Here is a 48556-nt window from a genome sequence, read left to right as displayed (position 1 = left end):
CGCCCTGCGATTCGGTATTGGCAATATTTTGCACCCGGTTTTCTCGGGTAATTACAGCTTGGTTCAAGTAACGGCCAATGCGCACATCGGCATAACTGGCGCCTTTGGATTTCGCTGCATTCAGCGCCACATCGGCCAATTGTTTTTTCAGTTTTACGTCGATGCCGTCATACAAAGCAGCCATCGGATCAATCGGACGGGCAAAGGCACCCAGGCCGGGTAGCATCATCGAGCCGAGGCCCAAGCCCGAAAGGTAAAGAAAGTCGCTTCTTTTCAATTAATTATCCTCCAGAATTAAGTTTGATTTATTAAAAGTTCCAATTTAGTGCTTTTTAGTTAAGGTTGAAACAAAAATGTTTATAACAATTTTGTTTCAACCCACAAAAAAGTGCAGGAAAGTAAAAACAACAGGTAAAACCACAGAGGCGGAACAAAAACCAGCTCTTCTTTTTGCTGATGTTGGCTGTTTTGCTGCTTTGCCGAAAATTGCCGCGCGTATTGCCGCGTTCTTCTGATTTTCTCCGCAGCTTTTACAGTTTTCCAACTCATGTTTTCAAAAATATAAACCCAGTCGGTCGTGTTGTTTTGGGTGGAGATTGGAAACCAGCCCGAACGTTCCGGCCAAAACGTAGCTTCCTGCAAAAACGGAATTGAAGGATTTTGACTGAGCAGCAGTGTTTGCCCGTTCACTTTTAGCGTTAAGTTCCGGTCGGCAGTTTCCAGGTAAACTTTCGTCATACTGTTTTTATCGGCATAAATTTCAGTATAAACATTTTCCTTTCGGCTGGTTTTTTGCGCCGCTTTGGATAACAACTCCGACCAAAACGCACTGTAATCCTTTTGTTTGCCCGAAAGCTGCCAGCTAAAAGTATTATTTAAAGTTGATAAAACCAGCTTGCCCGAACCGTACAACTTGCTGCTGACCAACACGTGCGCCGCTTCGTCTTGCACTAAATTTTGTGTGTTAGGTTGATTTCGGATAAAAGCCGGATGCTCGCTTTGGATTTTTAAACGCGTTCCCACAACATCATTCAGCTTCAAATGCAGTTCTTTTGGCGGATTGTTTGGCTGGTACAAGGCAAAATTTTTACCGATAAAAGAAGCATTGTTAACACTGTCGGCACGGATAATTAAACCCATTCCTTTTGCATTCACCTGCGTTAAAATTGCGGAAGTTTCCGGTTTGCTTAAATTGCCAAATTCAATGGCATCGGTAACCAAAACATCAAATTTTTGAAGCAGCGAAGACGTGATTTTCTCCAACGGAAACTTTTCCAAATTCGCAAAACCGGTTGTGTTTTTATTCTTGCTGATGGTGCTTCTTGCCGCAACTTCATAAGCATTTTCGGCCAGCCAGTTTTTTAAAAAGCGGCTTTCAAAATCCGGCGCAGCCGAAAGCATTAATACTTTCAGTTTTTCCTGCGGTTCAATCGCCAGCGGCAATGCTTCGTTTTCCACCGTATCTTTTCCCGCAAGCACCAGCAACTCAAAAACGGCTCGTCCGCTTTCTTTCGGAATTGTTTGAAACGAAAACGACATGCTTCTTTTAGCACCAATTTTTATGGAATCCAAACTGGTATTCAAACCTTTTAAAATTAGTTTGATTTCGCCATTGCTTTTGTTGAGAAAATTTCCCTGGACCCGAAAACTTTCACCGGCTTTCAAGCGGTTTGTCCAATTGATTTTTTGGATGCCGGCAGGTAATTCATTCGGATTAAAACTGATTGGGAAATTTTGAAGTTCTTTCAGTTCGTCTTCCTTCAAACCAAAACCTAAAATATGTAAAGTTTTATTTCTGAGAGATGCACTTTCATTTAAATCCAAATCTGTTAAAAAGCGAATTTTGGAAGATTTTAACGTTTGATAAATCGCCGGTTCAGCCGTAAAAACCGGAGCAAAACTTTGGTATTTGTTCAAACTGTCTTGGTTAAAACCTTCTGTCAGCAACACAATTTCCTGGTTTGTATTGATGCTTCTTTTACCATGATAAAATGGCGGAATGGCCAAACAAACCAAACTAACAACTGCCAAAACCGAAGCCGCTAAACGCCAAATTAAATGCGCTTTATTTTTCCGGCCGATCTCTTTCCAAAGCAAAAAAGCCAGCAGCAAAACAGAAATGGCAATTACCGCAATATTCCAGGCCATCGTTATTGGTTTGTGCGGTTTAAGTTTTTAAAATAGGAGCTGGCCAAACCTAAATCCAGGTTGGTTGTGGTTGGTTGCGGCAGTTTGGCAACAGGCGGCAGCATTTTTTGTATCGCTTTTTCGACTGTCAAAATATCTTTTTCGCGAATGTTTTTTGGCTGATTGATTTGCGCCAAAATCTTACGAAAAGCAGTTACCGCCGACAAATAAACCGAAGGTTGCGCCGCCGCTTTGCTGCTTAATTGCAAGTTAGTTTGCCTTAAAATTTGCTGCGAGCTTGCGCCCAAACCAGTTCCGTTTTTAAGCTGATGCAACAACGTAGCTGATTGCCGCAAAGCTAAATTTGGATCGGTTGGTTTTTTAAAATCCTGCTGGTTTACCGGATCAATAATTTTGGTCAGATCGCCGGTCAGCCTTTTTTCTGCCGGTTTTAAAGGCGCAATTTTCGCGCTGGTTTTGGCCACGTAAGCACGCGATTTTTGCTGCAAATCCTTCAGCAAACGCAACGCTTTGTAGGCAAAAGGCAAAGCTTCCTGTGGTTTGTACGTGCGCAAACGAAGCTCGGCGCTCCACATTTCGTTCAGCGTTGCTTTCAACTGGTTTTTGGTTTCCGGGGTTAAAAAACCGGCATCTTCGGCATTGTCGTGCTTGTCGGTGTAAGCATCCAAAATTTTGGCGGCATTGCTGAAATCTTTTGGGTTGGATAAAGAAGTTTCCCCTTCCGCTTCCGGGTCGCCGATGTTCGATTCATTTTCTTCGCCCAAAAACTTGCCGTAACGCAGCCGCAGCAACTTTTGGTCGAAACCCAAATTGTTGCTTCGTTTTTTAAATTCTTCCACCTTGATCGTGTCTTTTTCGTGCAGCAATTGTTCGGTTTCGATGATGATTTGCCGCTCGCTCCTGAACAATTCCGGCTTCACATCCAAACTGTTTGCCATACCTTCCATTTGCATCAGTTTAGCCGTATCAGCGATGGAAACGATGTAAACTTCCGAGCGCGTTTCCTGCCGATGGTTATCGGTTGCTTGGATATAAAAATACAGTTCGTCGCCCGGTTGCATCCCCAAAGCCTTTAAATCCAGCGTTTTTTGCAGTTGATATTGCGTTTGATGTCCGTTAAAAGCCGCCTCAAAACTGATTTTTTGCTCTTTAAATTTTACTGCTTCGCCACTTCCGCTGGCAATCGTGGCGTTGATATACGCTTCGCTGATGCCGTAATCGTCGCTCAATGCTGTTTTTAGCAGGGTTTTTTGTGGCTCGCCAAAATCAATTACGGTACTTGGTTTGGGCGATTGTATGCGAATGACAGGAGGCAAATCTTTAATCACTTCAACCTGGTATAACTCCGAAATTTTGCCGTCCAGATTCACCTGATAAAAGCCAGGATTGTGGATTTCTTTTGCAATTTTCCATAAAGTATGTTCTACATTTGCTGCTTTTAAGTCTAATTTTTCATGATCGTTAAAAATCAAACTCACCTGTTTTACCGCTTTATTCGTGTTGATTTCCCAGCTTACGGTTGCGCCGTCTTCTGCCGAGATGGTAAACTTTTCCTGCTCGCGATTGCCTTTTCCGGTGTAAGCAGGAGGCGTAATTTTTAGGATGAAACGTTCGATTTCCGGCAAAATCACTTCCGGTTTGGCAGAAGATTTCGTTCCGTTGAATGCTTCTTTTATCGGCATAAAATGCGCGCGCCGAAAACTGAACGGCAATTTCGCCAGCAAAAAACTGATGATTAACGAAATTAAAAAGATGACGGAAGCTGTTTTTAACCGCCTGTCAAATTCTTTAGGTTGAGGCAATTCCGGCAAAATATGTTCTACTTTTTGCCGCTGCAAACGTTCTAACAAATTAAGCGATTCGGTTGGTTTTAGCGTCAATTCGCTGCTTTCTTCCAACTCCGGAAAATACGAATTGAGGAAACGCGCTACATTTGGAATGCTGATTTTCCACAAAGAACCCGTAAAAAACAAAACCGAAACCAGCAATAAAAACAGCGGAATTACGAGCCAAAACGGCGCCGAAAAAACAACGTGAAAAAGTGTGGTTAAAAACAGTGCCGCCGATAAAGCCAGCAAAACAAGCGCAAACAAATTGCTGCGCGCCCACTTTTTTTGCCAGTTGCTGATGATGTATTTTCCGTTCGCTTCAGGCATAATTCGATTCTTTTTTTGTTTGCAACGCAAGGATTCTTTCCAACAAAAACACGATGAATAACGCGATCCAAAAGGCGTGTTTTAAATCTGTTAAATCTTTTGGCTGACTGATTTGCTTTGCCGGGTTTTCATTTGTTGCCGTTACAATTTGCTGCTGATTTGCTGCAATTTTCCGCTTATCAAAAGCTTCAAAATTACGCTGCGGATAGCTTTTCAACAGTAAATTTAAGATCAGTTTCGGGAAATCGCTGCTCCAAACCAAATCGTTCCAACCTAAGTTAAAGCGACTGTAAAAGCGATAAATGTTTTTGTTTCCAACGTTTTGTCTGCTTAAAACTGATTGTCCAAAACCGTTTTGCCAAACATTTTCTGTTGTTGCAGCAATGCTTCTTTTATCAGGTAAAATTTGTTGATACAAATTGATCGGATCGTTCAGGTTTTCATTATTAATCCAGGAATTGATGGCTTGCGTTTTGCCGTTTTCATATTCAAAAACACTTCCGCCAGCAACTAATTTGGAAGAATTTAAAGGAAAACTTTGGCTGGATAACCAGAAAATCCAATTCTGATTTTCTGGGATTTGGTTGAAACTGCTGGCCGTTGTGATCTTCATTTTCCTGCCCGTAAACCTTTTTACCGATTGTAGCGCAGCGTTTAAATAAGCGGCATCAGTTGGATTCTGGTTTTGATAAACCGTAATTTTTAAGGTTGAAGTATCCACCAAAACCAAATTTTGCGGCTTGTTTTTTAAAGAAACAACCGGTTTTCCTTCCTCAAACGAAACGTTAAAACGAGAATTTCCACGATCTGTGGATTGCAAATTTATGGTGCTAAAAGAAGTACCGGCAGGTTTGCTTTCGCCCAAAATTAACCGAATGCTGTCTTTGGAAGTTAAAAAGGCGTTTTGGATCCAGGTAGCAACAGAATCGGCAGGCGTGTAAGTTTTCCAATGCAAATCTGAATTTAACGCTGGTTTTGCACCGCGGAAATGTTGCAACTGGTTTGAGGTAAATAAGTATGTTGGCGTTTTTTGAGGGATTTGCTGTTCCAATAAGGTTAGCAACGGCCAGTAGGAGCGGGGTTTTGTGTAGCTTTTTGCTGTTTTAGAAGTATCGTTCAAAACCTGTTGCAAATTAATGGCCTTAAAAGAAGTATCCAACTGGTGCAACTGGTAACCGGCTTTCAGCAACGAATCTATTTGCGTTTTAAAATGTGCATATACTTCTTTTATCGGTTCTTTTTCGACTAAAATCCAACCTTTTGCTTTAGTTTGCTGCGCTTGTTCTTGCCAGAAAGGTTGCGTGAGTAAAAGTGAAAGCACGATCAATAAAAGGCAGCGTAAAAGCAGCAGCAGCCAATCGTTGATGCGGAAACTGCGCGAACTTTGCCGTGCACTTTCGCCCAGCAAAGCAATACTGCCGATTCTAAGCGTTTTGCCGGTTTTGATATGCCACAAATGGATAAGCACCGCGATGCTGATTGCGGCCATCGCCCAAAGCCATAAAGGGTTTAATAGTTGGAGCATAATTAGCTTTTAGCTTTCAGCAATCGGCTGTCAGCGCTTTTCAGGTTTGTTATTTTCTCAGCCATAAACCTTTTTCCTTTCACCTTTCATCCTTTCGCCTAAAACCCTTTCATCCGCTGGTTCAAAAAATCGCGCAAAGCCAAATTCAAAGGTTGATCCATGCTGATTAAACGGTAAAAAATGTTTCTGTCCAATAGTTGCGTTTTGATGTAAGTTAAGCGTTCCTGTAATTTTTGTTTATACATTTTTCGGGCTTGCGTGGCGTTGATTTGGATGGTTTCTCCGGTTTCCAAATCTTCTAAAGTCGAGTAACCGGCAAAATCCAGTTCCAGTTCGTTTTTCCCGATAATCTGAAAGACGATGATTTCATGTTTTAAGGTAGAAAGCTTGTCGAGCAGTGCTAAAATCTCGTTGTTTTCTTCGTAAAAATCGGTTACAAAAATTAGCAGTTCACGTTTTCCGGTTCCGGCAAAAAGTTCTTTGTAAGCTACGGGTTCGGTTAGTTTTCCTGCAGGATCGAGGTTTTCCAACTGATAAAACAAACGGTTTAAATGCTGCACGCTTTGCCTTGGCACCAACGAAAACAAACCACCGTTTTGCAGCACAAACAAACCGGTTGCATCGCTTTGCAAATTGGCCAGATAAGCCAGCGAAGCCGTAAGATAAGCGGCGTAGGTAATCTTTTTAAAACCGGCATCTTCGTGGTTCATGGAAGCGCTGGCATCCACCAAAAAACGGACGGAAATACTGGTTTCCACTTCCGATTCGCGGATGTAATAGCGATCAGAACGGGCAAACATTTTCCAATCCAATGAACGCAAATCATCGCCCGGCTGATAACTTCTGTATTGAGAAAATTCCATGCCTGGCCCTTTGATGGTGCTTTTGTTTACGCCGCTTAAAAAACCGTCAATTACTGTTTTGGCAGCTAATTGCAGGCTTTTGATGGACATAACGGTTTTAGGATCGAGGAGCGAAGACATAGAAATATAAATTTATACCGATAAAAACAGTATTGTTAAACTATCACTTTCGGCCGTTCTATCGCCTTGATCAATTCCGCAGCAACCATATCCGAACTTACATTTTCTGCTTCTGCTTTAAAATTCATCAAAATGCGATGGCGCAAAACCGGGAAAGCCATGTTGTGGATGTCTTCCATCAAAACCGCATATCTACCTTTAAATAAAGCACGCGCTTTTGCCGTTAAAATCAATGCCTGGCCGGCGCGCGGGCCAGCTCCCCAACGAACCCATTCTTTTACGTAAGGAACGGTGGTGGTATCAGGTCGGGTTGCGCGGATGATGCTGCTGACGTAATGCACCAAATCATCGTTAATCGTAACATCGCGCACCAAAGCCTGCAATTGCCTGATTTCTTCTCCGCCCAAAACCGGGTTTACAGTTACTTTTTTGCTGCCGGTGGTGCTGTTTAAAACGCCAAATTCTTCCTGCGCGGTTGGATAACCAATTTTTACATACAACAAAAAACGGTCTAACTGGGCTTCGGGCAGCGGGTAAGTTCCGGCTTGTTCGATTGGATTTTGGGTGGCGAGGATGAAAAACGGACGGTCTAAAGGATAGGTTTGTCCGCCGTAAGTTACCTCAAATTCCTGCATTGCTTCCAGCAAAGCCGATTGTGTTTTTGGCGGCGTGCGGTTAATTTCATCGGCCAAAACAATATTGGCGAAAAGCGGGCCTTTGTTAAACTTAAAAAAACGTTTGCCGGTTACGTGGTCTTCTTCCAAAATTTCGGTGCCTACAATATCTGTCGGCATTAAATCCGGCGTAAACTGGATGCGGCGGAACGACAAATGCAAAGCCTGCGATAACGTGCGCACCATCAACGTTTTGGCCAGTCCGGGAACGCCTTCTAGCAGGCAATGTCCGCCGGCTAATAAAGCGACCAAAATTTCATCCAACACCTGGTCTTGCCCGATAATTACTTTTTGTATTTCCTTTTTAAGCGATGAAAGCTGGACAAGCAGGTTTTTTACGGTACTTTCTGTAGTCTCCAAAACGTTTGGTAATTAAAATGAGCAAAATTGAATTTGTTGTTTCGAGAAAAGTAAAAATAAAATGTGGGAATTTAGAAAAGTATTAAACCGTAGCAGAAACTTTACAGGATTTATGCCGATAAAAGAAGCATTGCGCAATTTTTACAATAATTTAGGGCGATGAATGCGGCCAAATTTACTTTTACCCGTTTAAGATATACGTCGGGAGATTGGGACACTGACCAACGGATGCCTTCCAATATCCTCAATTCGCTGCTCGAATACACTACCATTCCCATCAACACACAGGAAAAAATCATTGATTTAAGCAGCAACGAAATTTTTGCCTCGCCTTTTTGTTACCTCAGCGGACATAAATTAGTGCAATTCAACTCCGCAGAAAGAACCAATTTTAAGCAGTATGTGCAAAACGGCGGTTTTGTTTTTGCGGATGACTGCAACCACGATATTGACGGGCTTTTTGCGCGTTCTTTTGAAGCACAAATGTCGGCACTGTTTGGCGCACATGCTTTAAAGAAAATTCCGGCCACACATCCCATTTATTCTTCTTTTTTTAAGTTTGAAAAAGGCCCGCCCAACACTTCTTTTGAGTTGAACGGCTGGGGCGATGACCTCATCCACGATTATTTAAAAGCCATTGAAATTAACGGACGGATTGCCGTTTTGTACAGCAATAAAGATTACGGCTGCGAGTGGGACTACGATTTCCGCAACAAGCGTTTTCTGGCAGAAGACAATACCAAGTTCGGGGTAAACATTGTTTTGTATGCGATGGGCGCCTGAATATTTTAAATAACCGTGGTACTGTTTTTACCGCATAAAACTTAGTATTATAAAGTTTACAATTTACACATATTTTATGTACTATTATTGCATCAAATTTTTAATTTTATGATGGTAGCACATTTAACAGAAAATGAGGAAGACCGTTTAAAAGCGCTCGACTCTTACGAAATTCTGGATAGTTTACCACAAAAGGATTATGATGATATCACCCGCCTGGCTTCCGAGATTTGCAACACACCGATTTCCTTAATTAGTTTTGTAGATGCGGAAAGGCAATGGTTTAAATCGCGCTTTGGATTAGATGCAACTGAGACACCAAAAGAATACGCTTTTTGTGCACACGCCATTTTAGAACCTGATAAAGTTTTTGTGGTGCATGATGCCACAAAAGATAAGCGTTTTCAAAATAACCCTTTAACCACTGGCCACCCGAAAGTGGTTTTTTATACCGGCGTGCCTTTGGTAAACCAGGAAGGCCATGCTTTAGGCACATTATGTGTGATTGATAACAAGCCAAAAGAATTAACCGCTAACCAGATTGATGCTTTAAAAACTTTGGCCAACCAGGTGATGGCCCAGTTAGAATTACGCCTTAAAGTAAAAGAACTGAACACGCTTGCTTTAGAACTACAAAAATCTAACGAGTATTTAGAGCGTTTTGCGCTGATGGCCTCGCACGATATTAAAAGCCCGCTGACCAGCATTATGCTGACCGGACAGTTGCTTAAAGCCAAGTACCACAGCCAATTGGACGAGAAAGGCAACCAAATGCTCGATATTGTAAACAGTTCGGCCAGCAGTTTGCTCAAGTTTTTAAACCAGATGCTGGAGTATTCCAAATCGTACAAAACATTGGCGCAAAAAAAAGATGAGATTTGTTTGAACGACCTGATCCAAGAGGTTTTAAAATTGGTTTCTATCCCGGATTCTTTTCGGGTAGAAACGCCCAAGGATTTACTGTACATCCGTACTTCGGCCATTGCTTTGGAGCAAATCCTGATCAATTTGCTTAACAATGCCGTGCGTTACAATGATAAAGATGCCGGTTTTATCCGTTTAACTTTTGAAGAAAAAGCCGATTGCTACCAATTCAGAATCAGCGATAACGGCGTTGGCATCGAGCAAAAAAATTATGTGCGGATTTTTGAACCGATGACCACGCTGAACAGCCGTGATCGTTACAACAAAAGAGGTTCGGGCATTGGCTTATCTACTGTAAAAAATTTGGTGGATAGTTTAGGCGGACAAATTTGTGTTGAATCTGCTTTAAACGAAGGCACTACTTTTCAGTTTACGATCCGGAAGTAAGCATAATCAGCCTGATGCTTCTTTTATCGGCATAAAATAAGTATTCATCCTGAAATTGTCATTGCTTAAAATACCTTTTCGTGTGCAAAATTCTGTAAACGCTAACTACATTGCCTGTGATTTTGTAATGTATTCCGTAAGGAAATTTATATAAATGAGCAATTCTTATTTTTCTATATCGTTCTTGAAAAATATTTGGTTGCCGCTCAATAAAGTTTAATGTTTTAGAAAACTCTTTGAAAAACATACTTACAATAGACAAAGAAATTTCGCTGTAATAGGATTCTATTTCTTCCAAATCTACGTAAGCCTCAAGCCGAAAACGAATTTCATACATGCCTATCGGTTTAAAAACCGGGTTTGTATTTCCTTCAAAGTTTTGTATTCGGCTTTGCCATTTTCTTCCTGCCTGGTCATGTTGTCTATCATGGTTTTATATTCGTCTGATAGTTCAAAATTGATGTTCCCTCTGTTCAGCAGGATTTCGTAATCTTCCAAAGAAAGCACCACGCCTGTTTTTTCGCCTTTCTCGTTTACAATAAATTGAGTTGCCATAATTCAAATTTACTTTTTAAATTAAATCATTCCGAAATTATTTGATACTTCTTTTACCACCCAAAAATTCGCGTTGCCCGTATAATGCTTACTTTTGTAACATTTATCTTGAAGCATGAACGCTGAAACCATCAAAGCTTTGCCTGGCCGCTATTGCAATTCTTTAAACACGTATTCCCGCTGGTTAACCCGCGAAGTAACGATTGGTGATGTGCCGATGGGTGGTAACAATCCGATCCGTATCCAAAGCATGACCACTACCGATACGATGGACACTGCCGGAACTGTAGCGCAAACCATCCGTATGGTAGAAGCCGGCTGCGAATACGTCCGCATCACCGCGCCAAGCGTTAAAGAAGCACAAAACCTGGCCGAAATAAAAAAGCAGTTGCGCCAAAAAGGTTACAACGTGCCTTTGGTGGCTGATATCCACTTTACCCCAAATGCGGCCGAAGTTGCGGCGCGCATTGTAGAAAAAGTGCGCATTAACCCCGGAAATTATGCCGATAAAAAACGCTTTGACGAACTGGTTTATACGCAGGCAGAATATCAGAATGAACTGGAACGCATCTTCAAAAAGTTTACGCCGCTGGTAAACATCTGCAAAGAATACGGCACGGCAATGCGCATCGGCACCAACCACGGTTCGCTTTCGGACCGGATTATGAGCCAGTACGGCGATACGCCACGCGGCATGGTGGAATCGGCCATGGAATTTATCCGCATGTGCGAAAGTCTGAATTACTACAATTTGGTGATCTCCATGAAATCCAGCAACCCGCAGGTGATGGTGCAGGCTTACCGGATGCTGGTAGAAACAATGGTGGCCGAAGGCATGAACTACCCGCTGCATTTGGGCGTAACCGAAGCCGGCGACGGCGAAGACGGACGCATTAAATCTGCCGTTGGCATTGGTACTTTGCTGGAAGATGGTTTGGGTGATACCGTTCGCGTTTCGTTAACCGAAGAACCGGAATTTGAAGCGCCGGTTGCGATAGCACTTGTTCAGCGGTATTTGGAGCGGGGAGCGGGGAAAGAGGAGCTAGGAAAAGCAAACACAGCATTTGGAGCAAAGAACGAGGAGCGCAGCCATAAGATTGAACTTGCAAATCCGCTCTCCGCTCTATCTTCTCCGCACTTTTCTCACTCTCCCTACGAATACAAAAAACGCGAAACCTACGAAGCCAATGCTTTTATCGGCGGACACATGGTGCCGCGCGTGGTGCTTGATCTTTCGGCCAGAAACTTAAAAGACCCTTCTATTTTGGCAGATGCAGGCTATTTATATTCTCCGTTACTGGATAAATACAACATGGCCGATCAGTCGGTAGATTTTGTTTATCTGGCTGACGAACTGCCTTCTTTTGCTTTTCCTGGCAATCTCAAACAGTTATACAATTATAAAACCTGGCAGTTTTTAACCGATAATAAGAATTGCCATCCGGTTTTTACATTGGATGAATACCATGTTTCTGCAGAAAAAGATGCGGCGCTAAATTTAGTCAGGATCAAAAACAGCGATTTGCAAACCGAAGCTTTTGAACAAATTGCAGCTGATCAAACCTTAGTTTTTATTTTGGAAACAAACGAAAACCATGGCATGGCCGATCAGCGTGCATGCTTCTTTTACCTGCAAAAAAATGGTATTGACGTGCCGGTGATTGTGCGGAGGAGCTATCAGCTATCAGCTATCAGCTATCAGCCATTGGCAATCGGCAATGAACTATCAGCTATCAGCTATCAGCTTTCGGCCTCGCACCCCGTTCACCAATCTTCTGATCCTACTACCCTCCTCCAGCTTTACGCCGCCACTGATTTAGGTGCTTTATTGGTAGATGGTTTTGGTGATGGCATTTGGATTGATGCGCCGGAAATCCCTTCCAAAACAATCACTTCCACCGCTTTTGGAATTTTGCAGGCTACGCGTTCGCGGATTTCCAAAACCGAATATATTTCGTGCCCAAGCTGTGGCCGTACTTTGTTTGATCTGCAAATCACCACGCAAATGATCCGCAGCCGCACTTCGCATCTCAAAGGTTTAAAAATCGGGATCATGGGCTGTATTGTAAACGGCCCGGGCGAAATGGCGGATGCGGATTATGGTTATGTAGGTGCAGGCCCGGATAAAATTACCCTTTACCGCGGCAAAGAAGTGGTGAAGAAAAACGTTTCTTCTGCTTTGGCTTTGGATGAATTGATTGGGATTATTAAAACGGATGGGAATTGGTTGGAGCCGGAGGCCGCTGTTTAGAAAGTTTGCTGTTATTTACTTTGAAAAACTAATTGGCAAGGTATAACCGTGCCTTACCGCAACACCATTATATAGAACCATAGGAAGCCATTTAGGGCTTTCTTTCAAAACCCTTATCGCTTCCTCATCAGCTTCTTTACTAAGCCCCTCGATAACTTTAATATCTGTTAAAGAGCCATCTTTTTCTACAATAAACGTAGTTACAACTTTTCCCTTTACATTATTAACAGAACGAACGTTTTTATCCAAGTAGCTTCGAAGCGCTACTTCGCCACCGGGAAACTGGGCGTTTTTACTTATTACAGCCACTTCACCCATAACCACACGTGTAGGTGCTTTAACAGAATCTGCACTTTTTATTGGTATTTGTTGCTGTGCCGATGCTTCTTTTACCCCTATAAAAACAGCAACAAACATGGCAGCGGTAGAAAACCAGCGTTTCCAAATAGGTTTTGGAGCAGCAGGAGCAAGTTGTGTATTTTGAAAACGGCCGCAAACTAAAGTGGCACTACTTATCAAATAAGCAGCAATTTCCTCGTTCGTTTTATCGGTAAAATCAACAACTTTTTTCTGGCAATCGTTGCAAAAACGGCCGTTTTCAACTGGTTGCATATCTTCCCAGTTGCGGTTGCAGGTGAAGTTTAAACGAACTATTGGTTGGTTTTCCATAACGTAATTTTATGAATTTGCTTCTTCAAAAACCTCTTCCAAATCTAACACAAAACCTGGTAAAACGGGCGTAGTAACTAAATCGCCACTGGTTAAAATGCGGGACGGAACATATTTCTCGGCTTCATTCAAAGTATATTTTAAAAACGTTTGCGAAAGAGGCCAAACAACCCAATATTCTTTAATTCCTGCTTCCTCATAAATCTCAAACTTGTTGCGCAATTCTTTTTTGTTGTTGCCGGGCGAAAGGATTTCAACCACAATATCCGGCGCGCCAACGCAGCCACGGTCATCCAGCTTTTCCAGATCACAAACCACACATATATCCGGCTGAAAAACTGTGGTAACGGTTTCATCGGCAGCATTTTTCCGCGAAAGCCGTACATCGAAAGGTGCTGAATAAACATGACAGGGTTTTCCTTTTAAAAAGTTAGAAAGTTGATTAAAAATAATACCGGATAATCGCTGATGATACCTATTTGGCGCAGGCGTCATCTTAAACAATTTGCCTTTTAAAATCTCCAGCCGTTCATCAAAAGTCCAAGTCAGGTAATCGGCGTAAGTGTAGGTTTTATCAAAATCGAGGTCGCTTAGTTGCATAGCAAGTTCTTTATCAACCAAAAATAACATTAAAATTAAAGAAACTAATGCTTCTTTTACCACATAAAAATCATTGTCTTTTTGTGGTTTTTGTGCCCTTAAAATATTCGGATATACCAAGTTTATAGGCATAAAAGAAGCATTGTAAAATTTTTATGATATAAATTTAAACAGGTCTAAACTACTCGTAATTTTTACAACACTTGTTTATGCTGCGGGGTATTATGATAAATTTGTTTTTTAACATATAGTTCGTTTACCAAAATCATCGCAATAGCAACTAAAGGCGTGGCCAGCAAAACACTCCAAAAGCCGCATAGGGTTCTATATATAGAGCCTGTTTAAACTTGTGCCGTAAAAATTTATAATGCTTCTTTTATGCCCATAAATTTTGTGTTTAATATTGTACCGGTACAAAATATTACAAAAGAACAATGATTTTTAGGTGCTAAAAGAAGCATAGGAAACATATTGAACAAAATTAAAACAGGCTCTTATTCAAAAAAGTTTAAATTTGGAACGAAGAGGAATCTTGTTAGATTATTGTAAGCATTATCAGCATAAAAAATTATGAGTTTAGATCAAAAGTTAATTGGCAGTTTACAACATTTGGTTACCATTGGTGTAGATGGGGAAGAAGGTTATACCAAAGCCGCAGAAATGGTGAGCAGCAAAAACCTGCTGACAGAATTTGAACAAGCTGCCACCAGCCGGAACATCCAGGCAGAAGCCATTAGAAATTACCTGAGCGAAAATGGTGTGGCAAAGCCAGAACACGAAGGCGGTTTTGGTGGCGCATTGCACCGGGCCTGGCTGGATATAAAAGGAACGCTCTCTAACCGAAGCGATACGGTAGTTGTTTCCAGTTGTGTTGGTGGCGATAAGTCTGCCATTGAAGCTTATCAGGATATTTTGAAAGAAGACAACCTGCCGCATGACCTACGTAAATTGTTAACGGATCATTTAGAAGCCATTCAATCCGACTTGAAAAACCTGGAACTTTATTTACAGGAAAAATAACCGTAAAGTTTAAGGTTTTGCTTGGAAATCATTCAATGCTTCTTTTACCGCATAAAAATCATTGGCTGATTGTGTTTTATCAAAACAGAATTTATAGGCATAAAAGAAGCATTATGGATTTTAAAGCAGAACTTTAAACCGATTTTAAGCACTTACACTTTTACCTAAACGGAAGCACCTACGGCAGCGCGGTTCGTAGCTTTCTTTTTCGCCCAACAAAATCTGGGTGTCGTTTTCAATTAAACGGTACGAATACAAAGCGGGGTTTCCGCAAATTACACAAACGGCGTGTACTTTCGTTACCGATTCGGCCATAGCCATAATTGCAGGCAGCGGCCCAAAAGGTTTGCCGGTATAATCCATATCCAAACCGGCCACAATTACACGGATGCCTTTGTTGGCCAATTTGGTGCAAACGTCGGGTAGTTCTTCGTCAAAAAATTGTGCTTCATCAATGCCAACAATAGCTGCATTGCTTCCTAAAAGTAAAATAGACGAAGAATTTTCTACCGGTGTTGATTTGATCGAATTGGCATCGTGCGATACAATCGCTGTTTCATCATAACGTGTGTCTTTTTTCGGTTTAAAAATTTCGATGGAAAGTTTGGCAATCTGACCACGTTTCAGCCTTCTGATCAGTTCTTCCGTTTTTCCCGAAAACATCGAGCCGCATATCACTTCAATGCTGCCGCCGTGTTCGCTTTTTCGTTTAAAAACATCTTCGTTGAATAACATCTGCCGCTTTACTTGGGCACCCAATATCAGAATTTAATCCTATTTTTGAACGTCGATTTATCAACATCTTCATGGAATCCGGACGATGAAACAGCAGGAAATATTAAGAAAAATAGGTGGGATTATTGCTGAGTTGAAAGAGCAGCACACCTACCTCGAAGCAAACGGCAGCAGTTTTAACGATTTGGAACTGGAACTTTTTATGGCCAATGCCAATTTTTTGACTGACCATATTGAAATTTTGAAAAAGATACACGTTCAGGCAAAACCTGCTGCGGCAATTGTTGAAACGCCGGAAAGATTATATCCGACAAAACCTATCATCCTGGATTATTTTAGCGAAGAAGCGCATTTGCCTTTTGCGGATGACCCGTTAGTGAAAAAATTAAACGATTTTTCGCCGATAAAAGAAGCAGGGCAGGAGCAGGCGCCATCAGAACCAGAACCGGACGAAACTTTTTTTGCGCCGGAAGCCCAACCGGAAATGGAAGAACCTGCGCCTTTTATGATTGCTGATACTTCTTTTACCGCACAAAAATCAGTATCGCCCGAAACGGAAGAAGCTGAACATATTTTTGCAGAAGCCGAAGTTGAGCCGGTTGAAACCCAACCGGAAATTGAACATCAGGAAAGCCCAAAACCTGAATTGTTTTTTGTGGAAGAAGCAAAACCGGAGCCTGTAAAACCGGAACCGATACCGCAAGTGTTTATCAAACCAGAACCTGTAAAGCCGGAACCGGAACCAGTTTTAACTTTAAACCAGCGGATTGCGGCCCAAAAAGGTTTAGAACAACCAACAGCAAAAGCAGCTGTTGCAGGAAAATCAACCCAAGATTCGCTATCCTTAATTTCGCTGAACGATAAATTGCTTTTTATAAAGGAATTGTTTAACGGCTACAATTTGGCTTATTCCGAAGCCATCAACATTTTAAACCGTTACACAAACTTTGAGCAGGCCGAGCAGTTTTTGAAAGCAAACTATGCCACAAAAAACAACTGGAAAGACAAACCTGCAACTTCGGAAAGGTTTTATGATTTGTTGCGGAAAAGGTTTTCGTAAAAAATTTTAAAAAGCAATGCTTCTTTTATCGGGCAAAAATTAGATAATTCCCATTCGGTTGGCGTCCAGTTTGAGCAGGATGAAGATCAGGATGGTAAAACTCCATAAAGATGAACCGCCGTAACTGATTAATGGCAAAGGAATCCCGATGACCGGAACCAAGCCAATTGTCATCCCAACATTGATGAATACATGAAAAAAAATGATGGATGCCACGCCGTAGCCATAAATCCGGGAAAAGTTAGACCGTTGCCGTTCGGCAATAAAAATAATCCGAAAAAGTAAAGTGAGGTAGATCAGCAAAACGGTAAGCGTTCCGGCGAAACCCCATTCTTCGCCAACAGTGCAAAAAATAAAATCGGTACTTTGCTCAGGAACAAAGGAAAACTTGGTTTGCGTGCCTTTTAAATAGCCTTTTCCCCACAATTTGCCCGAACCTATGGCAATTTTTGATTGGTTTACGTTGTAGCCAATGCCGCGCAAATCGGTTGTGATGCCCAGCCACTCGTCAATCCGAACCGTTTGGTGTGGTTTTAGTACATGATGATACAAAAAATTGACACTGAAAATCAAAACAACCGATAGCACAAAACCGACGGCAACAGTAATAATCATGGTTTGGTTGCGCTTAAAAAAATAAATCAAAAAAGCGGCAATGATGACCAAAACGCCGATTAAATAAGTGGGGCTGACCAATAAAGTAAGGATAAACAAAGCAATAACCAGTCCGGCAGTTATCAAAAAAAGCGGCGAAACACCTTCGCGGTACAGCACAAAAATTAAGGAGCAGAAAACAAGTGTTGAACCTGCATCAGGTTGAAGGATGATGAGCACCATTGGGAAAAGAATAATTGCGGCAGCAACAAAAAATGATTTGATATCGGTTACGCGGATATTGGTTCCGCTTAAATAACGAGCCAGCAACAAACAAGTCGCAAATTTTGCAAATTCGGAAGGCTGTAAACGGAAACCTCCGCCTAAAGAAATCCAGGCCTGGTTACCACCCACATTTCTTCCGATCACCAAAACCAAAACAAGCAACAGCACAACAATGCCATAAACGGCCGGAGCCAGGGCGCTAAAAAAGCGGCTTTCCATTAATAAAATAACGGTTGCGAGAACCAGCGCTGAAATAATGTAAATAAACTGTTTGCCGTAATTGGTGCTTAGGTCAACAATGCTGGGATGTGTTTCATCAAAAATGGCCGAATGGATATTAAACCAGCCAATGATGCAAAGGATAAGGTAAAGGAAAATGGTGAACCAATCCACATTGAAAAAAAAGCTGCGCTGGTTATTCATTTTCCTTTCTTTTGATGGTTAGAGCGGCTAAATGGATTTTTGGCAACGGTTTTTTGCCGCTGTCGCGTTTCATGCTTTTTTTATTGCTGTCAAGCTGGTTCTTTTTCAGCGAATCTTTGGGCAACAATTTATTAGTTGGCTTAGGTGAAGTGCCAGGAAGCGGGGGCATTAAGCTAGCTTCCATGTATTTTTTAGGGTTGATGCCGGAAGGGCGGCGGCTGAGTGTATCTGTCAGGTATTTTTCTACGATAAAAGAAGCAATCGGCGCAGCCCAGGAAGCACCTTGGCCACCATGTTCAACCACCACAGCAATTGCTATTTTGGGATTATCGCGTGGAGCGAAGGCAACAAATACGGAATTGTCTTCACCATGGCCAGTTTGTGCCGTACCTGTTTTACCGCACATTACAATACCCGGTATACGTGAAGCGGCCGCAGTACCGCGTTCAACAACTGCTTGCATACCATTAATTACAGGGTCAAAATAAATCGAATCTATCCCAACATAATTTTTTTCGGTGTACTCTTTTTTTATTATATCCTTTTCACCTATTCCTTTTATAAGGTGGGGTCTATAATAAAAACCATGGTTAGCAATAATAGCTTCGATATTTGCCAGTTGTAGAGGTGTAGCTAACATTTCACTTTGACCAATACCTAAAGATATTACTGTACTTGAACGCCATCCCCCACGGTGGTACATGTTGTCATAACGTTTTGCTGTAGCTAAAAGGCCGCGATTTTCACCCGGCAAATCAATATTAAGTTTATGGGCCAAACCAAATTTGATAACCTTATTACGCCACATTGTAAATGAAGTATCTGTATTTTTTGATCCGTACTGATTGATAAGTTTTTCAAATACCATATCAAAATAACCATTGCATGATTCAGCAACGGCGCTACTTAGATTGACCAAACCATGCCGCTCTCCATGGAAACAGGGTATACGTCGGTTACCAGCGACATAATATCCTGGGCAATTGTAGGTAGTTTGTGGGGTGATAATGCCTTCTTGTATGGCAATAAGTGCATCTAACGGCTTAAAAGAAGAACCTGGCGGATAATAAGCCTGAATTGGACGTATAAAAAGTGGATTATACGGGTTTTTGTACATCGCCGAAATGTTGTTTCCCCGTTCATGGCCAACCAATTCGTTTGGGTCATAAGTCGGGCTGCTTACAAAAGCCAGGATTTCTCCGGTTGACGGTTCAATCGCAACAATACTCCCTACTTTGTTTTGCATCAGTTTTTCGCCAAGCTTTTGGATACGGATATCCAGAGAAGAAATTAAGCGCTCTCCGGCTACCGCTGCTGTATCGTACTGACCGTTTAAATATTTTCCTTTCGGGATATTACGCGAATCAACCAATGAGTTTTCAACACCCCTTTGTCCTCGTAACACAGTTTCGTAAGCTTTTTCAACGCCACTAATTCCTACGTAATCGCCCGGACTATAATATCCATTAGATTTTTCTATAATCTTATCATTTACCTCACTAATATATCCTAAAAATTGTGCGGCGCATGAATCGGGATAAGTACGTACCGAACGTGGTTGTACAGAAAAACCAGGAAATTCAAATAGGTGTTCTTGAAAGGAATTGTAGAGTCGTGCAGAAACCTGTTTTTCAAATGGAGATGCACGGAAATAAGAAAAACTTTTTGCTTTTTCAAAACGCTGATCAAAGCCCTTTTTATCAATTTGTAATAATCGACAAAATAGTACAGTATCAAAATCATGTACTAATTTTGGAGTGACGAGAATATCGTAAACATGTTCGTTTCGCACTAAAATTTTATTGTGTCTATCAAGTATAACTCCGCGTTCGGGAAACTTTATAATCCTTCGGATAACATTATTCTGTGCAAAGGCCAAATATTTGTCATCTACAATTTGTATATAAAACAAGCGTCCAATCAGCATGAGCATGATGACAATGAAGATACTCATAATTACATAGCGCCTTTCGAAAAAACTATTCATTATTAACGTACTTTCTTTTTGAAAAACATTAAACCGGATATTAACATTAAAAGTACCGTAAATATTGTACTGAAAACAACCCTGGTCAGCGTAAACAGGATTTGCGAGAAACGGAAAGATTCGAGGTTAAGCAGAAAAAAGTGGTGCAAAAACGTCAGGATCAAAGCATATAGAAAAAACCAACGGAAACCCATCAAGCCTAAAGTTGGTTCCGGCTCGTTGTCAAAACCTTCTTTTTGTACGGTAATACTGATAAAAATGATACGGACATAAGCCAGAAGCACACAAGAAGCCGCATGCAAACCTGGCGTATCGTAAAAAGCATCAATAGTAATGCCCAATATAAAAGCGAGCGCATACAATAGAAAGTTTGGAATATTGAACGGTAAAAGAAGTATGAACAAAATATAAAAATAGGGCGTTACCACCTGGTAAAGCGATATGTTTTTCAGCAAAAAAACCTGTATAAACACCAGCACGATAAAACGCAGCAGGTTGTAAATAATCGTCCTGCTCATTGCTTTTCCTGCGCCTCCAATGCTTCTTGTTCTTGTGCCAATTTGTTAGTAACCACATAAATGTATTGCAGGTTGCTAAAATTGACGGAAAGGTTGACCTCAAAACCGGTTACGTTGCTGCTGTTTTTGGCATCCAAACGGCTGATATGACCAAGCATCGTCCCTTCCGGGAAAAGCGAGTAACCGGACGTAACCACAGGCATCCCCACTTTAATTTTAACCTGCTTCATGATGTTAATCAGCATGGCTTTGGTAGGGTCGAGGTTATTGTCCCAAATTAAAGAACCAACATTGTTAGAATCGGCAAGCATGGCACTGATGCGGGTATTTTCGTGCAGCAGTGATTGCACGGTTGATAAATTAGGGCCGGTATTGATAACGATGCCAACCACGCCCGAACTGGAAATCACGCCCATCCCTTTGGTGATTCCGGCATTGCTGCCACGGTTGATGGTGAGGTAATTGTTCCTCCGGTTAAAAGAATTGTTGATAACCCTGGCTGCAATGTAAGTGTACTGCTGTTTGTAAATGGTATCCGTTACTGTTTTTACCGAGGAAGAATCAACATAAAAAGAAGACTTCAACTGGTTGCGCAAACGGGCGTTTTCCCTGGCCAAACTATCATTGGTGATGCCGAGTTTAAAGTAATCGGTAATTTGGTCTGCTTTAAGGTAAATATTGCCGATTACTTCATTTGATGAACTGATAAAAGTAGCTTTTTGAAAGTTGTTGTACTTTACAAAAATAACCAGGGAAGAAACTTCAAAAATGATAAACAAAAAAAATGCGTTGTACTTCGAAATAAAAATCAGGAGGTTACGCATACAGTTTTAAGTTGCCGGTTGCCGGTTGCCGGTAACTCAAAACTGGTAACTGGCAACCGATAACTTCTTTTATTGCATTAAAAATTTAAAACTTCCAATATTTTTTAAAGCCGTACCTGTTCCGCGGACTACGGCTCGCAACGGGTCTTCGGCAACGTGTACCGGCAATTTTGTTTTGGCGGCCACACGTTTGTCCAAACCGCGGAGCAAAGCACCACCGCCAGTTAAATAAATGCCGGTTTGGTAAATATCTGCTGAAAGTTCGGGCGGCGTAATTTCTAACGCTTTTAAAATTGCTTCTTCAATTTTAGAAATTGATTTATCCAGGCAATGTGCAATTTCGGTGTAAGAAACCGTAATTTGTTTCGGAACGCCCGTCATTAAATCCCGGCCTTGTACTGCAAAGTCCGCCGGCGGATCTGCCAGTTCTGGCAAAGCAGCGCCAACTTCAATCTTGATTTTTTCTGCTGTGCGATCGCCAATCATAATGTTATGCTGGCGGCGGATGTATTGAACGATGTCTGAATCAAAATTATCCCCGGCAACGCGGATGGATTGGTCGCAAACAATACCCGAAAGCGCAATCACGGCAATTTCTGTCGTTCCGCCGCCAATATCAATAATCATATTGCCCATCGGTTCTTCCACGTCAATCCCAATCCCTACGGCTGCGGCCATGGGTTCGTAAATCAGGTATACTTCTTTTGCCCCTGCAATTTCAGCAGAGTCGCGAACGGCACGTTTTTCTACTTCGGTAATGCCCGAAGGAATACAGATTACCATCCGCAGTGAAGGAAAAAACCAGCCTTTGCCTTTGTTAATCATCTTGATCATACCGCGGATCATGTGTTCCGAAGCATTAAAATCAGCGATTACACCATCTTTTAGCGGGCGGACAGTGCGGATATTATCGTGGGTTTTGCCTTCCATTTGCATGGCCTGGCGCCCAATGGCAATTATTTTATTTGTGGTTCGATCAAAAGCCACGATGGAAGGTTCATCCACCACCACTTTATCATTGTGTATAATCAGGGTATTTGCAGTGCCCAAATCAATGGCAATTTCCTGCGTAAAAAAGTTAAATAGACCCATTTGTTTTTAAATCAGTATTAGCTGCAAAGTTTACGAAAAAATGTTCTATAAAAGAATGTGCGGACAGTTTTATCGCGGAGATTAATGTTTAAAATGACGTACGCCGGTAGTTACCATTGCAATGTGCTTTTGATTGGCCATTTGAATCGAATCCTGGTCTTTGATAGAGCCGCCGGGTTGTAAAATGGCCGAAATCCCTGCATCGGCTGCAATTTCCACACAATCCGGAAAAGGAAAAAACGCATCCGAAGCCATCACAGAACTTTGTAAATCAAAACCAAAAGTTTCAGCCTTCACAATGGCTTGTTTTAAAGCGTCAACACGCGAAGTCTGGCCAACACCGCTGGCAATCAGCATACTGTTTTTAGCCAGTACAATTGTGTTTGATTTGGTATGTTTTACAACTTTATTGGCAAAAAATAAATCTTTTAACTCTTGTTCCGTCGGTTTTACTTCGGTAACGGTTTGCATTTGTTGCGGGCCTTCAATCACCAAATCTTTGTCCTGCTCGATTACGCCATTTAAAAGTGTTTTAAATAATTTAGACGGAAGCCCAATTGGTTTACGCAGCAAAATAATCCTATTTTTTTTTGAAGTTAAGATTTTAACCGCGTCTTCCTGGTATGCTGGCGCAATTAAAACTTCAAAAAATAATTTGCTGATTTCTGTTGCCGTTGCCGCATCCACTTCGCCGTTGGTAATAATCACGCCGCCAAAAGCAGAAACCGGATCGCAGGCCAATGCAGCTTCCCAAGCTTCGGAAATGCTGTTTTTACTGGCAATTCCGCAGGCGTTGGTGTGTTTTAAAATGGCAACGGTTGGTTCTTCAAACTCATCAATCAAAGCAACGGCGGCATCCACATCCACCAAATTGTTGTACGAAAGTTCTTTTCCGCCTAACTTATCAAAAAGCTGGTTCAAATCACCATAAAAAATACCTTGCTGGTGTGGGTTTTCGCCATAACGCAGCGTTTGCGCCGGTTCGATGCTTTGTTTAAAAATTTGCAGTGGTTCTTCGCGGTTAAAGTAGTTAAAAATGGCCGAATCGTAATGCGAAGAAATATGGAAAGCCTTACGTGCAAACGCTTTACGTTGTGCCAAAGTAGTTTCTCCGTTTTGTGTTTTCAGGATATTTTCAAGTTCGTTGTAATCGTTTTTTGAAGCCATGATCGTTACGTCTTTAAAGTTTTTTGCGGCTGCGCGGATGAGGGAAATGCCGCCGATGTCAATCTTTTCCACAACATCTTCCTCAGCAGCGCCGGAAGCAACGGTTTCTTCAAAAGGATACAGATCAACAATAACTAGATCAATCTCCGGTATTTCGTATTCTGCGATTTGCTGCTGGTCGCCTTCGTGTTCGCGCCGGGTTAAAATACCGCCAAAAATTTTAGGGTGCAATGTTTTCACGCGTCCGCCGAGAATGGAAGGATAAGAAGTTAAATCTTCAACCGGAACAACGCTAACACCTAAGTTTCGGATAAAAGTTTCTGTGCCGCCGGTGCTGTAAATTTGTACATTCAACCGGTTTAATTCATGGATAATTGGTTCGAGGTTATCTTTATAATAAACAGAAATTAACGCATTTTTAATTTTAACAGGCTGACTCATGAACAGTAAAATGAGCCGCAAAGGTAGAAATTTTAATGTTTTTTCAAGGTTTTAGGGTGATAAAAGAAGTATGGGCAAACAAAGGTATTTGATTTTTTTAATTTGTAATAGGATTAAAAACGTTAAGTTCAAAAGACGAAATCAGAAGGGTATCGAATTAAAAAAATTAGTTAATTGAACTTATAAAAAAACGTTAATGCTTCTTTTACCCTATAAAAATTGGTGTTTATATCAGCTTAAACAAACCAAAAACCAGGCAATGCCAATTTTTAGGTGATAAAAGAAGCATGGAAACTTTATCTGATAAAATATTAAACAGGCCCAGAATTACAAGGTTTTCACCCAACACTTAACTATCTCCAACCACCGCCTAATGACCGGTAAAGATCGGAAACTGCATTCAGTTCGTCGCGTTTTATCGAAGCCAGTTCCAGCTCGCTTTGCAGCACATTTCCTTGTGCGGTAATCACTTCGAGGTATGTTGCCAGCCCGTTTTTAAATAACAGGTTGGCATTTTTAGTTGCCTGCTGCAGCGTGTTCACCCTGCTCATGGCAATGGTTTGTTGTGATTTTAGTTTATCAATTGCTACCAGTGCATCTGAGACTTCGCCAACAGCATTTAACACAGATTGCCGGAACTGCAATACAGTTTTTTCCCTGTCCACTTTCGCAACGAGGTAATCCGTTTTCAATCTTTTATGATCTAAAAGCGGTTGCGCCACACCTCCGGCAACTATTCCAAACAAGGAGGCCGGCACATTAAACCAGTTGCTGGCCCTAAAAGAATTGATGCCGCCGCTTGCCGTTATTTGCAAGGCCGGGTACATGGCTGCTTTGCTGATCCCGACGTTGCTGTTGGCAATTGCCAAAGCAAGTTCCGCACTTTTAACATCAGGCCTGCGGCTTAGGATGGCCGATGGCAGGCCCGTCCCGATGTTTTGAGGCAAAGCTATTTGGTCGAGTTTTGAATTTCTAACAATTTGATCAGGCAGCCTGCCGGTTAAAATGCGCAAAGCGTTTTCCTGCACGGTAATGTTTTTTTCAAACTGCGGGATCAATTCTGCAGCAACTAATTTTTGTGCTTCCGCCTGCTGCACAGCTAATAAAGTAACCTGCCCGGCATCGTACTGCAACTTAATTATGGTCAGCGTGCTATCGTTCAGCCGCACATTTTTTTGTGCAATGTCCAACTGTGCATCCAGCATCAGCAGGTTGTAATAACCTTGCGATACATTGGCCACAATATTGGTTTGGATCAGTTTTTTAGCTTCCGTAGTTTGCAAATATGCCGCCAGCGCGCCTTTTTGCTGGTTTCTGATCCTGCCCCAAATATCTGCCTCCCATGAAAGCGCGGCGTTGGCAGAATAATCTTCGATATGTTTGGTGCCAATATTGTATTGCGCGATGCTCAGCCCGGTCAAACTGTTGTTGGAAGGGCGGTTGCTGTTGGCGGTAACATTTAAGTTAACCGCAGGCACATAGTTCCATTTTACCTGTTTAAACAGCAGCTGTGCCTCATCTATATTTTTTACGGCAATGAGCATGTCGTAATTCCGGATGACCGCACTGTCAATCAGCTTTTGCAAAACAGTATCGGTAAAAAAATTTTTCCATTGGATATCGGCCACGCTGGCCGTGTCAGCAGGGGTTGTTGTGGCGGCGTTCCTGAAATTTTCGGGCAGTTCCGCTTTTGGTATAGCCACATCTTTTGATACTTTGCAGGCACTCAAAATGGCAAGCAGTAATGCAAAAGTGTAATAAATTATAGATCGTTTCATTTTGTTAATTGTTTATGGCTGAGCTTGGCGCTTGTTTAAACTAATTTTATAAGTATTGATGATGCTTCTTTTATCACCTAAAAAGTGATAAGTAATTAGTTTTTTGATCTATAAAAATTGATGCGGACACCAATTTTTATAGGATAAAAGAAGCATTGTAATTATTAATCCTGAACTTGTCAAAGGATCTGATATTGATTTAAACAGGCCCTGAATTGATTTTTATAAATATTGATGATGCTTCTTTTATGCCTGTAAAATTGGTGTCCAACACTTATCAACATGATTTTAGGTGGATAAAAGAAGCATCGAGATAAGTTGAACAAGAATTTAAACCAGCTTTTGATTAATTATTCTGTAGTTCAAGTTCCTGGTTGTCAACTTTCTGTTGATGGTCATGCTGATCGTCCCTGTTCAAAACGGCTAACGGTAAACCGGTGATTTTTTCCTGCAATCCCTGGAAGATCACAAACAGCACCGGGATGATGAACAAACCCAACACTACGCCGGAAACCATCCCGCCGGCGGCACCAATACTGATAGAGTGGTTGCCTTGGGCCGATGGGCCAGTTGCAATGCTCATCGGGAATAAACCGAAAACGAATGCGAGGGAAGTCATGATGATCGGGCGCAACCTTAACCTTGCTGCTTCAATGGCCGAATCAACCAATCCGTTGCCTGCTTTGCGCCGCTGAACGGCAAATTCAACGATCAAAATAGCATTTTTAGCAAGCAGTCCAATCAGCATGATTAGGGCTACCTGTACATAAATGTTGTTTTCTATTCCGGTTAAGCCTAATACGGCAAACACGCCGAAAATACCCGTAGGAATAGACAGGATAACTGCTAAAGGCAACAGGTAGCTTTCGTACTGTGCTGATAATAAGAAGTAAACAAATACCAGACATAACATAAACACAATGGCCGATTGCCCGCCGGATGAAATTTCCTCACGCGTTTGGCCGGAAAACTCATAGGCAAAACCGGACGGCAGTTGCTCTTTGGCTGTTTCCTCAATCGCTTTAATGGCATCGCCAGAACTGTAGCCCGGTTTAGGGATCGCATTTATTTCGATAGAGTTGAACAGGTTGTAGCGGGAAGCTGTTTCTGAACCATAAACCCTGGTCAGCTTTACCAGCGTGTTGATGGGAACCATTTCGCCTGTTTTGTTTTTTACAAACACACGGTCAATAGAAGCCGGGTCGGTTCGGTCAGCAATATCTGCCTGAACCACCACCCGGTAATATTTGCCAAAACGGTTAAAATCCGATGCCTGGGCACTACCGAAATAGGCTTGCATGGTTGATAAGATGTCTTTAACACTTACGCCTAATTGATTGGCCTTTTCATCATCAACGTCTAATTGCAACTGCGGATAATCTGCCTTAAAAGAAGTAAAGGCATAAGCAATTGCCGGTTTGGCCATCAGCTTGCCAATAAAGTTGTTGGCCACTCCGCTGAATTTATCCAGCTTGCCGCCTGTTTTGTCTTGCAATACCACGTCCAATGCTTCAACATTGCTAAAACCGGGAACAGTTGGAAAGCTGAACACAAAGAAACTGCCCTGGGTGATCGCGCCTAATTTCCCCCGGATTATATCTTGTATGGCATTAATGTCTTTTACTGCGCCCCGGTCTTCATTGGGTTTTAACAATACAAAAATTACTGCCGATGAAGGGCTGTTGGACGCGGTTAACAAGTTAAAGCCGGAGATAGCCGTAACAAACCTTGCTGATGGAAGTGCTTCGAGTTCAGTTTCGGCCCGGTTAAGTATTTTTGTGGTGCCATCCAGTGAAGTTCCGGAAGGTGTGGAAACGGAAATGGCCACAAAACCCTGGTCTTCCGTTGGTATAAAGCCAGATTTGGTTGTGCTGACCAGATAAACAGTAGCAACAACGATTAAGGCAAGGCCGCCCATGCTAATCCATCTGTGCCGGATCAGGAATTTTAACCCGCCTGCATACCTGTTGGTAATCGTATTGAAACTGCTGTTGAAGCCGGCATAAAATTTTTCTTTAAAGCTTTTTTTAGCTACAGCTTCGCCTTCTTTGGGATGATTGCTTTTCAGAAACAATGCCGCCAGTGCCGGACTTAAAGTTAATGCGTTTACTGCCGAAATAACGATAGCTATTGACATGGTAAAGGCAAACTGTCTGTAAAATATCCCGGTAGAACCGGTCATAAAACCTACCGGTAAAAACACTGCTGCCATCACCATCGTAATGGATATAATGGCACCGGTAATTTCGTGCATCGCTTTGGTTGTGGCTGCTTTTGGCACCAGGTGTTCATGCTCCATTTTAGCATGCACGGCCTCTACAACTACAATGGCATCATCCACCACAATACCAATGGCAAGCACCAGGGCAAACAGCGTGAGTAAGTTAATGGAGAAGCCGAACAGGTTCATAAAAAAGAAGGTGCCTAAAATAGCTACCGGAACTGCAATGGCCGGAATTAAAGTTGACCGAAAATCCTGTAAAAAAACAAACACCACAATAAACACCAGTATAAAGGCTTCGATCAGCGTATGCTCAACCTGAGTTATAGATTCGTCCAAAGCGGTTTTGGTACGGTAAAACTGATTGTATTTAACACCGGCCGGGAAATCTTTCGATGCTTTTTCCATTACCTTATCTACCGCTATCTGGATTTCGTTGGCATTAGATCCTGCCAGTTGTATCAATCCTATAGCAATACCATCTTTGCCATTCAAATGGGTGCTGCTGGTGTAGGAGTAGGAGCCAAGTTCAACTCGTGCCACATCCTTTAAATGCAGCACCGATCCATCCGCATTGGCGCGGATAGCAATGTTTTCATATTCCTCAGGTTTGGTTAATTTGCCTTTGTATTTAATTACGTATTCAAAAACCTCTTTGCTTCTTTCGCCTAATTTACCGGGCGCTGCTTCCAGGTTTTTGTCCTGTATCGCAGCCATCACTTCGGCTGGGGTTATTTTATAAGCTGCCATTTGGCCGGGGTTAAGCCAAACACGCATCGAATAATCTTTAACACCGCCAAAAATACTTGCCGAACCAATCCCCGGGATACGTTTTATTTCGGGGATAATATTGATCTGTGCATAATTGGCCACAAAGGTTTCATCATATTTTTTAGGGTCTTCCGTGTATATCCCGATTGCCCCGATAAAACTGTTTTGTTGCTTGGTAGTTGTGATGCCTTGTTGTACCACTTCCGCGGGCAATTGGCTGGTAGCCTGGGTTACCCGGTTTTGTACGTTTACCGCAGCCTGGTCAGGATTGGTGCCTTGTTTGAAGTAAACCGTAATGGCTAATGTCCCGTCATTACTGGCAGTTGAGCTCATGTAGCTCATGTTTTCTACACCGTTAATAGATTCTTCAAGCGATGGCGCAACCGAGCGCAATACGGTTTCGGCATTTGCACCGGGATAAACCGCAGCAACCAGTACCGCTGGTGGTGCAATGTCCGGGAATTGTTGTAAAGGAAGTTTGGTTAGGCCAAGTACGCCCAGGATCACCAATAATATGGAGATCACAGTGGAAAGTACGGGCCTTTCTATAAATTTCTGAAACATAACGTGAAAGTTTATTGGGTGTATTAATTTTTTGCTACCACTGCAACCTTGTCAGTAGCTTTTTCCGGGTGGATAACAGTTCCTTCCTGTAGGTGGTCAATGCCGCTTAATACGATCTGGTCGCCAGCTTTAATACCATCTTTAACTAAGTAATTGGTGCCGCTTTTGCCAACAATGGTAATCGGTAGTTTTTTAACCTTATTGCTATCGGCCAGGGCAAAAACAAATACTTTGTCCTGCATTTCGATTGTGGCAGATTCGGGTATGATGATAGCATCTGTATGCTGAAGGCTTAAACGCACTTTGCCCGTGTTACCAGATCGAAGCAAACCCTGCGGATTGGAGAAACTGGCCCTGACTGTAATCGCGCCGGTTGTTTTATCAAATTGGCCATCAATTACATCAATTTTTCCTTGTCTGACATATTCGCTGCCATCAGCCAGTAATAATGATACGGGCGGCAACCGTTTCAGCTTGTCTTTCAAGGTTTCGCCCGGGTATTGTTCTTTAAAGGATACAAAATCCTTTTCGCCCAAAGAAAAGTAAACATGCACGTTATGCACGTCCGATAATTGAGTTAAAGCATCAACATCCTGTGGGGCAACTAAGCTTCCCTGTTTTTTTAACAAGCGGCCGATGTAACCGCTTACGGGGGCTTTGATCAAAGTATAACCCAGATTGATTTGTGCGGTTGACACATTCGCTTTTGCCGATTCTATATTCGCTTTTGCAACCTGAAAAGCGGCTTTTGCCGTTTTTAACTGGTAGGCTGATACTACCTTGTTTGCCACAAGCGGCGTAAGTTTGTCAACTTCAATTTGTGCGTTGCCTTGTGCCGCTTCGGCTGCGTGTAAACTGGCCAAGGCATTATTTAAGGCTGCACGGTAAGGCTGTTCGTTGATTTTAAAAAGGGGTTGCCCGGCTTTTACAAAAGCGCCTTCGTCAACAAATACTTTATCCAGGGCTCCGCTTACCTGCGGGCGTACTTCTACATTAATTGTTCCTTCCACAGCAGCAGGATATTCCTGGTAAGTGGTTTGGGTCCCGGATACAACGCTTGCTACCGGCAAAGAAGGCGGCGGCGGTGCGGCGGCAGTGGGTGGTTTTGAAGAACAGCTATATAAGGTAAGTGCAACAAGTGCTAAAACGAGGTTTTTCATGATGATTACTTTTGCCATGGTAGTAGAGTTTATAAGTGTAGCTTGAAATTGAAATGAGGTTAATAATTAAGTAGGCGCATGATCTTGATGATTAAAAAAGTGCCAATGGTAGTAATATACCAAAAAGCCATTTTAAGATCATTAAATTTTCTAACAGCGTTAAGTACATCGTACAAGTGCTGGATGTTTGTTTTCATTGTATTATTTATTTTCTATAAGTTAGATTGTTTAACAACGTTAAACAATCTAACTGTGTAATTTAAAAATTAAAAAGATTATGCTGTTATCGAATTTATAACACCGGTAATAGCATCTTTAAGTACCTGTCGGTTGATGTCTTCAGACGAATTTCGACCAAGTAAATTAATAGAAACAAGGCCATGAACGATAGACCAAAAAGTGTAATATTTCGTGCAAATCACGTCTGATTTCATGTCTTCTATCTTCATCAGATCGCCAATTACTTTGGTAAAAAGGCTCCAAGGCAAATCAGCCTCGTCCAGTTTATTGGATAACTGGCAACAGCAGTTTGTAGAAACACCAAACATCAACTGGTAAAGTTCTTTGTTTGCAAAAGCGAAATTCCAATAAGCCAGCCACATGGCTTCAAGTTGCTCAGCCGGTAACTGATACTTGCCCTTTGCTTCCTGCAACTCTCTTGACAACAGTAAATAACCTTTTCGGGTCAGTTCCAGCAATATCGCGTCTTTGCTCGAAAAATATTCATAAATGATAGGCGCCGTGTATTCAATCACGTCAGCAATTTTGCGCATGCTTAAAGCCTGCCATCCTTCGTCTTTTACAATTTGAAGGGCAGCATCCAAAATGTTAATCCTGGTTTCTTCTTTTAAACGCAATATCCTGTCTTTGCTTCCCATTTATTTTACAACACTAAATTATTTAACAGTGTTAAACAAAGGTACAATGAAGATTGGTTATTGCATTTCATTCTTTTGTCATTTCATTTGAAAAATTCTGTTTAAATTTTCAATACTTCTTTTACCACCTAAAAATTAGCAAACATTTAGTTTTTGGTTTACAAAAACTGAACACCAACACCAAATTTTATGTGGTAAAAGAAGTATCGGCTTTTTTTCTGAATAAAAATTAAACAAGCACCTAAAATTGCCAAAATCATTTTCCCCATCCATACTGTTTTTACCACCCTAAAAATAGTATCAGCTTCTTCAGCACCTGCTCAATTACTTTGGGGTAATGTTGATGCTCCAACTGCTGGATTTTAAAACGGATATTTTCCAACTGGTTGCCAAATGCTATTCACCTTGCAAAGTTTTTATAGTTTTAACCGACATAAACAGCCTTATGCTTTTTGGCAAACTGATAAAACCGTAAGCTTTGTAAAATCCCATTGCTTTTTCATCAATCGGGTCAACTATTACGGCCATTGTGCCAATGCTTTCTGCTAAATTTGCACAACGGTTTAGCGCATCTAAAAGTAGCATTTCGCCCAGTCTTTTTCCTTGGTAAGCTTTATTTACTGCCAATCTGCCCAAAAGTGCAGTTGGTACAACCGGATAACTTGTTGGCAGTTTTTTTCTTAGGTCTTCCGGCAAATCTTCCAAAGAAACAGCATGACTGGAAAGCGTGTAATAACCAGCCACTGTTTTATCCGGGTTATCACTCAACACATAACAAACGGAAATATTCCGTTTTACATCCTGGCTGGCTTGGGTTTTTATGTAATTGTTTAAAGATGGATAACCACACTCAAAACTACTTTTAATATGCGTTTTGTTAAGAAGCTCTATTGATAATGCCATCTTTGGTAAACTGGTTAAAGGTTAGCTGTGCCTTTTTCAGCTTATCGTTAGGGGCAGGCGGGTTTAACAAGGCATCAACAAAAACCTTTTTATCTTCCAGGCTTTTTATCAGCTCATTATTGTCATTGATAATTTTATTGGCTTCGGATCTGATGCAAAAAACCACAAACTCGCTTAAGCTTTTAAAGCCACGAAGTTCGGACGCATATTTAAACAGTTCTTTTTGTTCTTTGCTAATCCGAACATCAATCCGGTCGTTAACTGTTACTGCCATTTTAATTAGTTTTATTGATTATGCAAATGTACGTAGAATTGCCGTACGGGAGAATGAATTTTTGAAACTAAACAGCAAAATCCTTTTCCTTGCAAATACTGTTTTTACCCCTATAAAAACAGTATGGATTCACTTCAGCTTCTTCAGCACCTGCTCAATCACTTTGGGGTAATGTTGATGCTCCAACTGCTGGATTTTAAAACAGATATTTTCCAAATGATTAATAGGAAACGAGATAGGTGAATGCAAACGTTAAATTCTTTTAAACATCCAACTCTAAACTTTCAACCATTTCTTTAAGTTCGTTAGGTTTTAAATCAGCTTTCTCGCCTTTGTCATAGATGGTAAGCAAATAAACTGTTTCCGTTGCAATGTATAAATAAGTAATTACCCTTGCGCCACCGCTTTTACCTTTTCCTTTGCTGCTGATAGCTAATCTGATTTTATAGCAGTTATTGCCTAAAAAAATACCATATTCTGGGTTTTGCAAAATTTGAAAAATCAATTCGGCATATTCGTTTTTTAAGGAAGGAAACTTTTTGACCAATCGTTTAAGTTCTTTTTCAAAGCCGTTCGTCGGGATAATACTATAACTCATCCAAAAGCTCTTGGGCAGTTTTTAGTTTGATTTTTCCTTGTTTGTGCAAACGCACTTCTTCCGCGGCTACTTTTAAATCTTCCCAAAGCGCCACTTTAGCGGCAGACATCGGCTTTGCTCTTTTGACAAAAGAAAGGCTTTGCAATACTTTCATGCCAAAAGAAGCTTCTTCATCCGGAATTTCTACTAAAACTTTCATAATGTTGATAGGGTTTTCTAATCCAAATTTACTCAAACCTGCCGAAATAATTTTCCCCTCCATACTGTTTTTATCACCCTAAAAATAGTATCGGTTCACTTCAGCTTCTTCAGCACCTGCTCAATCACTTTGGGGTAATGTTGATGCTCCAACTGCTGGATTTTAAAACGGATATTTTCCAACTGGTCGTTCGGTTCAATTTTAAAACGGAACTGCTGGATGATCTCGCCTTTGTCAAAATGTTCGTTTACGTAATGGATGGTAATGCCCGATTCTTTTTCGCCGGCCAGCAAAACCGCTTGGTGCACGTAATCGCCGTACATCCCTTTTCCGCCAAAAGCGGGCAACAAAGCCGGGTGGATATTGATGATGCGGTTTGGAAAAGCTTCCAATAAATTTTGCGGCACCAGCCACAGAAAACCGGCCAGCACAACCAAATCAATGTTTAAACTTTGCAGCAGTTTCAATATTTCATCACTCTGATAAAAAGTTCTCCGGTTAAAAACATGCGCCGGGATTTCAAAATTATCGGCACGCTGCAACACGTAAGCTTCGGGGTTGTTGGTCAAAACCAGCGTTACTTCGGCCAGTGCATTCTTTTTAAAATGCTCCATAATTTTTTGGGCGTTGGAGCCGGAACCGGAAGCAAAAATGGCAATGCGCTTTTTAACGGTGGGGGCAGGGTCGGTTGTTGCAGCCATTGTTTTGGGGTTGTGCAATTTACTTGCTGTGTATAAAACCATACCGGTAAACCACAACCGTATCGGTTTTTTTATAATAAGTGTTTTCGTTTCCGTAAACGTAAACATCGCCGGCATCAAAAATTAAAGAATACTGGCCAAGGTTGATGAAGTGCGCCGGGTTTTGTATGCCTTTTGAGTTTTTGGTGATGCTTTGATCGGTATTCAAAAACAACATGTCCGGGCTAAAACTCCAGTTGCCGTTAAGGTTTCCGGTTTTGCAATTGTAGTTGGTAAAAGTAAAAGTATTGTCTTTGCGAAAAGTCAGTTTTTGGTCTAAGGCACAACCGATGTTGACTGTGTCCGTTTTGATCAATGCCTGGTTAACATATTTAAAACGCTGCGTTAAAGCCAGGTTCCACGTGCTTTGCGTCAAAAACGAACTGACCGAACTTTGATTGTCTTTTTTGCAGGAATAAAAAGCACAACAAGACATCAGCAAAAAAAATACCGGTAAAAGAAGCTTCGGATGTTGGTTCATAAACAGCATCAAAAGTAACAAATCTGCTTTTAAAACAACAGCGGTTTAAAAGCTGCATTTCGGGCAATGCTTCTTTTAACCCGCCAAAATCTCCCTGAACTTTTTTTGCAGGATGGGTTTAACGATCAATTCTTTGATGTGCGGGTTTTTTTCGGCGCGCTTGCTGTCTTCCTCCCAAATGGAAGAAGTAACCAGATAAATGCTGATGTTTTTGTTGAGTTGCGTTGCAATCGGTGCAAAGTTTTCCATAAAAGCCCAGCCGTTCATCACCGGCATGTTCAAATCCAGCAATAAAATATCCGGCAAGGCCGGTGCTTCTTTTACCCGTATAAAATCTAGGACTTCTTTTCCGTTCTCAAAAAATAAAACCGGATTAAGGATTTTCCAGCTTGTAAACAAATTTTTTAAGGCTTGGATATAAATCGGGTCATCATCAACAACAGCAATGGTTTTAAGGTTCGGCATTGATTTTAGGCAGATAAAAGAAGTATGTCGGTTTAAATTTTAGTCAGCGTATTAAGGTAGCCAACAGTTTGGTTAAGGTTTTGGCTGATGGTTTTGATGCTGCCGATCAACTCCTGCATATCGCCGCAAACGGTTTTTTGCTGAACAGATTCAATCACCATTTGCAGGTTTGCCGTATGCGAACGCAGGTTGTGCGAAACAATTCGGGCAAAATTGTCCAGCACCATTTGTTGTGCTTCCGTTTCTTCGGCTGCAATTTGCAAAGGGTTTGATTGGTTTTCCGCTGGTGTTTCCGTTTCCAAAGCCCCTTTTATGGCGATACATTTTCCGTAATCATCATAAACCGGAAAACCGGTGGTGCAAACCAAAATCACTTTATCATGGACCGTAAGCGAAGGCAGTTGCAGTTGGAAAGGAGTTCCCTGATGAATGGCGCGGCTAAAAGCGGTGCGGATGTTTTGTTCCGGCCCGAAATACTGCATCAGTTGCGCTAAAGTTGGCGTGTACGGTTTTTGGAGGCCGAGCAACTGGCACATCCCGTCCGACCAATGCAGCAGGCCGGTGTACAAATCGAGTTCCCAAAAACAGTTTTCGTTTAAACTGGCTGTGTTGGAAATCCCCTGATCATTTGTTTTCAATTTTTTCGGTTTACTGCTGCCTTGCCATAATTGCGCCAATTGATTTTTGCAGCAAGCTGAAGCAATAATGAAACAAAAAGGCCCGGACGATTGAGGAAAACCTTCCGCAATCATCCGGGCCTTTTCCCCAAATGCTTCTTTTACCGGGTAAAAATCAGTGTCTTACCTAATCGCCACAAACTTTAAACAAACTGGGTGGCTAATTGCCAATTTTTCGCCAATGCGGCTTAATTTTCCGGTCGTTTTGTTGATCTTGAAAGTATAAATATCATCGGTATTTTGATTGGCTGCCAGTAAAAAATTTCCGGTCGGGTCTATGGCAAAGTTTCGTGGCGCATTGCCAAATGTGGATTGCCGCTGAACAAAACTCAATTTCCCTGTTGCCTTGTCCACTTTGTAAACCACCAAATCGTTTGCTTCGCCGCGGTTGGAAGCGTATAAAAAGTTTTCATCCGGCGATAGATGGATATCTGCTGCCCCGTTTACGCCTTTAAAATCCGGTGTTTCCATTTCAATGTTTTGTATCGAAACCAATTTTCCGCTGGCATAATTAAAAACCCTGATCTTCGCGCTTATTTCTTGCGCCAGATAAGCATGTTTCGCATTTTTAGTAAATACCAAATGCCTTGGCCCGCTGGCCGGGTCAACCGTAACCGTAGCTTGTGCCGCAGGTTTTAAAGGCCGTTTGGCGTTTGGTTGATACGTGTACTCGTAAACTTTATCCGTGCCCAAATCATCGGAAATTAAATACTTTTCATCCGGAGAAAGGACTACAGCGTGAACATGCGGGGTTTTCTGGCGCGTGGCATCAACACTGCCTCCTGTATGCTGGATGGTTTGTAAACTATCGGCAATGCCGCCATCAGCTTTCAAACGATAAGCAGTCAAATTTCCACTGGAATAATTGGCCACAAACAAGTTCTTGTTATTTTTATCCACACTTACATAACATGGATCAGTTCCGTAAGACGGTAACGCATTGATAAAAGTAAGCTTGCCGGTATGGTCATCAAATTTAAAAGCACTTACGCTGTCGCCTTTCGGGTTGTGGCTTTCGTTCACCGCGTAAACAAACTTTTTGTTGGCAGAAACAGCAAGGTACGACGGATCTTTTACGCCTTCTGCAACCTGTTCCAAAGCAACTTTGCCGGTTTCCGTATCAAACTTGTAAACATAAATGCCTTTGCTGGTGCCGTTGGTATAAGTGCCAATAAGCAAATGGTAATAGCGTGGGCCTTGCTTCTTTTGTGCCTGCAAAAAAAGCGGCATTAACAAAGCAAGCATTAAGGCAAATAAAGGCGTTGTTGGTTTTGGTTTCATGTTGAAAATAAAAGGTTGATAGCCAAACATACATAAAAAAAGCCGCTTTGGTTTGAACAGAAGCGGCTGGTATTTTTATTTGATGAGGTGTTTTAGCTGAATGATTTCTTTTTCTTCCAAGTAACGCCAGCGGCCGCGGGTCAAATCTTTTTTGGTGAGGTTGCCATAAATCACACGGTCCAGCTTCACAATCTCGTAGCCCAAATGCTCAAAAATACGACGCACAATACGGTTTTTTCCGCTGTGTATCTGGATGCCCACTTCGCGTTTGCTACCGCCGGTTACATAACTTACAGTATCAGGTTTGATCAAACCGTCTTCCAGTTCCAAACCAAAAGCGATCTTGTTCAGGTCGCCTTGCGTTAAGCTTTTGTCTAACTCAACATTATAAATTTTGGTGATGCTGTTGCGCGGGTGCGACAATTTATCGGCCAGTTCGCCGTCATTGGTCATCAGCAAAAGTCCGGTCGTGTTCCGGTCCAAGCGGCCAACCGGATAAATGCGTTCGCGGCTTGCTTTTTCCACCAGGTGCATTACCGTTCTTCGTTCCTGCGGATCATCCGTTGTGGTAATATAATCTTTTGGTTTGTTCAGCAGCACATAAACATTTTTTTCGCGCTTTAACGTTTCGCCGTTGTAACGGATTACGTCTTTTATCGGGTCAATTTTAGCGCCCAGTTCTGATACCACTTCACCGTTTACCGAAACCACGCCGGCTTCAATCAATTCATCCGCTTTCCGTCGGGAACAAATGCCCGCGTTGGCGATGTAACGGTTCAAACGGATCAACCCATTATCTTTATTATTGCTGCTCCTGCTTCCTTCGGCCGGTTTGTTGCGCGAACGCATGATTTTTTTATCATCGGCCCCGCCGATGGCACTGTCATTTCTTACGTAACGTTTTTCTTTTCCTGCAAAATCTTTTTGATATGGCCTGCCGTCAGAATTACTGCTTTTGTACGGCCGGTCTCCTGGTCTTCCTTCGTTAAAACCTTCTGCATTCCTGCTTTTAAAAGGTTTGTCGCCGCGCGGCGCAAAAGAAGGTTTTGATGAAGAAAAACTGCGCTTTTCAAACGGTTTGCCTTCGGTATTGCTTTTGCGGAAAGGTTTGTCTTCTGCTGATTTTTTGCCAGTAAAAGAAGCATTGCCTTCGCTGCGGCTTTTAAAGCGGTTGTTTTCTTCGGCTGGACGGCCAAAGCGTTTTTCGGACGGTGCTTCTTTTACGCCAAAAGATTTTTGCGGTGCGCCAAAAGCCGATGGTTTTTTTCGGAAACTGCCTTCTGTTGCCGGTCTTTCATTTTTTGCCGAAGATGAAAAGCCACCGCTTGTGCGTGTCCTTTTGCTCGATCCGGCGGATTTGTCATCACGACTGTTCCCTTGTTTTTTGTAAGCCATTTGTTGTTGATTATCCGGTTTTTTACCGGGCAACAAAGGTAGCTTATTCAGCCTGTTCCGGCAAATCAATCGGTTTTGTTACAGGTATTTATCGGTGGTTTTGAAGCCATATTTTCCGCTATAATTACAGCGAATTTTGGAGGCTGTTTTGTAAGTGTTTGACAATCTGAATTATATCTCTATCTTTGCCGGCGTTAACCCGTATTTTATAACTAAAACCAAAAAGAATGATGTACAAAAAACACTTAATTACGTGCTCCGTAATCGTGGTGCTGTTTGTCATGTCAAAGTTGTTTATCTACAGTACAACGCTAAAAAAAACAGTAGCAAAAGCAGAACCAAAAGGCGACAATGATGTAGTTGCTGCCGATGTTTCCGAAGCTTCGAATGGATTAAATTTTGCCAATGAGGCCGTACCGGTGAAAGATCCGAAAGTGGCCGTAAAATTGAAACATTCGCTAAAAGAACACAGCTTTAAAAAGCTTCAAACCAACCTGCTGCATTTCCGCGCAGCAAAACTATTTAAAGTAATCGAGCCAATCCTGAAAGTGTACGGCATCCCGGATGATTTTAAATACATCCCGGTGGTAGAATCGAGCCTGGAACAAGGCGTTTCGCCAAAAGGCGCAAAAGGTTTATGGCAGTTTATGCCCGGCACGGCGCGTACTTATGGTTTGAAAGTGAGTTCTTCCAAAGATGAACGCCTAAACCTCAAAAAATCTACGGTAGCTGCTTGTATTTACTTACGCGAACTGTATGACGAGTTTCATAACTGGACGCTGGTTGCCGCCGCTTACAACACCGGTTCGATTAAGCTGGCCAAGCAAATGCGCGTGCAAAAAAAGCGGAATTATTTTCGGATGCACTTAAACCACGAAACCGGCCATTACATTTATGATTTGGTTGCCGTAAAGCAAATCATCACCAGGCCGAACGAGTACGGATACAAATACACTGATCCGGACTACGTCGCATTCAATTAAAAAACCCACAAGGAGCACAAAGCAAAAAAGGCTGTCCCCAAAAAAAGGGACGGCCTTTTTTGCTTATTTTTGCAGCCGTTAAACAAAAATTTATTAAGGCAAAATTTGTTATGGTTTTCGAATGCTTCTTTTAGCACTATAAATTTTGGGTGGTAAAAGAAGCATCTGTTTCATCAAACAAGGTTCGCAAAAAGCTTTTAATAAAATCAATTTCTAAAATTAAACATGGCTGAAAAAACGATTGATCTGGGCGAGCAAAGTGAGGTGGAAGTTTACGGTGCCCGGGTACATAATCTAAAAAATATTGATATTTCTTTTCCGCGCAACCAACTCGTTGTGATTACCGGATTGAGCGGCAGCGGCAAATCTTCCTTAGCTTTTGATACGATTTATGCCGAAGGACAACGCCGTTATATGGAAACCTTTTCCGCTTATTCGCGCCAGTTTATGGGCGGCATGGAGCGGCCGGATGTAGATAAAGTTTCGGGTTTAAGCCCAGTTATCGCCATCGAACAAAAAACCACCAGCAAAAACCCACGCTCTACCGTTGGCACCATTACCGAGATTTACGATTTTATGCGTTTGCTTTTTGCCCGTACCGGCGATGCGTATTCGTATGTTACCGGCGAAAAGATGGAGCGTTTATCGGAAGACCAGATTTACAAAACTATTTTCGAGCGTTACAACGGCCAGCCGATCAACATTTTAGCGCCGGTTATCAAAGCAAGAAAAGGCCATTACCGCGAACTGTTTGAGCAGATACGCAAGCAAGGTTATTTGAAAGTTTGGGTAGATGGCGCGATCCAGGACGTGGAGCCGAAAATGCAGGTAGACCGCTACAAAATCCACGATATTGATATTGTAGTTGACCGTTTAGTGATCACCGAAAAAGACGAAAAACGGCTGCATACTTCCATCCAAACGGCCTTAAAAGTAGCTAAAGGCATTATCCGCGTTGCCGATCAGCAAAACCAGGTTTCCTATTTCAGCAAGTTTTTGATGGATCCGGTTTCCGGAATTTCTTATGACGAACCTCAGCCTAACACTTTCTCGTTCAACTCGCCTTATGGCGCTTGTCCGCGCTGCGATGGTTTGGGTTACATTTCCGAAGTGGATGAGGATTCTGTTATCCCGGATAAAAAACTCAGTATTTTAAACGGCGGTTTGGCTCCGTTGGGCGAATACCGCGAAACCTGGATGTTCCAGGTTTTAAAAGCGTTGGGCAAAAAGTACGAGTTTTCTTTAGCTACGCCGATCGAAAAGCTTTCTCCCGAAATCCTGAAGATCATTTTAAACGGTTCTCCGGATATGATCACCGTTCCGGTGGAATACAATAAATACAACGTCCAGAATTACCAGATCAATTTTGACGGCATCATCAAAATGCTGGAAGAGCAGCAGGAACGCAAAACCGAAGACCAGGGCGACGATCTGGACAATTACCGAACCGTCAAGATTTGCCCGGAATGTAACGGCGCACGTTTGAAAAAAGAGTCGCTGAACTTTAAGGTTGACGGCAAAAACATTTTCGAGCTGGCCAACATGGATATTGTTGCTTTGAGTGATTGGTTTGTTGGAATCGAAGGCCGTTTAAGCGAGCGGCAAAACATCATTGCCAAAGAAATTTTAAAAGAAATACGTGCCCGCATCGGCTTTTTGCTGGATGTTGGTTTAAGTTATCTAACGTTGGATCGTACGGCTCGCACACTTTCGGGCGGAGAAGCGCAGCGCATCCGTTTAGCTACGCAAATTGGTTCGCAGTTGATGAACGTGATGTATATTTTGGACGAACCCAGCATCGGTTTGCACCAGCGCGATAACGACCGTTTAATCCATGCGTTAAAAAACCTGCGCGATTTGGGCAACACTGTTTTGGTGGTGGAGCACGATAAAGAGATGATTTTGGAAGCCGATTACGTAATTGATATGGGACCGGCAGCAGGCGTTCACGGTGGAACGGTGGTGGCACAAGGCACACCGCAAGAATTGATGTTGCAGCAAACGCTAACCACTTCCTACTTAAATGGCAGCAAGGAAATTACGATCCCGGAAAAGCGGCGGGCGGGCAACGGCAAATTTGTATCGGTAAAAAAAGCATCGGGCCACAACCTTAAAAATGTTTCGGTTGATTTTCCGTTGGGAAAATTGATTGGTATTACCGGCGTTTCCGGCAGCGGCAAATCCAGTTTGATTACTGAAACTTTATATCCCATCTTAAACCATCATTTCTTCCGTGCCAAAAAACAACCTTTGGCTTACGGCAAAATTGAAGGTTTGGAACATATTGATAAAGTAATCGAGATTGACCAAACGCCAATTGGCCGCACGCCGCGCTCCAATCCGGCAACTTATACCAGCGTTTTTTCGGATATTAGAAATTTGTTTGTGGGTTTGCCCGAAGCACGAATCCGCGGTTACAAACCCGGACGTTTTTCCTTCAACGTAAAAGGCGGAAGATGTGAAACTTGTCAGGGAGCAGGTGTAAAGCTGATCGAGATGAATTTTTTGCCCGATGTGCAGGTTCCTTGCGAAGAGTGCGGCGGCAGAAGGTACAACCGCGAAACGTTGGAAGTGCGTTATCGCGGCAAATCCATCAGCGATGTTTTGGATATGAGCATTGAAGATGCTTGTGCGTTTTTCGAGCCGATTCCTTCTATCTACCGCAAAATCAAAACGTTGCAAGACGTTGGGTTGGGCTATATCACGCTTGGCCAATCTTCTACCACGCTTTCCGGAGGCGAGGCGCAGCGTGTAAAACTGGCGACAGAACTTTCCAAAAAAGATACCGGCAACACCTTTTATATTCTGGATGAACCAACAACCGGTTTGCATTTTGAAGATATCAATGTGCTGCTTGGCGTTTTAAATTTATTGGTGGATAAAGGCAACACTGTTTTGGTGATCGAACATAATTTGGACGTGATCAAAGTTGCCGACCATGTGATTGACTTAGGCCCGGAAGGCGGTTCTGGCGGCGGCAGAATTCTATATTCTGGTACGCCGGAAGGTTTGTGCAAGGTGAAGGAAAGTTTTACGGGGAAATTTTTGAAAAAAGAGATGGGTTTGGCGGTTTGATTTGGAAGAGGCGTAGCCTCGGCACATGTTGTAGCAACGGAATTTATTCCGTTGGAAAAAGCGGTTAGCATTTTTAATTTTAATGGGGCCAAAACCCATTGCTGCAAAATTTGCTTACGGCACTTAATTTATGCCGATAAAAGAAGCATCAGCTTTTTTGATAAACATTGACACGATAATTGATGTTAGCAATTTATGCTCAAACTTCTTACCGCCGCACAAATGCACGAGGCAGATGCGCAAACCATCCAAACAGAACTCATCACTTCTGTTGATCTGATGGAGCGCGCCTGTAAAGCTTTCGTTAACTTCTTTTGCAATCATTTTCCTGATAAAAACAATCGGATTGCGATTTACTGCGGAACGGGAAACAACGGCGGCGATGGTTTGGCCATTGCGCGGTTATTGAAAGCCGAACAGTACCAGCATTTGGCTGTGAAAATTGCGCGTTTTTCAGATCGTTCAACTTCGGATTTCGACACCAATTTTAATAGGCTAAAAGAAGCATCAGTTCCTTTTATCGAATTAGAAGCAGGAAATTTTCCGCAGGAAAATGCCGATATTTTGATTGATGCTTTGCTTGGCAGCGGCTTGAACAAACCGTTAAGTGGTGCTTATGCTGATCTCGTCAATCATTTAAACCAAATCAAAAAACAAGTAATTGCCGTAGATGTGCCGACTGGTTTTTTTACAGAAGGCGTGGTTGACCCAAATTCTATAGTTTTAAAAGCTGATTTGGTTATCACTTTCCAGTTGCCAAAAATTAATTTTTTGTTACCCGAATCTGCTTCTTTTATGGCTGATTTTGTGGTGCTTGATATTGGTTTGGATGAAAATTTCCTAAGCAATGCCAAAAGTAATTACTTTTTGATTGAAGAAAAAGATGTGGTAAAAACAGTATCGCCACGCAAAAAATTTCAACATAAAGGAACATTTGGCCATGCTTTGCTGATTGCCGGACAGGCAAAAACCATGGGCGCGGCTTTGCTTTGTTCTTCGGCTGCCGTTTATGTTGGCGCAGGTTTAACTACGGCTTGTATTCCGGCGCCTGGTTTAACAGCTTTGAACGCTTATATGCCTGACATTATGGCTCTTTTGAGAGAGGAAAAGCAATTGCCGGAAATTGAATGGGAAAAGTTTACGGTAATTGCCGCCGGGCCGGGATTAGGAAAAGATGCGGTGCAATTGTTGGAAGCACTGTTGTCCAATTATAAAAAAACACTTGTTTTAGATGCAGATGCTTTAAACATGCTTTCCGAAAACCCAAATTGGTGGAAACAGATCCCTGAAAACTCGATCATAACCCCGCACATGAAAGAGTTTGACCGGCTGTTTGGCGAGCACAACTCTTGGTGGCAAAGGCTGGAAACGGCCAAGCAGCAAGCGGTTGAAAAAAAGATCGTGATTGTTTTAAAGAACCAATACACCATCATTGCCACGCCCGATGGCCAGCTTTACTTCAATCCAACCGGAAACCCGGCGATGGGCACGGGCGGTATGGGCGATGTTTTGACCGGAATTATTACCGGATTGTTGGCACAAGGTTATCAACCAAAAGATGCTGCTTTTATCGGTGTTTTTTTGCACGGAAAAGCTGGTGATGAACTGGCTTTTGCCAACAACTTAGCCGTTGTTTTGCCAGAGCAGGTTGCAAAACAAATCCCCCTAACTTTAGGAAAATTAATGGCACAAAAAAACGGCTGAAAATCAATTCAGCCGTTTTAAATTAATATGTTTTCAAGCTTATTTATGGGCAAGCCCCATCACCACCATTTGTTTTAAAGTTGGTTTTTCGCTGCCGCCACGTGGTTCAAGGGTTACGGCAAAGGCGGTTGCACCTTCAACAGAAGTCATTTTTTGTAAGATAGAATCTTTTTTGGTAATGTCAAAAACACCTAAACTAACCGGTTTTAACTTAGTAATGGCCCATAATTGATACTGGTGTTCAGGATCGTTGGCCGGCAAAGTAGATGCCCTTTTGTTGATCCATAATTCGTTTTTCTCCGGGTTCCAGGCTATCATCAAATTAGATTTCGGTGAAAAAGGCAAGCCTTTCAACCTGATAAAACGGCTTGTTGAATCTGAAAGAATAGATACAATATTATTGCTTTGTGATTCTAAAACAGCCAGCTTCCTTTTAGAATTTTTAAGTTCGCCGGCCTGCAAAGCCAAACGTTTCGAAAAGTTTTGGTTTTGCTGCTGCAAAGCAATCAATTGTTGTTCATTGTTGACAGTTGAGCGGACACTATCGGCACCCGGAACCAATGAATTGGCTTTATTGCTTAATTGTTGCTTGTATTGGTTGAGTTGGTTTTCCTGAAAATTAACGCGGTTTGCAAAACTTTGGTTTTGTTGCTGCAAACTGACCAATTGCTGGCGTGATTCCTGCAATTGGTTATAGGTGTTAAACAAAGCAACCAAACTCGCCAAAAACAAAGCTACACTGGCGGCAAAAGCATACTTATAAAAATTTGTTTGACGAGCGGGTTGTAACGAAACTACTTTAGTATCGGTAGTTGCCTGTTGTGAAGTAATCGGGTTTGTACGGGTATATTCTAACTGGCCTAAAATTTCCGACCTTAAATTATCGTGCGGTTCGATTGCATTTTCTACGGCAAATTGTTCCATCGTAGCCGCAATTTCGTTCAACTCTTTCTGAACTTCGGGATAATTTCGGGCCATATCTTCAACATTCAACCTTTCGGCTGAAGTAAGATCGCCCAGAACATAAAGTTCAAGTATCCCGGATTCAATATATAGTTTAATGTCTTCCACGCTAATTAAAATATTTCCTCAATTGTAATATAGCCATCCTTAAACGGGTTTTTATAGTACCCAGAGGAATACTCAACTCATCGGCTGCTTCCAAATGTGTATAGCCTTTAAAATAAACCAGGTCCAAAATTATTTTTTGTTCAGGGCGTAGCTTGTCCACCAAATCTTTAACACCCAAAAGTTCCGGTTTGTAGCTTGTGTTCCTGCTGGCATCAATAGAAGTTACGTTTAAATCAAATTCATGGTTTTTGATCTGGTTTTTAAAATCCTTTGACCTTATTTTATCAATAGAAAGGTTACGGGCGATATTGACCATCCAGGTAAACAGCCGTCCTTTATCGGGGCTGTAGGATGAAAAAGAATTCCAGATTTTTACAAAGGTTTCCTGCAACAGGTCTTCTGCAAGCTCATTGTTTTGTACAATTCGGATAATCACGCCAAACAGCGACGCTGAGTACATGTCGTATAATGCCTCGGCAGCTACTTTTTCTCGTTGCCGCAGCGCTACAATAAGTTCTTCCTCAGAAAGTGATATTTTACGCTTCTTGGTCAAGGAATCAGGTGGTTATGTAGTAGTATGAATACTAAAATTCAAATAGGTGTTTTTCTGCGTGATAAGAAGACCGCACCAACGGGCCGCTTTCCACGTACCTAAAACCCTTCTCTAACCCTATTGTTTTGTAAAACATAAATTGATCGGGATGAATCCAATCCAAAACCGGATGATGGTTTTTAGTTGGTTGCAGGTATTGCCCTAAAGTAAGGATATGCACGCCCGCTTCCAGCAAATCGTCCATCGCTTGCAAAACCTGGTCTTCCCTTTCGCCCAAACCCAGCATAATACCGGATTTTGTACGTAAACCTGCCACAGAAATACGTTTCAGACATTCTAAACTACGGTCGTATTTTGCCTGGATGCGTACTTCTTTTGTCAACTCGCGCACCGTTTCCAAATTGTGCGAAACCACTTCCGGCCGAACAGCTAAAACACGTTCTAAATTGTCCCAAATCCCACGAAAATCAGGGATCAAGGTTTCTAAAGTAGTTTCCGGGCTTTCCCTGCGGATGGCATTGATCGTTTCGGCCCAAATGGTAGAACCGCCGTCTTTCAAATCATCGCGGTCAACCGAGGTAATTACACAGTGTTTTACCTGCATCAACTTGACTGAACTGGCCACACGTTCCGGCTCGTTTAGGTCAACCGCTAAGGGCCTTCCGGTTGCAACGGCACAAAAAGAGCAAGAGCGCGTGCAAATATTCCCCAAAATCATGAAAGTGGCCGTACCTGCGCCCCAGCATTCGCCCATGTTCGGGCAATTGCCGCTTTCGCAAATGGTGTGCAGTTTGTGTGTATCTACCAAACCTCTAACGTGCGCATATTCTTTGCCAACAGGCAGCTTCACCCTTAACCAATCCGGTTTGCGCTGCGGCTGAATGGCAGGAACAACTGGTAATTCAATCATAGCACAAAACTAAATAATTATGGTTTATTAAGCGAAAATACCAAAGGGCTAAAAGGTTAATGACGGTTAACTGACGGCAATTTATTTAAAGCCTGTTTAAAGTTTTGTCCAATTTATTTTTGATGCTTCTTTTACCACCTAAAATTTGGTAAGCGTTTTGATTTTTGGTTTTATTTAGATAGCTATAAACCACCAATTTTTAGGTGGTAAAAGAAGCATTCGTTTTTACTTGTATTAATTTAAACAGGTTCTTATAATTGCCGAAATTAATTTTTTAAGATGGCAACGATAGAAACGGTTTACCAGGGAACACTAAGAACGCAAGCAACACACATACAATCAGGCACAGCAATTTTGACCGATGCGCCGGTAGATAACCAGGGAAAGGGAGAGGCATTTTCGCCGACAGATTTGCTGGCCGCAGCTTTGGGAAGCTGTATGCTGACGATCATGGGCATCGCCGCCAAACAACATCAGCTTAATATTGATAACACCACTTGTTCCATCACCAAAATTATGGCTGCCGAACCACCGAGGCGTGTTGGGGAAATTATCGTTAACCTGAAATTTCCGGAAACAAATTATACAGAAAAGGACAAGAAAATACTCGAAAAAGCAGCATTAACTTGTCCTGTTTATTTAAGCCTTCATCCCGATATTAAAAAAACGGTTGATTTCGGCTGGTAGGTGTTAGCTATCGGCTGTCAGCCATCAGCCATGAACAAACGGCTATCAACTATTGGCAATCAGCTATGCACCATTAACCATGAGCCATCAACTACATCACTTCAACTACTTCTTCGGCAGAGATGGAAGAGTGGGATTGGTCTAAAACGCATTCGCCATCTTTAATTAAAAGCAATTGAGGGGATTCGTGCTGAACGTTAAAAGTTTCGGCAACGGCTTTAGAAAGGTCGCGAAATTTTATCAGGTCGAGAAAATAAAGCGGCGTGATGCCGTCAAATAATTTCTCGTCCAGTTCAAATTTTCTTTTCGCCATCATGCTGATGGGGCAGCGGGTACTATGTTTAAAGATGATGCTGTAGCCGGTAGCAGCTTTAATATCATCAATCTGTTGCGAGGCAGTAATATTTATCCAATTCATTTGAGGGACGAAATTACAACGATACTTCTTTTATCGCCTTAAATATTTTTTTAATTGACAGTGTGCCGATGATTTAGCGGTGGTGCGTATTGCCGTAAGCCGGGCAAAGTTTTGATCCGCAAGACGACAAAGAACCGGTTAAAGCAGCGGCCAAAGCGGCCATCAGGATAAATTTTCTCATTGTGGTAGTTTGTTTTTACAATCTTTTTTTTAACTGATATACTCTCTTTATCTGCTCAAGGTTTCAGCCATTTCAGCCATTTTTATCGCTGTGATGGCTGCCTCATCGCCTTTGTTGCCGTGTTTTCCGCCTGCGCGGTCTAAAGCTTGTTGCTGGTTGTCGGTTGTTAATACACCAAAAATAACTGGCTTGGTGTATTTAATGCCCACATTGCCAATCCCGTTTGCTACGGCATTGCAAATAAAATCAAAATGCCGCGTTTCGCCCTGGATCACACAACCTAAACAAATCACGGCATCCAAATCTTTGTTTTTCAACAGCAAATCAGCCCCCGAAATCAACTCAAAACTTCCCGCAACCGGATAAGTAATGATGTTTTCTTCCTTTGCGCCATGCTTAATCAAACTTTGGTAAGCGCCATCCAACAA

45 protein-coding genes are annotated in these 48556 nt (G+C 42.1%); 9 read left to right on the top strand and 36 right to left on the bottom strand.

Translation table 11 applies throughout. The features are described from left to right. Nucleotides 1–357: 357 nt before the first annotated feature. The 5 genes from Q0192_RS07960 to Q0192_RS07940 all read right to left on the bottom strand — a co-directional run bounded on the left by Q0192_RS07960 (nucleotide 358) and on the right by Q0192_RS07940 (nucleotide 7846). Nucleotides 358–2148 (bottom strand): hypothetical protein, encoded by a 1791-nt coding sequence (locus Q0192_RS07960; protein ID WP_299288643.1) that lies wholly within the window; start codon nucleotides 2146–2148, stop codon nucleotides 358–360. A 2-nt stretch (nucleotides 2149–2150) separates the two neighbouring features. Further along, nucleotides 2151–4304, bottom strand: a complete 2154-nt coding sequence (locus Q0192_RS07955) for a DUF4175 family protein (RefSeq protein WP_299288640.1) — start codon at nucleotides 4302–4304, stop codon at nucleotides 2151–2153. After that, nucleotides 4297–5829 (bottom strand): BatA domain-containing protein, encoded by a 1533-nt coding sequence (locus Q0192_RS07950; protein ID WP_299288637.1) that lies wholly within the window; start codon nucleotides 5827–5829, stop codon nucleotides 4297–4299. The genes Q0192_RS07955 and Q0192_RS07950 overlap by 8 nt, the downstream gene beginning before the upstream one ends. 98 nt (nucleotides 5830–5927) lie before the next feature. Beyond that, on the bottom strand, nucleotides 5928–6812 hold the full coding sequence (locus tag Q0192_RS07945) for a DUF58 domain-containing protein (RefSeq protein ID WP_299288635.1): 885 nt from the start codon (nucleotides 6810–6812) through the stop codon (nucleotides 5928–5930). 35 nt (nucleotides 6813–6847) lie between these two features. Next, complete coding sequence (locus tag Q0192_RS07940) at nucleotides 6848–7846, bottom strand: MoxR family ATPase (protein ID WP_299288632.1); 999 nt, start codon at nucleotides 7844–7846, stop codon at nucleotides 6848–6850. A gap of 159 nt (nucleotides 7847–8005) precedes the next feature. On the opposite strand from Q0192_RS07940, the gene Q0192_RS07935 reads away from it, so the two are divergent. Both Q0192_RS07935 and Q0192_RS07930 read left to right on the top strand, forming a co-directional pair. Continuing rightward, nucleotides 8006–8629 carry a DUF4159 domain-containing protein gene (locus tag Q0192_RS07935; protein ID WP_299288629.1) on the top strand — a complete coding sequence of 208 codons (624 nt, stop codon included), beginning with the start codon at nucleotides 8006–8008 and terminating at the stop codon, nucleotides 8627–8629. A gap of 108 nt (nucleotides 8630–8737) precedes the next feature. Further along, nucleotides 8738–9940 carry a GAF domain-containing sensor histidine kinase gene (locus Q0192_RS07930; protein WP_299288626.1) on the top strand — a complete coding sequence of 401 codons (1203 nt, stop codon included), beginning with the start codon at nucleotides 8738–8740 and terminating at the stop codon, nucleotides 9938–9940. Nucleotides 9941–9998: 58 nt separating this feature from the next. Here the strand turns inward: Q0192_RS07930 and Q0192_RS18755 are convergent, their stop codons facing one another. Together Q0192_RS18755 and Q0192_RS07925 are read right to left on the bottom strand one after the other, a co-directional pair. Beyond that, complete coding sequence (locus tag Q0192_RS18755; RefSeq protein ID WP_366518147.1) at nucleotides 9999–10277, bottom strand: type II toxin-antitoxin system RelE/ParE family toxin; 279 nt, start codon at nucleotides 10275–10277, stop codon at nucleotides 9999–10001. Nucleotides 10278–10279: 2 nt separating this feature from the next. Beyond that, nucleotides 10280–10495, bottom strand: coding sequence for a hypothetical protein (locus tag Q0192_RS07925; protein WP_299288623.1), 216 nt, complete (start codon nucleotides 10493–10495; stop codon nucleotides 10280–10282). A gap of 115 nt (nucleotides 10496–10610) precedes the next feature. Between Q0192_RS07925 and ispG the strand changes: the two genes are divergently transcribed. After that, a complete protein-coding gene (ispG, locus tag Q0192_RS07920) occupies nucleotides 10611–12746 on the top strand; it encodes a (E)-4-hydroxy-3-methylbut-2-enyl-diphosphate synthase (protein WP_299288620.1) in 2136 nt (711 codons plus the stop codon). Between the two features lie 15 nt (nucleotides 12747–12761). On the opposite strand, the gene Q0192_RS07915 is transcribed toward ispG, so the two are convergent. Then, nucleotides 12762–13415 carry an energy transducer TonB gene (locus Q0192_RS07915; RefSeq protein ID WP_299288617.1) on the bottom strand — a complete coding sequence of 218 codons (654 nt, stop codon included), beginning with the start codon at nucleotides 13413–13415 and terminating at the stop codon, nucleotides 12762–12764. 9 nt (nucleotides 13416–13424) lie between these two features. Continuing rightward, nucleotides 13425–14147 (bottom strand): Uma2 family endonuclease, encoded by a 723-nt coding sequence (locus tag Q0192_RS07910; RefSeq protein ID WP_299288614.1) that lies wholly within the window; start codon nucleotides 14145–14147, stop codon nucleotides 13425–13427. A gap of 438 nt (nucleotides 14148–14585) precedes the next feature. Here Q0192_RS07910 and Q0192_RS07905 point away from each other — a divergent pair, with 438 nt between their 5' ends. After that, the gene (locus Q0192_RS07905; protein ID WP_299288612.1) at nucleotides 14586–15035 is read left to right on the top strand and encodes a PA2169 family four-helix-bundle protein; all 450 of its coding nucleotides are present in this window, start codon (nucleotides 14586–14588) and stop codon (nucleotides 15033–15035) included. Between the two features lie 144 nt (nucleotides 15036–15179). Here the strand turns inward: Q0192_RS07905 and Q0192_RS07900 are convergent, their stop codons facing one another. Further along, nucleotides 15180–15770, bottom strand: coding sequence for a thymidine kinase (locus Q0192_RS07900; RefSeq protein ID WP_299288609.1), 591 nt, complete (start codon nucleotides 15768–15770; stop codon nucleotides 15180–15182). An 85-nt stretch (nucleotides 15771–15855) separates the two neighbouring features. On the opposite strand from Q0192_RS07900, the gene Q0192_RS07895 reads away from it, so the two are divergent. Further along, nucleotides 15856–16830 (top strand): hypothetical protein, encoded by a 975-nt coding sequence (locus Q0192_RS07895; protein WP_299288606.1) that lies wholly within the window; start codon nucleotides 15856–15858, stop codon nucleotides 16828–16830. A 39-nt stretch (nucleotides 16831–16869) separates the two neighbouring features. On the opposite strand, the gene rodA is transcribed toward Q0192_RS07895, so the two are convergent. The 21 genes from rodA to Q0192_RS07790 all read right to left on the bottom strand — a co-directional run bounded on the left by rodA (nucleotide 16870) and on the right by Q0192_RS07790 (nucleotide 38546). After that, nucleotides 16870–18132, bottom strand: a complete 1263-nt coding sequence (rodA, locus tag Q0192_RS07890; RefSeq protein WP_299288603.1) for a rod shape-determining protein RodA — start codon at nucleotides 18130–18132, stop codon at nucleotides 16870–16872. Beyond that, nucleotides 18125–20119, bottom strand: coding sequence for a penicillin-binding protein 2 (gene mrdA, locus Q0192_RS07885; protein WP_299288600.1), 1995 nt, complete (start codon nucleotides 20117–20119; stop codon nucleotides 18125–18127). The genes rodA and mrdA overlap by 8 nt, the downstream gene beginning before the upstream one ends. 2 nt (nucleotides 20120–20121) lie before the next feature. Further along, complete coding sequence (locus tag Q0192_RS07880) at nucleotides 20122–20637, bottom strand: rod shape-determining protein MreD (RefSeq protein ID WP_299288597.1); 516 nt, start codon at nucleotides 20635–20637, stop codon at nucleotides 20122–20124. Further along, nucleotides 20634–21461, bottom strand: coding sequence for a rod shape-determining protein MreC (gene mreC / locus Q0192_RS07875; RefSeq protein ID WP_299288595.1), 828 nt, complete (start codon nucleotides 21459–21461; stop codon nucleotides 20634–20636). The genes Q0192_RS07880 and mreC overlap by 4 nt, the downstream gene beginning before the upstream one ends. Nucleotides 21462–21530: 69 nt before the next feature. Further along, on the bottom strand, nucleotides 21531–22553 hold the full coding sequence (locus Q0192_RS07870; RefSeq protein WP_157565918.1) for a rod shape-determining protein: 1023 nt from the start codon (nucleotides 22551–22553) through the stop codon (nucleotides 21531–21533). A gap of 81 nt (nucleotides 22554–22634) precedes the next feature. Next, complete coding sequence (gene purH / locus Q0192_RS07865) at nucleotides 22635–24161, bottom strand: bifunctional phosphoribosylaminoimidazolecarboxamide formyltransferase/IMP cyclohydrolase (protein WP_299288589.1); 1527 nt, start codon at nucleotides 24159–24161, stop codon at nucleotides 22635–22637. Between the two features lie 353 nt (nucleotides 24162–24514). Continuing rightward, entirely contained in the window at nucleotides 24515–25939 is a 1425-nt protein-coding gene (locus tag Q0192_RS07860) for a TolC family protein (protein ID WP_299288588.1), read from the bottom strand. A gap of 346 nt (nucleotides 25940–26285) precedes the next feature. Continuing rightward, nucleotides 26286–29495 carry an efflux RND transporter permease subunit gene (locus Q0192_RS07855; RefSeq protein ID WP_299288586.1) on the bottom strand — a complete coding sequence of 1070 codons (3210 nt, stop codon included), beginning with the start codon at nucleotides 29493–29495 and terminating at the stop codon, nucleotides 26286–26288. A gap of 23 nt (nucleotides 29496–29518) precedes the next feature. Further along, complete coding sequence (locus Q0192_RS07850; RefSeq protein WP_299288584.1) at nucleotides 29519–30673, bottom strand: efflux RND transporter periplasmic adaptor subunit; 1155 nt, start codon at nucleotides 30671–30673, stop codon at nucleotides 29519–29521. A 41-nt stretch (nucleotides 30674–30714) separates the two neighbouring features. Beyond that, nucleotides 30715–30852, bottom strand: a complete 138-nt coding sequence (locus tag Q0192_RS07845; protein ID WP_299288581.1) for a hypothetical protein — start codon at nucleotides 30850–30852, stop codon at nucleotides 30715–30717. Between the two features lie 78 nt (nucleotides 30853–30930). Further along, on the bottom strand, nucleotides 30931–31533 hold the full coding sequence (locus Q0192_RS07840; RefSeq protein WP_299288578.1) for a TetR/AcrR family transcriptional regulator: 603 nt from the start codon (nucleotides 31531–31533) through the stop codon (nucleotides 30931–30933). Nucleotides 31534–31929: 396 nt separating this feature from the next. Continuing rightward, entirely contained in the window at nucleotides 31930–32436 is a 507-nt protein-coding gene (locus Q0192_RS07835) for a GNAT family N-acetyltransferase (protein ID WP_299288575.1), read from the bottom strand. Next, a complete protein-coding gene (locus Q0192_RS07830) occupies nucleotides 32411–32710 on the bottom strand; it encodes a DUF1778 domain-containing protein (RefSeq protein ID WP_299288572.1) in 300 nt (99 codons plus the stop codon). Before Q0192_RS07830 ends, Q0192_RS07835 begins: the two co-directional genes overlap by 26 nt. 262 nt (nucleotides 32711–32972) lie before the next feature. Continuing rightward, a complete protein-coding gene (locus Q0192_RS07825; protein WP_299288569.1) occupies nucleotides 32973–33308 on the bottom strand; it encodes a type II toxin-antitoxin system RelE/ParE family toxin in 336 nt (111 codons plus the stop codon). Continuing rightward, nucleotides 33298–33570, bottom strand: a complete 273-nt coding sequence (locus Q0192_RS07820) for a hypothetical protein (RefSeq protein ID WP_299288566.1) — start codon at nucleotides 33568–33570, stop codon at nucleotides 33298–33300. Before Q0192_RS07820 ends, Q0192_RS07825 begins: the two co-directional genes overlap by 11 nt. Nucleotides 33571–33602: 32 nt before the next feature. Further along, nucleotides 33603–34208: a phosphoribosylglycinamide formyltransferase gene (gene purN, locus Q0192_RS07815; protein WP_299288563.1), complete on the bottom strand. Its 606-nt coding sequence runs from the start codon at nucleotides 34206–34208 to the stop codon at nucleotides 33603–33605. Between the two features lie 19 nt (nucleotides 34209–34227). Next, nucleotides 34228–34728, bottom strand: a complete 501-nt coding sequence (locus Q0192_RS07810) for a hypothetical protein (RefSeq protein ID WP_299288560.1) — start codon at nucleotides 34726–34728, stop codon at nucleotides 34228–34230. 75 nt (nucleotides 34729–34803) lie between these two features. Further along, the gene (locus Q0192_RS07805) at nucleotides 34804–35193 is read right to left on the bottom strand and encodes a response regulator (RefSeq protein ID WP_299288556.1); all 390 of its coding nucleotides are present in this window, start codon (nucleotides 35191–35193) and stop codon (nucleotides 34804–34806) included. A gap of 32 nt (nucleotides 35194–35225) precedes the next feature. Then, on the bottom strand, nucleotides 35226–35831 hold the full coding sequence (locus tag Q0192_RS07800) for a hypothetical protein (protein ID WP_299288553.1): 606 nt from the start codon (nucleotides 35829–35831) through the stop codon (nucleotides 35226–35228). A 162-nt stretch (nucleotides 35832–35993) separates the two neighbouring features. Beyond that, complete coding sequence (locus tag Q0192_RS07795; RefSeq protein ID WP_299288552.1) at nucleotides 35994–37151, bottom strand: lactonase family protein; 1158 nt, start codon at nucleotides 37149–37151, stop codon at nucleotides 35994–35996. 75 nt (nucleotides 37152–37226) lie between these two features. Next, a complete protein-coding gene (locus Q0192_RS07790) occupies nucleotides 37227–38546 on the bottom strand; it encodes a pseudouridine synthase (protein WP_299288549.1) in 1320 nt (439 codons plus the stop codon). Nucleotides 38547–38773: 227 nt separating this feature from the next. On the opposite strand from Q0192_RS07790, the gene Q0192_RS07785 reads away from it, so the two are divergent. The 3 genes from Q0192_RS07785 (at nucleotide 38774) to Q0192_RS07775 (ending at nucleotide 44308) form a co-directional block, all read left to right on the top strand. Beyond that, nucleotides 38774–39529, top strand: coding sequence for a lytic transglycosylase domain-containing protein (locus Q0192_RS07785; protein WP_299288546.1), 756 nt, complete (start codon nucleotides 38774–38776; stop codon nucleotides 39527–39529). Nucleotides 39530–39754: 225 nt separating this feature from the next. Beyond that, on the top strand, nucleotides 39755–42604 hold the full coding sequence (gene uvrA / locus Q0192_RS07780; RefSeq protein ID WP_299288543.1) for an excinuclease ABC subunit UvrA: 2850 nt from the start codon (nucleotides 39755–39757) through the stop codon (nucleotides 42602–42604). A 195-nt stretch (nucleotides 42605–42799) separates the two neighbouring features. After that, on the top strand, nucleotides 42800–44308 hold the full coding sequence (locus tag Q0192_RS07775) for an NAD(P)H-hydrate dehydratase (RefSeq protein WP_299288541.1): 1509 nt from the start codon (nucleotides 42800–42802) through the stop codon (nucleotides 44306–44308). Nucleotides 44309–44347: 39 nt separating this feature from the next. Here the strand turns inward: Q0192_RS07775 and Q0192_RS07770 are convergent, their stop codons facing one another. The 3 genes from Q0192_RS07770 to lipA are packed head-to-tail and all read right to left on the bottom strand — an operon-like array spanning nucleotide 44348 to nucleotide 46842. Further along, nucleotides 44348–45379: an anti-sigma factor gene (locus Q0192_RS07770; protein WP_299288538.1), complete on the bottom strand. Its 1032-nt coding sequence runs from the start codon at nucleotides 45377–45379 to the stop codon at nucleotides 44348–44350. A 1-nt stretch (nucleotide 45380) separates the two neighbouring features. Further along, complete coding sequence (locus Q0192_RS07765; protein WP_299288536.1) at nucleotides 45381–45932, bottom strand: sigma-70 family RNA polymerase sigma factor; 552 nt, start codon at nucleotides 45930–45932, stop codon at nucleotides 45381–45383. Between the two features lie 31 nt (nucleotides 45933–45963). Further along, on the bottom strand, nucleotides 45964–46842 hold the full coding sequence (lipA, locus tag Q0192_RS07760; RefSeq protein WP_299288533.1) for a lipoyl synthase: 879 nt from the start codon (nucleotides 46840–46842) through the stop codon (nucleotides 45964–45966). A 279-nt stretch (nucleotides 46843–47121) separates the two neighbouring features. Here lipA and Q0192_RS07755 point away from each other — a divergent pair, with 279 nt between their 5' ends. Continuing rightward, nucleotides 47122–47529 carry an OsmC family protein gene (locus Q0192_RS07755; protein ID WP_299288530.1) on the top strand — a complete coding sequence of 136 codons (408 nt, stop codon included), beginning with the start codon at nucleotides 47122–47124 and terminating at the stop codon, nucleotides 47527–47529. A gap of 91 nt (nucleotides 47530–47620) precedes the next feature. Here Q0192_RS07755 and ytxJ read toward each other — a convergent pair whose 3' ends face one another. Together ytxJ and ribH are read right to left on the bottom strand one after the other, a co-directional pair. Then, entirely contained in the window at nucleotides 47621–47947 is a 327-nt protein-coding gene (gene ytxJ, locus Q0192_RS07750; protein WP_299288527.1) for a bacillithiol system redox-active protein YtxJ, read from the bottom strand. Nucleotides 47948–48175: 228 nt separating this feature from the next. Then, the coding region (ribH, locus tag Q0192_RS07745) for a 6,7-dimethyl-8-ribityllumazine synthase (RefSeq protein ID WP_299288524.1) at nucleotides 48176–48556 on the bottom strand (381 nt) is incomplete at its 5' end.

Origin of the sequence: uncultured Mucilaginibacter sp. (assembly GCF_937859865.1) — a bacterium.
In the GTDB taxonomy this organism is placed as follows: domain Bacteria; phylum Bacteroidota; class Bacteroidia; order Sphingobacteriales; family Sphingobacteriaceae; genus Mucilaginibacter_A.
Note: the sequence above shows the minus strand (reverse complement) of the source record. Positions and strands in the feature narration are given on the sequence as shown.

Coding starts and splice junctions, on each gene's coding strand:
- Q0192_RS07910 (WP_299288614.1), bottom strand. CDS start 14,147: ATGCCTATAAACTTGGTATATCCGAATATTTTAAGGGCACAAAAACCA.
- Q0192_RS07845 (WP_299288581.1), bottom strand. CDS start 30,852: ATGAAAACAAACATCCAGCACTTGTACGATGTACTTAACGCTGTTAGA.
- ytxJ (WP_299288527.1), bottom strand. CDS start 47,947: ATGAATTGGATAAATATTACTGCCTCGCAACAGATTGATGATATTAAA.
- Q0192_RS07860 (WP_299288588.1), bottom strand. CDS start 25,939: ATGAAACGATCTATAATTTATTACACTTTTGCATTACTGCTTGCCATT.
- Q0192_RS07795 (WP_299288552.1), bottom strand. CDS start 37,151: ATGAAACCAAAACCAACAACGCCTTTATTTGCCTTAATGCTTGCTTTG.
- Q0192_RS07925 (WP_299288623.1), bottom strand. CDS start 10,495: ATGGCAACTCAATTTATTGTAAACGAGAAAGGCGAAAAAACAGGCGTG.
- purH (WP_299288589.1), bottom strand. CDS start 24,161: ATGAGTCAGCCTGTTAAAATTAAAAATGCGTTAATTTCTGTTTATTAT.
- Q0192_RS07790 (WP_299288549.1), bottom strand. CDS start 38,546: ATGGCTTACAAAAAACAAGGGAACAGTCGTGATGACAAATCCGCCGGA.
- mreC (WP_299288595.1), bottom strand. CDS start 21,461: ATGCGTAACCTCCTGATTTTTATTTCGAAGTACAACGCATTTTTTTTG.
- Q0192_RS07755 (WP_299288530.1), top strand. CDS start 47,122: ATGGCAACGATAGAAACGGTTTACCAGGGAACACTAAGAACGCAAGCA.
- Q0192_RS07870 (WP_157565918.1), bottom strand. CDS start 22,553: ATGGGTCTATTTAACTTTTTTACGCAGGAAATTGCCATTGATTTGGGC.
- Q0192_RS07830 (WP_299288572.1), bottom strand. CDS start 32,710: ATGGCAGTAACAGTTAACGACCGGATTGATGTTCGGATTAGCAAAGAA.
- Q0192_RS07955 (WP_299288640.1), bottom strand. CDS start 4,304: ATGCCTGAAGCGAACGGAAAATACATCATCAGCAACTGGCAAAAAAAG.
- Q0192_RS07855 (WP_299288586.1), bottom strand. CDS start 29,495: ATGTTTCAGAAATTTATAGAAAGGCCCGTACTTTCCACTGTGATCTCC.
- Q0192_RS07880 (WP_299288597.1), bottom strand. CDS start 20,637: ATGAGCAGGACGATTATTTACAACCTGCTGCGTTTTATCGTGCTGGTG.
- Q0192_RS07850 (WP_299288584.1), bottom strand. CDS start 30,673: ATGGCAAAAGTAATCATCATGAAAAACCTCGTTTTAGCACTTGTTGCA.
- Q0192_RS07785 (WP_299288546.1), top strand. CDS start 38,774: ATGATGTACAAAAAACACTTAATTACGTGCTCCGTAATCGTGGTGCTG.
- Q0192_RS07895 (WP_299288606.1), top strand. CDS start 15,856: ATGAAACAGCAGGAAATATTAAGAAAAATAGGTGGGATTATTGCTGAG.
- Q0192_RS07820 (WP_299288566.1), bottom strand. CDS start 33,570: ATGGAGGGGAAAATTATTTCGGCAGGTTTGAGTAAATTTGGATTAGAA.
- lipA (WP_299288533.1), bottom strand. CDS start 46,842: ATGATTGAATTACCAGTTGTTCCTGCCATTCAGCCGCAGCGCAAACCG.
- Q0192_RS07930 (WP_299288626.1), top strand. CDS start 8,738: ATGATGGTAGCACATTTAACAGAAAATGAGGAAGACCGTTTAAAAGCG.
- Q0192_RS07945 (WP_299288635.1), bottom strand. CDS start 6,812: ATGTCTTCGCTCCTCGATCCTAAAACCGTTATGTCCATCAAAAGCCTG.
- Q0192_RS07810 (WP_299288560.1), bottom strand. CDS start 34,728: ATGAACCAACATCCGAAGCTTCTTTTACCGGTATTTTTTTTGCTGATG.
- Q0192_RS07905 (WP_299288612.1), top strand. CDS start 14,586: ATGAGTTTAGATCAAAAGTTAATTGGCAGTTTACAACATTTGGTTACC.
- uvrA (WP_299288543.1), top strand. CDS start 39,755: ATGGCTGAAAAAACGATTGATCTGGGCGAGCAAAGTGAGGTGGAAGTT.
- mrdA (WP_299288600.1), bottom strand. CDS start 20,119: ATGAATAGTTTTTTCGAAAGGCGCTATGTAATTATGAGTATCTTCATT.
- Q0192_RS07835 (WP_299288575.1), bottom strand. CDS start 32,436: ATGGCATTATCAATAGAGCTTCTTAACAAAACGCATATTAAAAGTAGT.
- Q0192_RS07840 (WP_299288578.1), bottom strand. CDS start 31,533: ATGGGAAGCAAAGACAGGATATTGCGTTTAAAAGAAGAAACCAGGATT.
- Q0192_RS07960 (WP_299288643.1), bottom strand. CDS start 2,148: ATGGCCTGGAATATTGCGGTAATTGCCATTTCTGTTTTGCTGCTGGCT.
- rodA (WP_299288603.1), bottom strand. CDS start 18,132: ATGAATAACCAGCGCAGCTTTTTTTTCAATGTGGATTGGTTCACCATT.
- Q0192_RS07935 (WP_299288629.1), top strand. CDS start 8,006: ATGAATGCGGCCAAATTTACTTTTACCCGTTTAAGATATACGTCGGGA.
- Q0192_RS07805 (WP_299288556.1), bottom strand. CDS start 35,193: ATGCCGAACCTTAAAACCATTGCTGTTGTTGATGATGACCCGATTTAT.
- Q0192_RS07915 (WP_299288617.1), bottom strand. CDS start 13,415: ATGGAAAACCAACCAATAGTTCGTTTAAACTTCACCTGCAACCGCAAC.
- Q0192_RS07950 (WP_299288637.1), bottom strand. CDS start 5,829: ATGCTCCAACTATTAAACCCTTTATGGCTTTGGGCGATGGCCGCAATC.
- Q0192_RS18755 (WP_366518147.1), bottom strand. CDS start 10,277: ATGTATGAAATTCGTTTTCGGCTTGAGGCTTACGTAGATTTGGAAGAA.
- Q0192_RS07825 (WP_299288569.1), bottom strand. CDS start 33,308: ATGAGTTATAGTATTATCCCGACGAACGGCTTTGAAAAAGAACTTAAA.
- Q0192_RS07900 (WP_299288609.1), bottom strand. CDS start 15,770: ATGTTATTCAACGAAGATGTTTTTAAACGAAAAAGCGAACACGGCGGC.
- ispG (WP_299288620.1), top strand. CDS start 10,611: ATGAACGCTGAAACCATCAAAGCTTTGCCTGGCCGCTATTGCAATTCT.
- purN (WP_299288563.1), bottom strand. CDS start 34,208: ATGGCTGCAACAACCGACCCTGCCCCCACCGTTAAAAAGCGCATTGCC.
- Q0192_RS07775 (WP_299288541.1), top strand. CDS start 42,800: ATGCTCAAACTTCTTACCGCCGCACAAATGCACGAGGCAGATGCGCAA.